We start from the raw sequence: 57,671 nt of genomic DNA, 5'->3' as shown, positions 1-57,671 counted from the left end.
TCAACCTCTCTGTAAACATCAATATCATACCCCGTTAACTGGCTGGCGAGTTTAATATTTAATCCGCCTTTACCAATAGCCAGTGAAACCTCATCCGGTCTCAGATAAACTTCAGCCTTTAGAGTCTCTTCATCAAATTTTATGGATGAAATCTTAGCAGGACTCAAAGATCTTGAAATAAAAAGTGACGTATTATTGGTAAAATTAATGACATCAATATTTTCGTTTCTTAATTCTCTTACAATACCGTGAATTCTGGCACCTTTCATTCCTACACAGGCACCAACCGGATCAATACGTTCATCATAAGACTCCACCGCCACTTTTGCTCTTTCTCCTGGAATACGAACGATTTTCTTGATGGTGATAAGGCCATCAAAAATCTCCGGAACTTCTAATTCAAATAACCTTTCCAGGAACACCGGAGATGTTCTTGACAGTATTATGACCGGTGTATTGTTACGCATTTCAACTTTGGCAACCACAGCTCTTACAGCGTCACCCTTTCTGAAATAATCCGATGGAATCTGCTCAGATTTCGGTAAAATCAATTCGTTTCCTTCATCATCGAGTAAAAGTATCTCTTTTTTCCATACCTGGTATACTTCTGCAGTAACAATATCCCCAACTCTTTCCTTATATTTTCCGTAGAGATTATCTTTCTCCAATTCTAATATCAGTGAAGCCAGACTTTGTCTGAGATTTAAAATAGCGCGACGGCCAAAGTCAATCAGCTTAACCTCATCGGTTGCCTCTTCACCAACTTCATAATCTTCATCAATTTTTTTTGCATCAGATAAAGCAATCTGTAGATTTGGATTTTCTACTTTCCCATCTTCCACAACTTCCCTGTTTCGCCATATCTCAAAGTCTCCCTTATCAGGGTTGATAATGATATCAAAGTTCTCATCCGTGTCAAAAAGCTTTCTGAGTGCACTTCTGAAAGCATCTTCAAGCACACTGGTCATCGTGGCCCTGTCAATATTTTTTAATTCTTTAAACTCAGAAAATGTATCAATAAGATTAATGTTGTCCATCTTACATTCTATTTAAACTTTATAACTACTTCAGTTTTTGCAATTTCATCAAACGACAGCTTATGAACCACGTCAACAATTTCTTTCTTTTTTTTGCCTTCAATGGCTAACTTCTCTGTTGTCTGAAGCTCAATACCATCTTCATTTACACCTTTAAGCAAACCTGTTAATGGTTTACCATTTTTAGGTGTCACAGTTACATCCTTACCAACATTCTTTTTATACTGACGAAAAACCTTGAAAGGCTGGCTCAATCCGGCTGAAGACACTTCAAGATCAAAATCGTCCGTTTCCCTGTCAAAACTCCCTTCGATCAACCTGCTGACTGCAACACAATAATCAATATCAACTCCTGTGTCAGAATCAATGTGCAATGTAATTTTATTGGAAGCAGTAACGTTTAAATCAACAATAAACACATCATCCTGAACAAGTTTTTCAGAAATAATATTTTCTATCTGATCCTTTGTTATCATCTCATTTAAGTAATAAAATAGGGGACAACTTGTCCCCTACTCAGATCACATTGCGGCGCAAAATTAATGATAAAAGTTCACTTTTCAAAATAATAAAACGTAATATTATAAGGGGTTTGAGTTGCAAAAAACCTTTATATTTTTTACATTTCTTTTATCATCATTATCGATGAAATAAACTGAAAATCAGTCATCAAAAAAATAAAGAATAACGTGAATCGTTAATCCTGAAAAAGCCCGCTATTAATATGAATAAAAAACATATAAGTATTTATAATTCAATTAAACAGCTTAACAAAGATTAACGTAGAAGGTTTGGTTTATGTTTTAAAAAAGTCATAATTTTGAAACCTACAAAACAGGTAGATTTTTTCATAGTTAAGGTTTAGGTTAAATGGGTAAAAGGGTGGCGCTCGCCACCCTTTTTCAATTTATTCTCTCTCTGATAAAGTTATATAATCCTGCCTGGGTGAAACATTCTTATAAGCAGGACGAATAATTCTTCTGCTCTGGAATGTTACCTCTTCTATTCTGTGAGCACACCACCCCGTAATACGAGCAACTGCAAAAATTGGAGTAAATAACTCTTTTGGAATTTTTATGCTGTTATACACATAACCTGAATAAAAGTCCACATTGGCCGAAACTGTTTTGGAACTTCCTCCTTTAAATGTAGAAAATACCTCCGGAGCAAGTCTCTCTACCGTGTTATATAAATAGTATTCATCAAGGTTTCCTTTTTCCTCCGCCAGCATCCTTGCCTGTTCTTTCAGAAGGACAGCACGCGGATCCGATTTAGTATAGATGGCATGTCCGATACCATATATTTTTCCTGAACCGTCGAAAGCTTCACCTTTTAGAATTTTCATCAGGTAAGCAGCTACTTCAGCTTCATCATCCCAGTGCTTTACATTCTTTTTGATGTTCTTCATCATTTCAAGAACCTTCAGGTTGGCACCACCGTGCAAACGCCCCTTTAAAGACCCGATTGCAGCGCCTATTGCAGAATATGTATCTGTTTGAGAAGAACTTACAACACGTGTGGTAAACGATGAATTATTACCTCCTCCATGTTCTGCATGTAGTACAAGACAAAGGTCAAGGACAGAAGCTTCCAGTGCAGTATAATCACGTCCTTTCAACATGTAAAGAAAGTTTTCTGCTGTACTTAAATCCGGTTGCGGATGTCTGATTATCAAAGATTTTCTTTGATATGAGTGCCGCATACCATAATATGCATAGGCAGTAATTACAGGAAATTTAGCAATCAGGTTAAGGGACTGATCAATCAGGTTTGGAAGGCTGTAATCTTCTGCTTTCGGATCCTCCGCATAAAGGCTTAAAACAGATCTTGCCAACATATTCATTACATCCTGACCACGAAGTGAAAGGATCATGTTTTTGGAAAAGAACTGCGGCAGGTCCCTTAACGTGGTTAAATAATCCGAAAACTCATGGAGATCTGTTTTAGTCGGCTGTTTTCCGGTTAGCAGCAAATATGCGGTCTCATCAAATCCGTGTCGACCACATTTTTGAAATCCGTGAACCAGATCACTTACTTCCACTCCACGATAAAATAGTTTCCCGTCAACTGGTACTATTTTATCATTTTCTTTCACGTACCCTACCACGTCGCCAATGTTAGTTAATCCAACCAAAACACCAGATCCATCTGCATTTCGCAAACCACGTTTGACATTGTAAGTATTATATAACCCCTTATCTATCTGACAGGCGTTATAAACTAAATCTGATAAATTCTCAACCATAACCAATTATTTTATTTTTTTTTACTCTCCAACCAAAGCATCTAAAGCCTTTTTTACCTTTTCGAAGGTGAACTTTCCAAAGACACTATCGAAATAAGATGCAATATCCGTATTGCAAAGATTCCCGATACTTCCTTCATGCGTATGAACAACCTTCTTTTCTGGATGATAATTACCAGCTTCAATGTCCAGACCAACTTTTTTGTATGCTTCCCTGAAAGGTACGCCAGCCAGAACCAGTTTATTTACTTCCTCCACACTGAACATATATGAATACTTATCGTCCGCCAGAATAGCATCATTAATTTTGATTTCCTTCAAAGTATGAACCGAAATTTCCAGGCACTTATTCAATTCATCAAATGATGGGATAAAGACCTCCTTAATTATCTGCATATCCCTGAAATAACCGGAAGGCAGATTTGTTGCTACTGAATTTATGGTGAAAGGTGTAGCCTGAATTATATTACATTTTGCCCTAACCAACTCAAATACATCAGGATTCTTTTTATGCGGCATAATACTTGACCCCGTTGTAAACGCATCCGGCAAAGTAATAAACCCGAAATTCTGGCTGGAATACAAACAGGCATCCATAGCAAAACGTCCCAGTGTTGCTGCTATCCCTGCTAAAGCAAAACCAACTGTTTTCTCCATTTTTCCTCTTCCCATCTGTGCATATACCACATTATAATTCATGGTATCAAATCCCAGTAAATCTGTTGTCAACTGTCTTTTTAAGGGGAAAGATGCCCCATATCCTGCAGCTGACCCTAGTGGATTTCGGTTCGTTATGTTCCATGCTGCCAGAAGCAATTGTAAATCATCTGCCAGACTTTCGGCATAAGCGCCAAACCATAAACCAAATGACGAAGGCATTGCAACCTGAAGATGCGTATAACCAGGCAGTAATACATCCTTATATTTTTCACTTAAATCCTGTAACAACTCAAAAAGAACTTTAACATTGTCCGCAAGAATTTCAATCTGTTTCCTGGTAAATATTTTGAGATCAACCAACACCTGATCATTTCGTGAACGCCCGCTGTGAATCTTTTTACCGATATCCCCCAATCTCTCGGTCAGTAAAAACTCCACCTGAGAATGTACATCCTCAATTCCCTCCTCTATCTTAAATTTACCCGAATGAATTTCTCTGAATATGTTCCTCAATTCCTGTTGAAGCACCGGCAATTCCTCGTCACTGATCAGATTAATCCGGTTCAGCATAGTAATATGTGCTAATGAACCCAGTACATCTGACTCAGCCAGATAATAGTCAAGTTCCCTATCCTTTCCAACTGTAAAGGATTCTACCATATCATTTACTGATACATTTTTTTGCCATAATTTCATAATCATCAAATAAGAGGTAAATAAATTCAGATAGGCATTCAATATGATATTGGGAATGCAAATCTATCAAAAACACTGTTTTTCAGATCAGAATTACCTGTAAAACAGCATTATAAAACTTCAGGTTATTGAGGCTATGCTTCACCCTGTGGTCCGAAACCCATTGGAATATTATGATTGTTACCACCTTCGGGCAGATCAATGGTTCCGTGAAATGATTCAAACTTTTTAATGTTTTCCTGTAATGCCAGCATTAATCGCTTTGCATGTTCAGGAGTCAATACAATTCTCGATTTCACTTTTGCTTTTGGTATTCCCGGCATAATTCTTACAAAATCCACTACAAATTCACTGCTTGAATGTGTTATGATTGCAAGGTTTGAATATGTTCCCTGTGCTACTTCTTCTGTAAGCTCGATGTTAATCTGTCCCTTTTTATCCTGTTTATTTTCCATGTTGTAACTTTTTCGCTAAGATACAAAAAAAGGGTGTCTTAAAAAGACACCCTTAATCTATAGTTTTACGTGTTTTTACTCACCTAAAGCTTCCACAGAATCTGTAATGTTTTTTCTGGCATTAACCAGTTTTTCATACTCTTCCTTTGAACCTACGACCAGTTTTTCATATTCTCTCAAACCGGTACCAGCAGGTATCAGGTGGCCGCATATAACATTTTCTTTCAGACCTTCCAGATCATCTACCTTACCATTGATGGCGGCTTCGTTCAGAACCTTTGTAGTTTCCTGGAATGATGCAGCAGACATAAATGATTTAGTCTGCAGAGCAGCACGTGTAATACCCTGTAACACCTGACTGGAAGTTGCAGGAATGGCATCCCTTGAGTCAACCGGTTTCAGGTCACGGCGTTTCAGCTGACTGTTTTCATCACGCAAACGACGCGCTGTAACTATCTGACCCTCTCTGAGTGTTGTGGAATCACCTTTTTCAACTACAACTTTTTTACCCCAGATATGGTCATTCTCTTCCATGAACTCATTTTTGTCAACAATTTGTTTTTCAAGGAAGATCGTATCACCTGGATCTTCAATGTATACCTTACGCATCATCTGACGTACGATAACCTCAAAGTGCTTATCGTTAATTTTCACACCCTGCAGACGGTACACATCCTGTACTTCATTCACGATATATTCCTGAACCTTTGTAGGACCTTTGATATTTAAAATATCGTTTGGAGTAGTAGCCCCATCTGAAAGCGGAGTACCTGCCCTGATATAATCGTTCTCCTGAACAAGGATCTGCTTGGAAAGTGGCACAAGGTATTTCTTAACTTCACCAGCCTTGGAAGTAATTACAATCTCGCGGTTACCACGTTTAATTTTACCGAATGATACTTCACCATCAATTTCAGCTACAACAGCAGGGTTAGATGGATTTCTTGCTTCAAACAGCTCGGTAACACGCGGAAGACCACCAGTGATATCACCCGCCTTACCTACTGCACGTGGAATTTTCACCAAAATCTGACCACTTTTAACTTCTGTTCCTTCCTGGATAGAAATGTGAGCGCCAACCGGCAGGTTGTATGATTTAAGGACATCACCTTTATCATTTACAATCTGCATACTTGGTATTTTGTTCTTATCCTTGGTCTCGGTGATAATCTTTTCACTTAAACCGGTTTGTTCATCAGATTCACGCTTATAGGTAACACCGTCAATAACGTTTTCAAACTGAACTTTACCAGCCATTTCTGAAATAATCACCGCATTATAAGGATCCCATTCACAAATCTTGGTATTCTTCTCAATAGCAGCTCCAGGCTTAATATACAATTTTGAACCGTAAGGAATAGTATGTGTCGATAATACAATATTTGTCTTTTTATCGATGATACGCATTTCTGCCAAACGGCCAATTACCACATCTATATTTTTACTAAACTCATCAACATGAGGTACAGTACGTAATTCCTCAAATTCGGCAACACCATCATATTTTGAAATTACGCTGTTATCAGTAGCAATGTTACCGGCAGTACCCCCAACGTGGAATGTACGAAGTGTTAACTGTGTACCTGGTTCTCCAATGGACTGTGCGGCAATAACACCAACAGCCTCTCCCTTTTGAACCATTTTACTGGTGGACAGGTTGCGTCCGTAACATTTGGCACATACCCCTCTTTTAGATTCACATGTAAGTACTGAGCGTACTTCGACAGTTTCCAACGGTGAGTTTTCTATTAATTCAGCTTCGTGTTCCCCAACAATTTCACCGGAACGTACTATCAGGTCACCTGTTTGAGGATGATAAACATCATGAACTGTTACACGACCCAGAATTCTGTCACTTAAAGAGGCTACAATTTCTTCCTTATTTTTGATAGGAGAAATACTCAGACCACGCAGTGTACCACAATCTTCCTCTGTAATAATCACATCCTGTGAAACGTCTACTAAACGACGGGTAAGATAACCCGCATCCGCTGTTTTAAGCGCTGTATCCGCAAGACCTTTACGTGCACCGTGCGTAGAAATAAAGTACTCCAGTACCGAAAGACCTTCTTTAAAGTTAGAAAGAATCGGGTTTTCAATGATCTGCCCTCCTTCAGCACCTGACTTCTGTGGTTTTGCCATCAATCCCCTCATACCGGACAACTGACGAATCTGTTCCTTGGATCCCCTTGCACCAGAGTCAAGCATCATATAAACAGAGTTGAATCCCTGGTTGTCGGTACTCAACTGCCTCATAACTGTTGAAGTCAACCTTGAGTTAATGTGTGTCCAGGTATCAATAATCTGGTTATAACGTTCATTATTTGTAATGAAACCCATGTTATAGTTAGCCATGATCTCCTCAACTTCTGCATATCCTTCAGAAACCAGACTTTCTTTCTCCTCAGGAATAATAACATCTTCAAGATTGAAAGATAATCCTCCCCTGAAAGCATTGATATATCCCATCTCCTTAATAGCATCCAGGAAATCGGCTGTTACAGCAGTACCACATTTTTTGTATATAGTCCCAATGATATCACGCAAAGATTTCTTTGTTAAAATCTTATTGATATAACCAACTTCTTTGGGTACATTTTCATTAAAGAGTACCCTACCTACAGTTGTTTCAATGATTCTGGTAATAATCTTACCTTCTTCATCAATATCTGTAGTTCTTACTTTTATTTTTGCATGAAGCGCGACTCTTTTCTCATTATATGCAATAAGAACTTCTTCAGGTGAATAGAAGGTTATTCCTTCACCCCTGGCGCCCTCACGTTCTTTTGTAATATAATACAGACCCAATACCATATCCTGAGAAGGAACAGTAATTGGAGCTCCGTTTGCCGGGTTCAGAATATTATGCGATGCAAGCATCAGCATCTGAGCTTCGAGAACAGCAGCATTTCCCAATGGCAAATGGACCGCCATCTGGTCACCGTCGAAGTCAGCGTTAAATGCTGTACATGCAAGCGGATGCAACTGAATAGCCTTACCTTCAATCAGTTTAGGCTGGAAAGCCTGGATACCCAAACGGTGCAAAGTAGGCGCACGGTTCAGCATAACAGGATGACCTTTCAATACATTTTCAAGTATATCCCAAATTACAGGCTCTCTTCTGTCAACAATCTTCTTAGCAGATTTTACAGTTTTTACAATACCTCTTTCAATCAGTTTCCTTATCACAAAAGGTTTGTAAAGTTCTGCAGCCATTTCCTTCGGAATACCACACTCATGCATTTTAAGCTCAGGACCAACCACAATTACAGAACGTGCAGAATAGTCAACCCTTTTACCGAGCAAATTCTGACGGAAACGTCCCTGTTTTCCTTTCAAACTGTCTGAAAGCGATTTCAACGGACGGTTAGCCTCAGTTTTAACGGCACTTGCTTTTCTTGAGTTATCAAATAAACTGTCTACAGCTTCCTGAAGCATACGTTTTTCGTTACGTAGGATTACTTCCGGAGCCTTTATATCTATCAGTCGTTTTAACCTGTTGTTACGAATAATAACTCTCCTGTAAAGGTCGTTAAGATCCGATGTTGCAAAACGTCCTCCATCCAGCGGAACCAAAGGCCTCAACTCAGGTGGAATAACCGGAACAATTTTCACAATCATCCATTCTGGTTTGTTTCTACCTTTAGATGCACGGAATGCCTCTACAACCTGAAGTCTCTTCAGTGCTTCATTTTTACGTTGCTGCGACGTTTCATTGTTCGCTTTGTGACGCAGATCGTACGATAATCCATCAAGATCCAGACGGGCTAAAAGATCGAAAATAGCTTCTGCCCCCATTCTGGCGATGAATTTGTTTGGATCGTCATCGTCAAGCATCTGATTTTCTCTCGGAATTGTATCCATAATATCCAGATACTCCTGCTCCGTAAGAAAATCCATTACATTAATCCCATCTTCTTCTTTAACACCGGGCTGGATTACTACATATCTTTCGTAATAAATAATGCTATCCAGTTTTTTGGTCGGTAATCCGAGAAGATATCCAATTTTATTTGGTAAAGATTTAAAGTACCAGATGTGAGCCACCGGAACAACCAGTTGGATATGCCCCATACGTTCCCTTCTCACCTTCTTTTCAGTTACTTCAACACCACAACGGTCACAAACGATTCCCTTATAACGAATACGCTTATATTTACCGCAATGACACTCATAATCCTTAACAGGTCCGAAAATCCTTTCACAGAAAAGTCCGTCCCTTTCAGGCTTATAAGTTCGGTAGTTGATTGTCTCTGGCTTCGTAACCTCACCGCTTGAACGCTCCAAAACTTCTTCAGGAGAAGTTAAGCCGATTGAAATGCGGGTAAAATTACTTTTAACTTTATTATCTTTTCTGAATGCCATAAAGCAATATATTAAAAATCAAAAATTCAATTAAAGAACACCACTTACTACTCCAGGTTAATGCTTAAGCCCAAACCACGAAGTTCGTGCAACAACACGTTTAATGATTCCGGAATACCAGGAGTTGGCATTGCATCACCCTTAACGATTGCCTCGTAAGCTTTAGCCCTTCCAATAACATCATCAGACTTAACAGTAAGGATTTCCTGTAAGATGTGAGATGCACCAAACGCTTCAAGTGCCCATACCTCCATTTCACCAAAACGCTGACCACCAAACTGTGCTTTACCACCCAATGGTTGCTGGGTTATCAATGAGTATGGACCAATTGAACGGGCATGCATCTTATCTTCAACCATATGGCCAAGTTTCAGCATGTAGATCTCACCAACAGTAGCCGGCTGATCGAATGGTTCACCTGTTCCTCCATCGTAAAGTTGAGACTTACCAAAAGCCGGCAAGTTAGCCTTAGCCATCCAGTTATCAATATCCTCAAGCTTAGCACCGTCAAAAATTGGCGTACCGAAAGTACATCCCAACACTCTACCGGCCCAGCCAAGAACTGTTTCATAAATCTGACCAAGGTTCATCCTTGAAGGTACACCAAGTGGGTTCAAAACAATATCAACCGGTGATCCGTCCTCAAGGAACGGCATATCTTCAAAACGAACGATACGTGAAACAATACCTTTGTTACCGTGACGACCTGCCATTTTATCACCAACTGTAAGTTTACGTTTCTTAGCAATGTAAACCTTAGCAAGCTGAACAATACCTGCCGGAAGATCATCACCAACCTGAATACTGTTCTTACGTCTTTTGGTTCTTGCATCAAGTTCTTTAAATTTCAACTGATAGTTCATGATCAACTCACGGATCATATCATTTTTATGTTTATCAGTTGTCCATTTATCGATGTTGATATCTTCATAGTTCAGCTCGGCAAGTTGTTTCTGAGTAAACTTAACACCCTTAGGAATAACTTCTGTGCCCAGATTATCTTTTACGCCCTGAGATGTTTTACCGTTAACCAGCACGAATAATTTTTCAATCAGTCGTTCTTTATAAGTAGCTGCCTTTTCTTCAAACTCTGTATCAATCTTGGTAATAATCTGCTTATCACCTGCCCTACCTTTACGTGATTTAACTGCACGGGAGAACAGCTTCTTATCTATAACTACTCCAGACAATGATGGAGAAGCTTTTAGCGATGCATCTTTTACATCACCGGCCTTATCTCCAAAGATGGCACGCAACAGTTTCTCTTCCGGTGACGGATCAGATTCTCCTTTTGGAGTAATCTTACCTATTAATATATCGCCCGGTTTAATGTGAGCACCAATCCTGATCAATCCATTTTCATCCAGATCTTTTGTAGCTTCCTCACTAACGTTTGGAATATCTGATGTCAATTCCTCCAGACCTCGTTTGGTATCCCTTACTTCCAGTGCATATTCATCAATATGTATAGAAGTGAAAAGATCCTCCCTTACCACACGCTCAGAAATTACAATTGCATCCTCAAAATTGTATCCTTTCCATGGCATAAAGGCAACACGAAGGTTACGTCCCAATGCCAATTCTCCGTTATCCGTAGAATAACCTTCAGTCAGAATCTGACCTTTCACAACAGATTCACCTTTTTCAACAATAGGACGAAGGTTAATACATGTGTTCTGGTTAGTCTTATTAAATTTGGGAACTTTGTATACTTTCAGGTTATCATCAAAAGAAACAAATGCTTCATCATCGGTACGTTCGTAACGTATAACTATTTCCTCAGCATCAACTCTTTCAACAACCCCATTGTGTTCAGCTACGAGCTGAGTTCTGGTATCTTTTACTATTTTTCCTTCAAGACCTGTACCAACAAGTGGAGCTTCAGGAGAAATCAGTGGAACAGCCTGGCGCATCATGTTAGATCCCATCAACGCACGGTTCGCATCATCATGTTCCAGGAATGGAATCAAAGAAGCTGCAATCGATGCAATCTGGTTAGGTGCAACGTCCATCATATCTACTTCAGAACCTTCAGCAAGCGGGAAGTCACCGTCTAATCTGGCTTTAACTTTCTGATTAACAAAACTGCCATCTTCGTTTAACGGAGCGTTTGCCTGTGCTATGGTTCTTCCTTCTTCCTCTTCTGCACTCAAATATATTGATCCTTCAAGCGACAAGTCTACAACGCCATCTTTTACCTTACGATACGGCGTTTCAATAAAACCAAGATTATTTATTTTGGCGAAAACACAAAGTGAAGATATCAAACCAATGTTCGGACCTTCAGGTGTTTCAATCGGACATAAACGTCCGTAGTGTGTATAATGTACGTCACGTACCTCGAAACCGGCACGCTCACGCGACAGACCACCAGGACCTAATGCAGACATACGACGCTTATGGGTCATTTCAGCCAGGGGGTTGGTCTGATCCATAAACTGTGACAGTGCGTTAGTTCCAAAGAATGAATTGATCACAGATGAAATAGTTTTTGAGTTGATCAGATCAATCGGAGCAAAAACCTCGTTATCACGAACATTCATTCTTTCCCGAATGGTTCTGGCCATACGTGATAAACCTACTCCAAACTGGTTGTAAAGCTGTTCACCTACAGTACGAACACGACGGTTACTTAAGTGGTCAATATCATCCACATCTGTTTTAGAGTTAATTAACTCTATCAGGTGTTTGATAATGGCAATAATATCTTGTTTGGTAAGTACGCGTTCATCCATATCAATCTCCATACCGAGTTTTTTATTGATACGGTAACGACCAACATCACCAAGGTCATATCTTTTATCTGAAAAAAACAATTTATCCAATACATCACGTGCAGCCATATCATCCGCCGGTTCAGCATTACGCAACTGACGGTAAATATGATAGACAGCCTCCTTTTCTGAGTTACACGGGTCCTTTTGTAATGTATTGTAAATGATGGCAAAATCTGAATGGCTCAAATCTTCCTTATGTAAAAGAATCGTTTGAGTTCCTGAATTCAGTATCTCGTCAATATGTTCATTTTCAATAATTGTTTCCCTGTCAATTATTACTTCATTTCGTTCAATGGATACCACTTCACCGGTATCTTCATCCACAAAATCTTCGATCCAGGTTTTCAAAACACGAGCTGCGAGTTTTCTTCCCACGATACGTTTTAAACCTGCTTTTGAAACTTTCACCTCTTCTGCAAGGTCGAAAATTTCAAGAATATCTTTATCGGTTTCATAACCAATTGCCCTCAACAACGAAGTAACCGGAAGTTTCTTCTTACGATCGATGTATGCATACATCACATTGTTGATATCTGTGGCAAATTCAATCCAGGAACCTTTAAAAGGAATAATTCTGGCTGAATAAAGTTTTGTTCCGTTTGCATGTATACTTTGTCCAAAGAACACACCAGGAGAACGGTGCAACTGAGAAACGATAACACGTTCAGCGCCGTTTATCACGAATGTTCCTTTTTCAGTCATGTAAGGGATAGGCCCCAGGTATACATCCTGAATTACTGTATCAAAATCCTCATGTTCAGGATCAGTACAGTATAATTTTAGCTTTGCTTTCAGAGGTACACTAAACGTCAATCCTCTTTCAATACATTCCTGAATGGAATATCTCGGGGGATCGATGTAATAGTCTATAAACTCTAATACAAAATTATTTCGGGTGTCGGTTATCGGAAAGTTCTCAGCAAAAACGCTATATAAACCTTCGTTTTTTCTGTTCTCTGGTGTAGATTCTAACTGAAAAAACTCTTTAAACGACTTAATCTGGACCTCCAGAAAATCAGGATAATCCAATTGATTTTTGATTGAGGCAAAAGAAATCCTCTCTTTTTTTTGTACTGAAGACATTTACCAATCAATTAGTTTTATGAATGACTGAATTATGCTCTCATAATTCACTATGCAAATCTGCAAAATACGATCTTCAAAACAGCCCGAAGATCAAGGACTTTTATATACAGAAAAAGGTTTAGAACCTCAGAGAGGCTCTAAACCGTAATCCGGATTAACCGGCGCAGTTTTATTTAACTTCAACTTCAGCACCAGCTTCTTCAAGCTGTTTTTTGAGTGCTTCAGCTTCGTCTTTGCTAACACCTTCTTTAATAGCACCTGGAGCTTCATCTACAACTGCTTTTGCTTCTTTAAGACCAAGACCTGTTAATTCTTTAACAAGTTTAACGATCGCAAGTTTAGAAGCACCTGCAGATTTTAAGATAACATCGAATTCTGTTTTTTCTTCAGCAGCAGCACCAGCTTCTCCACCAGCAGCAGGACCAGCAACGGCAACAGCAGCGGCAGCAGGTTCAATACCATATTCTTCTTTGAGGATGCTTGCTAATTCATTTACTTCTTTAACTGTAAGGTTTACTAACTCTTCAGCAAATTTTTTCAAATCAGCCATTTTTCTATTTATTTAATTATATTTCAAAAATTTGATATAAAAAACTACTCTCTTTCTTCCATTGCTTTTAACAAGCCGTGGATTTTGCCACCTGCAGCACCCTGAAGGCCTGAGATAACATTTTTAGCTGGTGATTGCAACAAGGCAATAAGATCACCAATGAGCTCATCTTTACTCTTAATAGTTGCGAGAAAATCCAACTGATTTTCACCGACATAGCAAGACTCTTCAACATAAGCAGCTTTAAGCACAGGCTTATCTGCTTTTTTTCTGAATTCCTTGATAAGTTTTGCAGGAATATTACCGGTATTGCTAAACATTACCGATGTATTTCCTTTTAAAACAGGATAGAGTTCACTATAATCTGTCTCGCTGTTTTCAAGAGCTTTTTTAAGAAGTGTATTCTTAACTACAATCAGCTTTATGTCTTTATTGAAGCACTCTCTTCTAAGGTTGCTTGATTTTACAGAATCGAGATCTGCAATATCAGCTAAATAGAAGTGACTATACTCTTCAAGTTTTGATGACAAATCGCTTATTAATGCACTTTTATCTTCCTTTTTCATTTTCTTGTCCTATTAAAGATTAAAACTCTTTAGGGTCCACTTTGATACCAGGACTCATGGTACTTGAAAGATAAATGCTTTTAATGTAAGTTCCTTTGGCAGCAGATGGTTTCAGCTTATTCAAGGTGTCAATAAATTCCTTAGCGTTGTCCACCAGTTTATCGGGTGTAAAGTTTACTTTACCGATAGATGTGTGTACAATTCCGTATTTATCAACTTTAAAATCAATTTTACCTTGTTTAACTTCACTCACAGCTTTACCAACTTCCATTGTAACAGTACCGCTCTTAGGGTTTGGCATTAAACCACGAGGCCCTAAGATTCGTCCTAACTGACCAACTTTCCCCATTACAGGAGGCATGGTAATAATTACGTCTACATCTGTCCAACCACCTTTGATCTTATCAATATAGTCATCCAAACCTACGTAATCTGCTCCAGCTGCTTTTGCTTCTTCTTCCTTTTCGGGAGTACAAAGAACCAGTACTCTGGTTTCTTTACCTGTTCCGTGAGGAAGTGAAACAATACCTCTAACCATTTGGTTAGCTTTTCTAGGATCTACACCTAAACGAACATCTATATCAACTGATGCATCGAATTTGGTATAGGTTACTTCCTTTACCAATGCTGATGCCTCAGCTAGAGTATAGGCTTTTCCGGCTTCAATCTTTTCTAAAGCAGCTTTTTGATTTTTTGTTAATTTACTCATTTTCAAAATTCTGTTTTATTGATTAACCGGAAACTCTCCGGAAACAGTGATTCCCATACTTCGTGCAGTACCTGCAATCATTCTCATGGCAGACTCTACTGTAAAGCAGTTAAGGTCGCTCATTTTGTCTTCTGCTATGGCCTTTACCTGATCCCAGGTTACCTGAGCCACTTTTTTCCTGTTTGGTTCAGCAGAACCGCTCTTTAACTTAGCGGCTTCCAACAACTGAACTGCTGCAGGAGGTGTTTTGATGACAAAATCGAACGACTTATCGCTATATACAGTGATAACAACCGGTAATACTTTACCAGCCTTATCCTGAGTTCTGGCATTGAATTGCTTGCAAAACTCCATGATATTAACACCTTTAGCACCTAATGCAGGTCCTACTGGTGGTGAGGGATTCGCTGCTCCTCCTCTGATCTGTAACTTTATAAGTCCAGCAATTTCTTTAGCCATGATAAATCGTTACTTTGAAATTGTTAATTTTACAGGAATTCTGACAAATGCGTAACATCCATTGCCTATTCCTTCTCAACATCCATGAAGCCAAGCTCCAGCGGTGTTTTACGACCGAAGATCTTAACCATCACTTTCAACTTTTTCTTCTCTTCATTAACTTCCTCAATGATACCATTGAACCCGTTAAAAGGTCCTGAAGTAACTTTGATGGTTTCGCCAACGAAGAAAGGAACGGCCATTTCTTCATCAGAATCAGCCAATTGATCCACTTTTCCTAAAATCCTGTTAACCTCAGATAATCGCAGAGGTGTCGGCAGTTCTCCACCATCCCCCAGGAAGCCGATTACATTGGTTAAATTTCTTAATGTGTGAGGCACTTCACCAACGAGTGCTGCTTCGATTAAGATGTAACCAGGAAAAAAGTTTCTCTCCTTACTGATTTTCTTACCGTTCCTGATTTGATAGACCTTCTCTGTTGGGATTAATACCTGAGAAACGTATTTCCCTAAATCGGTATTAGCCATTTCGTGTTCAAGAAGTTCTTTTACCTTCTTCTCTTTACCACCAATAGCCCTTAATACATACCACTTTTTTTCTAATTTCTCAGTCATGCCCAATTGATTAGTAAACTAAATTGTAGATAAAGTCCATCAAATTCTTGAAGCCTAAGTCCATAATAAATATTAACAGCGCAATTAAAACGGAAGCAGTTAAAACAACAATTGAACTGTTAACGAGTTCTGACCAGGTTGGCCAGGTCACTTTGTTTACAAGCTCGTCATACGAAGCTTTTATATTATCTACTAATTTCATAATAAATGTTGATTGCACGGGTTGAGAGACTCGAACTCCCGACACCTGGTTTTGGAGACCAGTGCTCTACCAACTGAGCTAAACCCGTGTAAAAGTCCCAGTCATGAAATGGCCGGGACTTATCTTATATTTTGAGAATTAAATAATTACTCAAGAATTTCAGTGATCTGACCCGCACCAACTGTTCTACCACCTTCACGGATAGCGAAACGTAAACCTACGTTACAAGCTACCGGATAGATAAGATCAACAGTAATGGTAAGGTTGTCACCAGGCATTACCATTTCAGTTCCTTCAGGAAGTGTAATCTCACCTGTTACATCCAGTGTACGAATGTAGAACTGAGGACGGTACTTATTATGGAATGGAGTGTGACGTCCACCTTCTTCTTTTTTCAGGATATAAACCTCGGCTTTAACTTTAATATGAGGTTTAATTGTACCTGGTTTTACGATAACCATACCCCTTTTAACTTCGTTTTTATCAATACCACGAAGCAGAAGACCTACGTTATCACCAGCCTGTCCTTCATCAAGAATTTTACGGAACATCTCAACACCAGTACATACAGTTTTCTTACCTTCAGCACCAAGACCGATGATCTGCATTTCTTCACCAGTTTTAATGATTCCGGATTCAATACGACCTGTTGCTACAGTTCCACGTCCAGTAATTGAGAAGATATCCTCTACTGGCATCAGGAATGGCTTGTCAATATCACGTGGAGGTAGTGGAATCCACTCATCTACTGCATCCATTAATTCCATAACTTTTTCTTCCCACTCTGGTTCGCCATTTAATGCACCAAGAGCAGACCCCTGAATAATAGGTGTGTTGTCACCATCAAATTCATAAAAGTCAAGTAATTCACGAACTTCCATTTCAACAAGTTCCAAAAGCTCTGCATCGTCAACCATATCTACTTTGTTGAGGAATACAACGATACGAGGTACGTTTACCTGACGAGCAAGCAGGATGTGCTCACGAGTCTGAGGCATAGGACCATCAGTACCGGCAACAACAAGAATTGCACCATCCATCTGAGCAGCACCAGTTACCATGTTCTTAACATAGTCGGCGTGTCCCGGACAGTCAACGTGCGCATAGTGACGTTTTTCAGTTTGATACTCTACGTGTGCAGTGTTAATTGTAATACCCCTTTCTTTTTCTTCAGGTGCATTATCAATAGAATCAAAAGCTTTTACTTCAGAAAGACCTTTTTTGGCAAGTACAGTTGTAATAGCTGCAGTTAAAGTAGTCTTACCATGGTCAACGTGACCGATAGTACCAATATTAACATGAGGTTTCGACCGATCAAAATGTTCTTTAGCCATAACTCAAACGATTATATGTTTTATAAATAATTAAATGTTAAATTCTCATGTTTAGAGCCAACGACGGGAATTGAACCCGTGACCTCTTCCTTACCAAGGAAGCGCTCTACCCCTGAGCTACGTCGGCAAACTCGGTAGATTAGGGTTCCCCCTACACCTCAAGGTAATAATTTGAGGTCTTCTTTACCTGATCATTAAATAAGATAAAGAGCCGGATCTCAGATTCGAACTGAGGACCCCGAGATTACAAATCACGTGCTCTGGCCAACTGAGCTAATCCGGCAAAAAGCAGAGCGGGAGACGGGGCTCAAACCCGCGACCCTCAGCTTGGAAGGCTGATGCTCTATCAACTGAGCTACTCCCGCAAATTTTTTTAGCATTAAAACTGCTCGATCAGATCATTGTCTCAAAGAACCTTGTCTTTAAATGCAAAAGCCGGTCATTAATCTTTTTAATTAATCTGACTCAGATTGTTTTCCTTTTGCGCAGAACTTACTTCGTTAAGTAAATTCTTTAAAGTGGGAAGAGCAGGATTCGAACCTACGAAGGCTGAGCCAACAGATTTACAGTCTGCCCCGTTTGACCGCTTCGGTATCTTCCCAAATATTAAAAAATTGTTCAAATTAACATCACTGATTAATCTGCTTCAATCTTGTTCCACCAAAAAAAAGAACTTTAAAAAACCGTTCCGACAGTACCCTGACGAAACGGTGTGCAAATGTAGAGAATAATTTTTTCTTACAAAAATTTTTCATCTTTTTTTTCTGTCTGCAATTCACTTTCTGAGGCACTGCCAAAAGCCTCTGGTATTAACGCTTTAAAAACTAACGTTTTAATTTTTCTTTGTGCTTTGTCAATTGTTTTTTTACCGCATCAATTGTTAAATCCAAAGCCTCTTCAAAAGAATCAGCTGTCTTGTCTGCAAATAACTCACTATTAGGCACATTAACCTTTAATTCTACTTTTTTATTGATAGAACTTTCAGGCTTAACTACACGCAGGATCACATCTACGTTTATTATACCTTCAAAATACTTATCTAATTTACCTACTTTCTTCTGAATAAACTGTTCAAGTTGTTCAGAGTGGTCGAAACGAACTGAATTAATACGGATATCCATAATTTTACCTCCATAATTTAAGCTCTGGGATGAGCTTTGTTGTAAACTTTTTTTAATTCTTCGAAAGTATTATGCGTATATACTTCCGTTGCAGACAGGTTGGCGTGACCCAAAAGTGCTTTTACAGCGTTAATATCAGCACCTTTATTTAATAATATCGTTGCAAATGTATGTCGTAATACATGTGGACTTTTCTTCGATTGCGTGGTGATCATAGCCAGGTGTTTTTTCACTATTCTGTAGATTAGTTTTTCATATACGTCCTCTCCTTTATTTGTAACAAAAAACGATCCGTCAAAGTTGAACCCATTTTTACTTTTTTCATCAATATATGTTAAAAGTGTTTCTTCCAACTTTCTATTGAGCGGAATCAGGCGCTGCTTATTTCTTTTCCCTGTAACCTTAATTACTCCTGATGGCAAATCGACACCCTTATGTGTGAGTGAAACCAATTCGCTTAAGCGAATCCCTGTTCCGTAAAACATCTCTATAACGGCTTTGTCCCTTACTGCAGAAAAATCGTCTCCAAAATCTACATCCCCGAGCAAAAGTTCCATTTCTTTCTCTTTTATAAAAGTTGGAAGTCGTTTGGGAATCCTGGGTCCTTCTACCAATTGGGCCGGATCAGACTTAACAATATCCTGCTTGTGCAGATATTTAAAAAAAGATTTTAACGAGGAAAGTTTTCGGTTAACCGATTTTGGCGAAATACCGTCATCATAAAGTTGGGAAATCCACAGACGGATATCAGAACTATCAACATTTTCGGGTTTTGGTTCATCTCCCCCAAGAAACTCAAAAAATTGTTCTATATCCTTTTTATAAGCAAAAACAGTATGAGTAGAATAATTCTTCTCATACTGTATATATTTTAGAAATTGATCAATCAACATATATGGGCAAATCTCCTAAACGAATATACGAAAATTATAGGGACTGCCCAAAATACTTTAATCTTCTTCCTGCTGAAGTTGCTGCTTGTAAATAGCTTTGAGTTTTTGCTGTCTCATCTCTACAGATGGCTTGGTAAAAGCCTGACGTGATCTCAACTCACGAACAACACCTGTCTTTTCGAATTTACGTTTAAATTTTTTTAACGCTCTCTCGATGTTCTCACCCTCTTTTACAGGAACAATAATCATATTATATTCTTTTTAATTTCGTTTATTTAAATTGGCATGCAAAATTATACAATGAAAATTAAAATGCAAAGTTTTTAATCACTTTTCATAAAACTATTTACAAAAGCGTCTTAATTTCACCGATAAATTTCATAGCCAGCTCATTAGCGGCTTTTTCCGTTTCGGCCTCGCTGTAAATCCGGATAATTGGTTCCGTATTTGATTTCCTTAAATGAACCCATTTCTTTTCAAAGTCTATTTTAACACCGTCAATGTCCGTAACTTTTTCTGTTGCAAATTTATCCTTCAGTTTTAACAGCACCTCATCAACATCTACGTTCTGAGGAAGCTCAATTTTATTCTTTGAAATATGATAATATGGAAATGTAGCCTTAAGTTCCGTAAGTGTCTTGTTTTGTTTTGCCAGATAAGTCAGAAACAATGCAACGCCTACTAATGCATCGCGACCATAGTGCAATTCAGGATATATAACACCACCATTACCTTCTCCACCGATAACAGCTCCGGTTTCTTTCATTTTTTCCACAACATTTACTTCGCCAACGGCTGAAGCAGCATACTTCCCTCCATGACGAGCAGTAACATCTCTTAAAGCTCTGGTAGAGCTCAGGTTAGAAACGGTATTGCCTGGTATTGATCCTAAAATATAATCCGCGACAGCAACCAGGGTATATTCTTCACCAAACATAGAGCCATCCTCACACACTAAAGCCAAACGGTCCACATCCGGATCAACAACAAAACCAATATCAGCTTTCTGATCCTTAATTAAGGCAGAAAGGTCAGTAAGATTTTCCGGCAACGGTTCGGGATTATGAGGGAAATGCCCATCCGGTTCTACATTAAGCTCCAGAACTTCTTCAACACCAAGAGCAATTAATAATTTAGGTAAAATAATCCCTCCAACAGAATTGACACAATCAATTGCAACTTTAAACCTGGCCTTGCTAATTGCATCTACATCTACCAGATCCAGTTTCAGTATCTTATCTATATGATGATCATCGTAATTTTCCTTAACCTTTACAGTTCCCAAATTATGTACATCAGCAAATTGAAAACTATTGCTATCAGCTATCTTCAGTATTTTTTCACCATCACCTGCAGAGAGGAATTCACCTTTGTCATTTAACAGTTTCAGTGCATTCCATTGAAACGGATTATGACTTGCTGTTACAATGATACCTCCCTGAGCTGCTTCATTAATAACTGCCATTTCAGTAGTCGGCGTTGAAGCCAGACCAATATTAACAACATTTACTCCCATCCCAATAAGGGTACCTTCAATAAGTTGTACCACCATCGGACCTGAAACCCGGGCATCTCTGCCAATCACAACTTTTTTATTCTTAACTGATGTATTTTGCTCCAGCCATTTTGCATATGCAGCCGAAAACTTCACAACATCCAATGGAGTTAATCCTTCTCCCGGCGCACCTCCAATAGTACCCCGAATGCCTGATATTGATTTTATAAGGGTCATAGTCAAATTTTAAAGGCACAAATTTACTACTTAATACTCCACCGGCAAAACGTTGTTACATCAGAAAATCAGATCTACCAGGTATCCTGTATATTTTCGGATATTTATTGCTTTCCCATCTTTAAAAACAACATACTGACCTTTAATGCCGGCAAGCGTTCCTTTTACAGTATTTTCCTTTTCAAGATTTATATTCCTCAAACCATTAGGAACAATCTGGTAAGGATACGTAATGGCTTGTATTTGTGGATCCTTAATAATATACTGGTTAAATTCTTCCGGTAATTGTTCTAAAAACATTGTGTAACTTTCAGAAAAATAAATATCGGAATATATAATACTCAACATTTCATTCCATTTCGTCCTGTCGGAAAAAAACTGTTTCATGTAATCCTCCACAACACCTGCAATATGCCTGTTGGGCACCTCAAGGACAGCCATTGCAGCCAATGCCCCCTGATCAATCCATCGTGTCGGCACCTGAGTTTTTCGGGTCACCCCCACTTTAAAATTACTGGTAAATGACAAATAAACATAATGTGGTTGCAAATGATGGTCTGCAGCCCATTGCAGATCTCTAGCCTCACCCCATTGAATTTTACAAAGCTCCGGTCTTAAAATACATTCCTCTGTTTCGGGACACGAAACAAAGCAGTTATAACAGTAACCCTGCCCAAACGATTTATTGGTTTGCTTACCACACCAACTGCAAACTATTTTATTCTTATACACTATTTCAACTTCTGATCCAATAAGATCATTCAAACGCACAAGTGTTGCAGCAGCCCCAATGGAATAGCTTACAGGATTGCCCATCTGAGCATCCAGTTTCTTTAAAATGTATTCGGCCATGAGATTTTGATTTGCATAAAAATAAAAAAAGCCGTCCAAACGGACGGCTCTTCCTCTAAAAAAATTTATTAAAATCGTTTCTCCTTGATTCTTGCTTTTTTACCAGTAAGACCGCGCAAATAAAATAATTTAGCCCGACGTACCTTACCAACTTTATTCACAGTTATATTTTCAATAAATGGTGAATCGAATGGAAAAATCCTCTCCACTCCAATGTTATCAGACATTTTTCTTACAGTAAAGGATTTTTTTGATCCTTCACCTTTAATTTTAATAACCACACCACGAAACTGCTGTACACGTTCTTTGTTACCCTCAATAATTTTGTAATCTACAGAAACGGTATCCCCTGCTTTAAATTTAGGAAACTCTTTTACTTCTGCGCTAAATTCCTGTTCTACTGCTTTAATCAAATCCATGATTATTTATTTAACTGTTAATCAACGCGTAACATAACAGACCACTCTTATTCTGCCAGCGATTACACGAAATTCGGGTTGCAAAGATAGCAATAATTTTATTGTAACAAATCCTAACGGGAAATATTTAGCGACGCAACAGACGTTTACGTCCCGGGTTATATTTAAACCGCTTATACTTATACTTGTATGATTTCCGGTTGTATTTTGGTAAGGACCTGAAACCATTAGACTTAAACGTATACTGAACACCGACCTGAACCGTATAATAAAAATCAGAATAATTTGTAGGCGTTCCATCTGCATAAGTCTGGTAACCATCCAGTAAATCAGCACCTTCCATACTTGAGGATAATGGCAGATTTCCAGTTAATTCAAGGTTGACACTCCAGTTATTATCCACTCTGAATCTGGCTCCTCCGCCCAACTTAGTCATAAAGATGGTTTGTGTCTCCGGAACACCATTCAAATACGGATAATGTATTCTATCGGTATTATCTCCACCTACAACATAAGCAGGATGGGCAGATCCCAGCATGGCCTGATGATCGTAAGAAAGAATCATCAGGCTGGTGATGGTATAAAAGTTGACAATTCTGTAATTATAATAGCCGCCAATGATATTATTTATATTCACATGAGCACCCAGGCTCATTTCATACTTCAGGTTGGTATTAAATTCAAGCAATGGATTACCATCTTCGTTTAAACGCGTACCCTGCAGAGTACCACGATTAAACTGCAGACGAACGCTGGCAGCCTCTACTATATCCTTTACAAAAAGAACACCATATGATATTCCCATATAGTTATTTTGCTTATTAACTTTACTGGCTTCACTCTGAAAAAGTTCCATCCCAAGATCACCTGCAAAAATTGTTGGACCAAACATCACAGACACAGATAAACCTTTAGAGATATCGTATCCTCTGTTGTATCCATAATATTGTGAATAAGCTGTAGTGGAAATAAAACAACTGATTAGCAAAATTAACAGATATATATGGTAGCTTTTTCTAAGGCCCATCTACATTAACATTCAATTAACGACAAAGATATATAAATAAATCTTGCATAACTCATTATTGAGAAACAAAAAAAAACAAATTATATTGTATATCAAAATATTTAAGTGCTTTATATGTCCTGAACAAAAGTTATTTTTTTTCATCATGAGCCTTAACAAAGCAACCATATAAAGTCCTTTCATAAAGCCTAACACAGAAGAAAACTAACGGTTTTCCGTGATATAAAGAATTATGGTTTTATGTGATTTTTATTTGCAAAACTCACCATACATTTGTAGTGCAAGAAACGTTCATCCTTAAAACTTGTTAGGTTTCCAAAAATCCTTAACTTGAAGCCCATTAGCCTAAAATAAAAAAACTCGCTGTTAGCGAGTTTTTTTTATGCATTAAATAAATCTTAATGTGCTAATTTATTTTTCACGATAGAAGAAATAGTTTTGCCATCGGCTTTACCGGCAAAGCGCTTGGTTGCTTCCCCCATCACTCTTCCCATGCCAGCCATAGAATCAACTCCCAGCTCAGTTAGCAGTTTTGATATTTCAGCTTCAAGTTCATCCGCAGATAATTGTTTCGGCAAGAATTCCGAAATTACAGCTGCCTGATTCCGCTCGTCTTCAGCCAGATCAGGTCTGTTCTGTTCATCATAAATTGCCGCAGAATCCTGCCGTTGTTTCAACATCTTCTGCAAAATTTTCATTTCCAAATCTTCAGTCAGTTCTGCAGATGCACCTTTCGCTGTTTTAGCCTCAATTATTTCTTTCTTAATTCCTCGCAGAGTATCAAGTTTAACTTTATCCTTGGCCTTCATAGCCTGTTTAAGTTCCTCATTTACATTTTGCTCTAAACTCATAGCCTGTATTTTAATCTACGTTAGTAAAAAACGAATTATCCTCATTCAACGAAATGCCTTCACCATTTTCATTGATACTAAAACGGGAAACCTCTTCCGGTTCATTACCCGAAATATTTACATTACTTCTTTGATATGCAGGAATATTTTCCATCATATCAATCAGTTTATCATTTTCAAGATCATCAGCCGAAAGGGAAGTTCTTAGTCCTATAGGATGTTTTTTTGCTGCAGGAGCTGAAACTTCAAATCCAGCATTGCTTTTTTTGTTTCCGTAAAACAGCTCATACCGGGCTTTGTCATCCATCTCCTTCTTGGTGAAATCGACCTCCTTTATCGGAAGTTCTTCCGGTTCCTCTTTACCAAACTCTAATCGGGGAACATCATCTTCAGGTTCCTGATCAGGAGCGGTTTCATCATCTTCAAGATTAAACTTTCTTACCCGGCTCTTCTGTTTTTCTACAAGTTCCGGAATACTTTTTTCTGTAAAACCAGTTGCAATAATCGACACACTGATAGCATCTCCAAGAGACGCATCACTGCCAGTACCCCAGATTATTGAAGCCTCAAGTCCAACTTTTTCCTGGATATAATCTGTTATCTGGCCAACCTCGTCCATGGTGATTTCAACATTACCGGAAGTAATATTAAGCAGGATGTCTTTTGATCCTGTAATATCGTTATTATTCAGCAAAGGAGATATTAACGCGTGTTCAATAGCTTTATAAGCCCGGTTATCACCTGAAGCCGATCCCATACCCATGATAGCAATACCACTGTTCTTCATCACGGTCTGCACGTCGGCAAAGTCCACATTTACATATCCTGGCAGAGTAATTATTTCAGCAATACCTTTGGTAGCCGTTAACAACACGTCATCGGCTTTTGAAAAGGCATTGGATAGTTTCAGGTCACCATAAATCTCCCTGAGTTTCTGATTGCTTATCACCAAAAGTGCATCCACATGACGCTGTATTTCTTCTACTCCATCCAGAGCCTGGGTAACACGTTTGGCTCCTTCAAAAAGAAACGGTATGGTAACGATAGCTACGGTTAAAAGCCCGAGGTCCTTTGCAATTTCTGCAATAACAGGAGCAGCTCCTGTTCCGGTTCCGCCTCCCATACCTGCCGTAATAAATACCATTTTTGTTGCCCCGCCCAAAGCTTCCTCAATTTCCCTAACACTTTCACGGGCAGCTTCGCGACCAATATCTGGTTTACTTCCCGCACCAAGACCAGAAGTTAAAGTTTCCCCTAACTGTATTTTCTGAGGTACGGGAGAATTATCCAGTGCCTGCGCATCAGTGTTACAAACCATAAATTCAACATCGCGAATGCCCTGATGGAACATGTAATTTACCGCATTACTTCCACCTCCTCCAACACCAACAACCTTAATAATTGATGGTCTTTGTTTTGGCAATCCTATTTCCAGTATTTCATCCATATTATTATTGTTTTGGTGTTTTACATTGATTTATCTTCATCATCAAAAAAGTTGTCTACGGTCTTCAGTAAGTTTCCAAAGAGATTACCGGTTCGTTCCACTTTTTGTTTCTTCTGTTTAACTTTTTTATGCTCCAGTGTTTTAAATTCTTCTTTATTAACGCAGTCTTCATCGGCTTCAGCTAAAATCCCCATTATTCCGGCACATGTGTTTTCATTCAGATTTGCATGAACATTCGATGGGACTCCGATTCTTACATCCAGTCCGGTTTTCAATTTAACCAGCTGCTGTATATCTTTCAACTGTGCACTACCGCCAGACAATACAATTCCGGCTCCAAGCTTTTCATAAACACTACTTTTTTCTATCTGGTTGAGTACATTAGCCAAAATCTCCTCTACCCTTGATTGTATTATGTATGCCATGGTTTTAAATGAAAGCTCTTTCGCTTCCCATCCCGGAGTGGCAGGAATCGTAATTCTGTCATCTTCCGATTGCAGTTCAGCAACAGCAGACCCGTGTTTTATCTTGGCCTTTTCAGCTTTGTCCAATATGACATTGCATCCTGTTGCCAGATCCTTACTTACTACATTACCACCAAACGGCAGCACCGCGATACGGCTCAGCTTATTTCCTTTGTAAACAACAACACTTGTTTTTCCTGCACCAAAATCGACAGATACAGCGCCAAGTTCTTTTTCATCCTTGCTTAAAAGCGTTTCAGCAGTTGCAAGCGGCGTTAAAACTATTCCGGCCAGTTCATAGCCTGCCTTTTCAATGCATTTGCGAATTGTTTCTTTGTCATTACGCTTGATGCCCATCACCACATAGTCACCTTCAATCTTTGATCCGTGTACGCCTACAGGATCTACAATTTCAAATTCATCATCAACAATATAGCCCTGATTCTTTATATCAATAATTTCAGCATCGAAATCCAGAACAATGGATTCATTTTCTCTTCGGAGATCGGCAATCATGTCAGCGGAAAACTCTCCTTTCTGATTCATTCTTTTATACGAGCTGTTCTGACGGGCATAAATCATGCTTCCGCCTGAGCCAACAAAGAACTTTTCAATCTTTTTACCTGTGCTTTTCTCCAGATCAAGACCAATTTCCCGAACCGCCCGGGCCACTGTATCAAGATTAATAATTAATCCTCGAGTTATGCCATCTGATTTGACCGTTTTAACAGCCAAAACAGAAACGTTTCCGTTGGCATCCTTTTTCCCTAACACACCTCTTATTTCACTTGTTCCCAAGTCTAATGCTGCAATGAATTTTTCCATGGGCCTTATTTTTTCGTACATACAACCTGATTCTCAAATTTAACGCTTATTTTCTTATACCGGTTCCAGCCTTCGGTATTAAACTTTGTTTTATACAATGCTTTGAGCCGGGCAAACTTTTCTTCAATATTATCGAGTGATCCGAACTCAATTTCATGGTTCCCAACACGCGGAATGATAGTCACATCCCTGTCATCCACTACATTAATCTGTGATATTTGGGCCCGCCAGAATTCACTTTCGTCCAGAAATTTTCCTAAAGCAAACAACCCATGTTTTATATTGTCGTTGTTTACATTTCCTGTTGCGACCGGAACAAATGCCGTATAGTGCTTTGAAAACGGCATAATATCACCATTACTGTCGATGTAATAATTACTTTTATTTGTTAATACCCTGATCAGTGGTCTGCGTTGATGCACATCAATTCTGAATGTTCCACCAATCGTCTTGTAACATTCACTCTTTAAGATTGACGGATGTTTATCGATATAATCCTCCACCTCCTGTGCATTTATATCATTCATCCGGCGTCCTTCCAGTTTTATGCCTTCATTATTAAGCATCATCAATACATCTTCCGGATCAATAAATGTATTGGTAAGACTGTCGAGGACTGTCACCTCTATTTTTGTGCAAATTAATTTATGACTGTTCTCTGAAACAAATCCCATTGACACCACTATATATAATAATGGTATAACAACCAGTAATATGTTTCTTACCTTACGCATCCAATCTCTTCATTACATTTTTAATTTCACTAACCATTTCTCCAATGTCTCCGGCTCCCATTGACACCAATAATTCCGGTTTGCTCTCTTCAATTTCCTTCACAAGGTTTTCTTTTGATACCAAAATCTTCCGGTCCGCCTTTACCTGGCTAAAAATCAGCTCAGATGTTACACCCGGAACAGGTTCTTCCCGGGCCGGATAAATATCCAGCAGAATTAATTCATCCAGCAAACTCAGACTTTGGGCAAACTCTGCTGCAAAATCCTTTGTGCGGGAATATAAATGCGGCTGAAAAATGCCCGTCAGCCTTGTTGACGGATAAAGCTCCCTGATGGATTCCAGCGTTGCTTTAATCTCGTTCGGATGATGTGCATAATCGTCTATGTAACATCTCCGATCTGATTTATAATGATATTCGAACCGTCTCTTATTACCCCTAAACGTATGTATACCGTTTTTCAGTTCCGCATCCGAGCAACCCAAAAGACAAGCCACAGAAAGTGAAACCACGGCATTTTCAAGATTCACCCTACCCGGAACACCTAATGTTAGTTCAGTAATGTTTCTGTCCGGCGTTACCAGATCAAAAACATACTGTCCTTTCTCAATTCTTATTTTTTCTGCATAAAAATCTGCAGGACCGGAAATATTATACGAAAACTGTCTGACTCCCGGCCGCAGGTCAGGATTCAATGGCAATCCTTTCTTCATCAAAAGGATTCCGCCCTTTTTAACCAACGATGCAAACTTACAGAACCCTTCCTTCACATTTTCGTAAGTGCCATAAATCTCCAGATGATCCGGATCAACCGATGTGATAACGGCAACCTCCGGACGTAACTGATGAAAGGAGCGGTCGTATTCATCAGCTTCGATAACCACATAATCACTTTTTTCCGAAACCAGAAGATTGGTGCTGTAATTGAGCGATATTCCACCTAAAAATGCATTACAGTCCACAGATGAATTTTTAAGCAGATGGCTGATCATGGTTGAAACCGTTGTTTTTCCATGTGTTCCCGCCACACAAATTCCTTTTTGTTCTCTGGTGAGCAAACCCAAAACCTCTGCTCGTTTCAGTATCTTATAATTACGTTCCTTAAACCATTCCATAACAGGAGTTGAGAGCGGAACAGCCGGTGTGTAAACCACCAGCGTATGTTCAGGCTTCCTGAATTCCCGGGTTATACATTCCGAGTCGGGACAATGACTAACGGGGATTCCTTCTGCAACCAAAGCATCGGTCAGTTCTGTCCGGGTCCGGTCGTAACCTGCCACATTTTTACCTAAAAACTTAAAATAACGTGCCAGGGCGCTCATTCCAATGCCACCAACGCCAACAAAAAACACATTATTTATATTTTTCAGGTCCATTATTTTATCAGTTTCAAAACCTCATCTGCAATGCGATTGGCAGAGTCCGGTAATGCAAGTTTTAATATCTGTGTTTGTAATTCTTTTAATTTATTTTCATCAGCACTTAACTCAAGTGCTTTACCAATAAGTTGGTCTTCCGCTTTAATGTCCTTTACCATTATCGCAGCATCCTTTGCAACCAATGCCATGGCATTTTTAGTTTGGTGATCCTCAGCCACGTTTGGAGAAGGTACTAGAATAACCGCCTTTCCCAACAAGCACAGTTCCGAAATTGTACCAGCACCGGCACGCGAAATTACAACATCAGCTGCTGCGTAAGCCATCCCCATATCCTTAATAAAATCTGTCACAAAAATATTTTTGTGCTCCCCCTGCAATGAAGCTTTTGCCTCGTCAATATAAATCTTCCCGGTTTGCCAGATAAACTGCACATCGTTTTTGCCTATCAAATCAAGGTTTTTCATTACACTTCGATTGATAGTCCGTGCGCCAAGGCTTCCACCCAAAATCAATACCGTTTTTTTCTCCGGGTCAAAGCCAAACGATTTAACAGCCTCTTTCCTGTCGAATTTTTTCAACAGGTTCTGACGTACCGGATTTCCTGTTAGAATAATTTTTTCTTTCGGGAAATATGTTCCCATCCCTTCATAAGCCACACAAATAGTTTTTACCTGTTTGGCCAACAACTTATTTGTTACTCCGGCATAAGAATTCTGCTCCTGTAACAATGCTGGAATACCTTTTTTAACGGCTTGCTTCACCAATGGGCCACTGGCATATCCACCAACTCCAACTACGGCATCCGGGTTAAAATCAGAGACAATTTTTCTGGCTTTACGCAGGCTTTTATATAACCGGATCAAAACCGTAATATGTTTAAAGGTTAACTTACGGATGAATCCGCTTACCGGCAAACCAATAATAGGGTATCCTTCTGCTGGAACACGTTCCATTTCCATTCGGCCTTCGGCTCCTACAAACAGAATATCAATGTCCTTAACTTTCTGTTTTAGTGCATTTGCAATGGAAACTGCAGGGAAGATATGTCCCCCTGTTCCTCCACCTGATATGATAATTTTCTTACTCATTATCTTCGATTTCACTAATTTCCTTTTTCCCCTGCTCTACCTCCTCTGCCTCTTCAATGACCGCATAACGACTTACACTCAACACCATCCCCAATGCAATGGAAGTAAAAAGAATGGATGTTCCGCCCATACTTACCATTGGTAGTGTTTGACCAGTAACCGGGATAAGGTTCACACTTACGGCCATATGTGCCAGAGCCTGCAAGGTAAATGCAAGCATAAGACCTATTACCAGAAATGCAGGAAAAGTAGTTCGACACTTTCGTACAATGACACCGGCACGGTATAACATGATGAGGTAAAATAATAACACGATAATGCCGAAAAACAAACCACCTTCTTCCACTATCATGGCGTAAATAAAATCGGAATACGGATGCGGCAAGAAATCACGCTGTATGCTATTGCCCGGCCCTTTACCAAATAATCCTCCGGTTGAGATCGCAATTTTAGCCTGGTTTGCCTGAAAGGCCTTGTCCATGTCAGCATTGTCATTTTCTCCAAATGTCTCCACCCTTGAAATCCATGTCTCCACCCTGTGAAACGCTTTAACATCAGGGAACTGCATGGCTAGCAGAACAATTAATGCGATGATAACAGCACCCGCACCAACAGTGTAAAGCAGGTAACTTACAGGAACCCGTCCGATTAACATCATAGACATGCCGATACCGGCAATCAGGATAGCAGTTGAGAAGTCCTCTGTAAATATAAGTCCACAAACAATCCCGATGGCAATCATAATGGGTTTGAATGCATCGCGTGTTGGCTCATCATCCTTTTGTTTCATGGAGAGTATTCGTGCAATATACATGATGAGTGCTATCTTGGCCATTTCGGAAGGTTGAAAACTAAGTCCAATAATAGGAACCGTAATCCAACGCGATGCCTCGTTAAGGCTGTTTCCGGAAAAAATAGTTAGAACAAGCAAAACGATTGAGAGAGGCAATAATAACAACGATAACCTGGAAAAATACTTATAATGAATATTGTGAACCATAATAATAACGCCAAACCCAATCAGCAAAAAGACCACGTGCCTGAGTATATAATAGGTCGTATTTCCATCTTTATACCTGTATGCCAATGTTCCGGACGAACTGTATACTGCAATAGCTGAAATAATTGCCAAAAGCAATATAAGCATCCAGATAATGGAATCACCTTTAAAATATTTACTCAGAAACTGTCGCATCCTAAAGCTTTCTTACCTGTTGTTTAAACTGATTTCCCCTGTCCTCATAATTTTTAAATCTGTCGAAGCTTGCGCATGCCGGAGATAACAAAACAGTATCACCTTTTTTGGCCAGGAAATACGACATTTTCACAGCGTCCTCCATTGACTCTGCTTCCACAAACGTATCCACAACTTCGCCAAACTGCTCCTTCAGTTTTGAATTGTCAACACCGATACAGACCAGCGCCCTCACTTTTCCTTTCACAAGGTTAAGCAATTCTGCATAATTGTTGCCTTTATCTGTTCCTCCGGCAATCCAAACCACCGGAGTATTCAGACATTCTAATGCATACCATGTAGAGTTTACATTTGTAGCCTTAGAGTCGTTTATAAATTCTATTCCGCGAACAGCAGAAACGCGTTCGAGGCGATGCTCCACGCCTTTAAAATCAGAAAGGGCCTCGCGAATCGCTTCGTTCCTGATGTTCATAACCATTGCAGACAAGCCTGCTGCCAACGAGTTGCTGACATTATGCCTGCCTTTAATTCCTAAACTGGTTCTTTTCATATTAAGTATTTTATCCTGGTATTTTAATGTTATGTTTTCTCCTGATTCCCATCCTCCATCTTTTTTAAGCGTCTTATTCAGAGAAAATGGCACTGCTTTCCCTTTTAATCCTATCCTGTCAAGCCATTCTGTAGTAACCGGATCATCCAGATTATAAATAAATATATCATTGTCTGTCTGATTCATTGTGATACGGAACTTGCTTTTTATATAGTTTTCAAACTTATAGTCATACCTGTCCAGGTGATCCGGGGTAATATTGGTCAAAATGGCAACATCGGGTTTAAATTTTTCGATATCATCCAACTGAAAACTTGAAAGCTCCAACACATACACATCATAATTCTTTAATGCCACCTGAAGCGCAAAACTATCACCTATATTTCCGGCCAGACCTACATTCAATCCAGCCTTTCTAAAGATGTCATAAATCAATGACGTCGTTGTAGTTTTACCATTACTGCCAGTTACACAGACAAGTTTTGCACTGCAGTACCATGATGCAAATTCAATTTCGGAAACGATTTTAATTCCTTTTTCTCTCAGCTTTTTTATCATCGGTGCTTTCTCAGGAATACCAGGACTTTTCATCACTAAATCGGCATTCAAAATAAGCTCCTCTGTATGCTGTCCTTCTTCAACCGGAATCTGGTATTGCCCTAAAAGGTTTTTATATTTTTCAGCAACAGCTGCCATATCAGACACAAATACATCGTATCCTTTCAGCTTCCCAAGTACAGCTGTACCTGCTCCGCTCTCACCTGCTCCCAATATGACCAGCCTTTCCTTTTGCATTACCGCATTTTAAGCGTTACTATTGATATAACCGCCAGGAATATTCCGATGATCCAAAAACGAATTACAATTTTTGGTTCAGGGAAACCCTTTTTCTGAAAATGATGGTGCAACGGTGACATCAGGAAAATTCGTCGCCCTTCACCATATTTTCGTTTGGTATGTTTGAACCAGGATACCTGCAATACCACTGATAAATTTTCCACAATAAAAACTCCGCAAAGGATAGGAATTAGCAACTCTTTATGAATAATCACTGCTATCACTGCTATAATTCCTCCCAGGGTCAGGCTTCCTGTATCTCCCATAAAGACCTGTGCCGGAAACGAGTTGTACCACAAAAAGCCAACAGTTGCACCGATAAACGCTGCCATAAATACCACCAGTTCCTGAATTTGCGGGATATACATAATGTTGAGGTAACTGGCAAAACCAACGTGACCGGATACATACGCAAGTATTCCAAGGGTTGCCCCGATAATGGACGAGGAACCCGTTGCAAGTCCATCGAGCCCATCGGTGAGATTTGCTCCGTTTGAAATGGCTGTCACAATAAATATTGTGATCAGCACAAATAATATCCATGCCCACTTTTGTGCATTTTCGCCCAAAAAGAAAAGCAGATCGGCATAATCGAGGTTATTGTTTTTTACAAATGGTATGGTTGTTTTTGTCGATTTAATATCCTGCTGAACATATTCCACAACTTCGCCACTGCTGTCTCTCACCGGAATCTTTTCGCGAATAGTCACATCATCGCTAAGGTAAAGGGTCAGGCCGACAATAAGGCCTAACCCAACCTGTCCAATCACCTTAAATTTTCCAGCCAGCCCTTCTTTATTCTTCTTTACCACTTTTATATAGTCATCCAAAAACCCAATGCTGCCCAGCCAAACGGTTGTAATAAGCATTAGGATGATGTATATATTATCCAGCTTGGCGAACAATAATGCCGGAACCAGAATTCCCATTAAAATTATCAGCCCTCCCATGGTAGGTGTACCCTGTTTCTGCATCTGGCCTTCCAGACCCAAATCGCGGACCGTCTCTCCGATCTGTTGACGCTGCAACATATAAATAATCTTTTTACCAAAGATTGTCGTTAACAGCAACGAGGTGATGATTGCCGCTGCCGACCGGAATGAAATGTATTGAAACACCCCGGCACCGGGAACATCAAGACTGTTGAGATAATCGAATAAATAATAGAGCATTATGGTCTTTGTTTAAAATATTTTTCCACTATTTCCTTGTCATCAAAATGACTTTTTACGCCTTTTACATCCTGGTAAGTTTCATGGCCTTTCCCTGCAACCAAAATCACATCACCGGGACCTGCCAGCATAATTGCGGTATGAATGGCTTGTTCACGATTTGTGATTTTCAGCACTTTACCCTTGGCATCTTCAGGAATACCTGCGTACATATCCTCAATAATCGTTTCCGGCTCCTCGAACCTTGGATTATCTGATGTCAGAATAACTTTTTCACTTCTGGCGACTGAAGCCTCAGCCATCAATGGACGTTTGCCCTTATCCCGGTTTCCTCCCGCACCGACTACAGTTATAAGGCTACCTTCACCCCGACGGATTACATTGATCGTATCAAGCACATTGATCAATGCATCAGGTGTATGGGCATAATCCACAATGGCTGCCACATCGTCTTTGGATTTCATCGTTTCAAACCGGCCTGCAACAGGTTTAAGCTTGCTCATTTCAACCAATACATCAGCCGGTTCCTCGTCCAGTAATACTGCGGATGAATAAACTGCCAGAAGGTTCATGGCATTAAAATCGCCGGTAAATGACACCCAAACATCCTGTCCGTCAATATTCAGTTGCATGCCGTCGAAATGGCGTTCTATAATTTTCACTTTAAAATCTGCCAGGCCTTTTGAACTGTAAGATTTAATATCCGCCTTACAATTCTGAACCATCACGCTTCCGTTTTTATCGTCTGCATTGTAAAGGGCAAACGCATTGGCATTCAATCCGTCAAAAAGTTTCTTTTTCGCATCCCTGTAAGCTGCAAATGTTGAGTGATAGTCCAGGTGATCGCGGGTAAGATTGGTAAAAATTGCTCCGTTAAAGTCCAGGCCTGCAACGCGATCCTGATCAATAGCATGCGAACTCACCTCCATAAAACAATACTCACAGTTCGCCTCCACCATTTCATGCATCAATTTATTTATGGTAATCGCATCCGGAGTAGTATGCGTGGCTTCAATTTTGGTATCATCCACATAATTTACAACAGTAGAAAGTAACCCTGCTTTATATCCCAACGACTTAAACAGATTATAAAGCAGAGTAGCTATGCTTGTCTTACCATTGGTTCCTGTAACACCAACCAGGGTCATCTGTTGCGAAGGATACCCGTAAAATGCCGAAATAAGTTGACCAAGTGCTTTCGATGCCGATTCAACCTGTATAAACGTGATATGGGCCGGCATTTCTTCTGGCAAAATTTCACACACAATTGCCGCAGCCTGCTTCTCAATCACCTGAGGTATATACATGTGCCCATCCGTTTGTGTCCCTAACATAGCCACAAATATGTCTCCTTCACCAACCTTCCGGGAGTCAAACTGTATTGAACCGAATATTACATCGCTGTTTCCAACTATTTTGGTTGGCCTAATATCCTGCAGTATATCCAATAGTTTTTTCATCACCTTAACCTTATATATATAGTACTGTGCCCGGTAATTCTTGATCCGGGTGAAATGGACTGTTCCACAACTCTTCCTACGCCACTCATCCGAACGCTTAAGCCAGCATTTTCAAGTAAAAAAAGTGCATCTTTGGCACCCATGCCCAATACATTCGGGACCAGTCCGTCTATAATACTTAAGGGTTTCACTTCAATATGATCACCTTTATTATAGGTATGCGCCCAGTCTCCTTCTCTGGTTTCATCCTTAATATTCACCTGCAGTTTTGAAAACAGCGTCATCAGCTCTTTCTTATTACCGTCGAGCGTTACTGGCACCTTGTATTCCGGATTGAGTTCCTTTTCCTCTTCATGCTTTTGTATATCCACGTTTTGCACATAAACTTTATCTGCAATTTCACGGAATACATTTCCGGCCAAAACATTCCCATAAAAAACACTTCTGGTCGGACTGTTTACTGTAACAATACAGGTGTATTTCGGATTATCAGCCGGAAAATAACCGCAAAAAGAGGCGTAATATTGTTTTCCACTTTCCCCAATATACCCTTTGGTTCCCTGCGCAATCTGAGCTGTTCCTGTTTTCCCTGCAATTTTATAGTGTAGATTCTTAAGATTACTTGCCGTTCCATTATCCACGACTCCTTCCAGCATTTGTTTGACCTTTTTCAGGGTTTGCCTGGAACAAATGGACGAGTTTAACACTTCCGTATCATATTTCTTAATCATCTCTCCATGATAACTTATGCCTTTAACAAAACGCGGCTTTACCATTTCGCCATCATTGGCTATGGCATTATAAAAAGCTAATGTTTGAATAGGTGCAAGCTTAATTTCATAACCGATGGACATCCACGGTAACGATGTTCCTGACCATGTACTGTTTCCAGGATAAGCGATATACGGCTGGGCTTCACCTGCGATTCCAATATCAAGTTTCTGATCCAACCGCATTTCCAGTAATCTGTCCACAAACCGTTTCGGATCATTTTTATAATTATAATATATAATTTTAGACACCCCGATGTTTGATGATTTCTCAAATACATCAAGCACAGAAATACGCCCATAGCCTTCCTCATGACTGTCGCGCATCGGAACACCATAATAATAGTATACACCATGTTCTGTGTCAACTGTATCAGTCAGATCAATCACACCGTCCTCAAGGGCAACAATCAACGAAGCCAGTTTAAAAGTTGAACCGGGTTCCGTTGCTTCACCAATGGCAAAATTGTAAGTTTCGCTATAGCTTCCATCTGATGTCCGTTCGAGATTCGCAATCGCTTTAATATCCCCTGTTTTCACTTCCATCAAAATGGCACTCCCGTGATGTGCCGCATTTTTCTGCAATTGTGCATACAATGCTGTTTCAGCAACATCCTGAAGATCAATATCAATTGTAGTCACCACATCCTTTCCATCGGTGGGCTCAACCACATTCACCTTCATTCTTTTGCCAGATATTGTTTTTGTAAGGCTTACACCTTCTTCACCTTCAAGCACATCGTTATAAGCATTTTCAAGCCCCACAATTCCCCTTGTTTTTTCGTAATTCAACTTACCAATTGTTCGCGCGGCCAGTTCACCAAAGGGCAGTTTACGGGTATCATACTGTGTGGCAATAAACCCACCCTTGTTTTGACCCAAGCGAAAAATGGAGAACTTTTCAATTTTTTGCAGTTCAGTAAAACTGACTCTTCTTCGGTTGATCCTGAAATAACGATTTCCACTTTCAAAACCGCTGATCAGCCTCTTCTTATAATCGGGCTTAGAAGCATCCCTAAAAAAGCCGGATAACTGATAAGCCAGGCTATCCACATGTTGAATAAAATATTTATAGGTCAACCCATCAGCTCTAAAATCCATATGAATACTGTAATTGGGAATTGAACTGGCAAGCATACGTCCGTCGCAAGCCAGAATGTCTCCCCGGTTGGCAGGAACCGCAATCTGTTTTGAGTTTTCTCCCACCTGTAGTTTCTTCCACTTATCTCCCTCTACAAACTGCAACTGCAAAATACGTCCAACAATAGCAAAAGCCAGCAGCAATACCATTATGTATACTACTACTATTTTGCGTACTATTTCCTTTTTTATGGACATATCAGATTAATACTTATTTATCCACAACCAGTTTTTTTGCCGGTTCTCTCGACTCTTCAAGATCCAGACCTTTTTCTTTCACCATTTTTGATACTTCCGACATCCGGCTCAGGCTCATCAACTCCGATGCTGTTGTGATGGATTCAAACCGTAACTCTTTAAGCTCTTTTTCAATTTCAACAATTCCCCGGATTGTTTTCTCACAGCTATACCGGTTCCCGATGTAAAAAAAGATTAGTATGGTAACGTATATAATAAACCCCAGGTTCCTCACCACCCACTCACGCGTTTTCTTTCCGTCGAGAATATCTTTAATGGAACTTGTTGAAAATTCCGGTTCCTCGTTTTGTCTTTTCTTTTTCGACCCTAAATTCAGTATTCCCATATCCAATTTCTTCTTAACTTTTTTCCGCAATTCTGAGTTTTGCACTTCGTGATCTCGGATTCATTTCCAGTTCAGTATCATCCGGAACAATAACCTTTTTATTAACCAGCGAAAATGGTGAAATGAAATTTCCATAGAAATCTTTTTCAATATCACCTGTAAAATTTCCACTTTTAAAAAAATTTTTCACCAGCCGGTCTTCCAGAGAATGATAGGTTATCACGCTTAGTCTGCCACCAGACTTCAGCAATTCACCAGCCTGTTCCAGCATTTCTTTCAGTGCTTTCATTTCTCCATTAACTTCAATCCGTAAAGCCTGAAAAGTTTGTGACAAATACTTCATCTCCTGCTTTTTCCCCGTACACGACTGAGCAATTTCTTTTAGTTGTGTTGTTGTTTCAATTTTTCCTGCATTTCTTGCCGCAACAATCCGTGAAGCCAGTAATCTGGCATTCCGGATCTCTCCAAAGTAATAAAACAAGTCAGCCAGAGCACCTTCCTCATACGAGTTGATTACATCGTATGCTGACAAAGCTGAAGCCTGATTCATACGCATGTCCAACTTACTGTTGAACCGGAACGAAAACCCGCGGTCCTCCGCATCAAAATGATGTGATGACACCCCCAGATCAGCTAAAACGCCATCCAACTTATCAACTTTATAATAGCGCATAAATTGCTTTAAAAAGCGAAAGTTTCCTTTAACAAACGTGAATTGTGAATTTTCAGGAATATTGTTGAGTGTATCTTCATCCTGATCAAAACCAAAGAGGCTGCCTTTTTTAAGATGACTGAGTATTTCGCCCGAATGCCCTCCACCGCCAAATGTTACATCGACATAAATCCCCTCAGGTTTGATATTCAATCCCGCAACGCTTTGTTTCAGCATAACCGGCAAGTGATACTCGGGCATTAATTTTATATTTTTACTGATCTACATTTTCTAAATTCTCGTTCCCTAAAATCTCTTCTGCAAGTGCTGCAAATTCACCATCATCCATCTGATTACCATCATACGTCGCTTTATCCCAAACCTCAATAACCTTATCCATCCCCGCCAGCACAATTTCCTTATCCAAAGCCAGCATATCATACAACTTCTTAGGAATTAAAACCCTGCCGGTTTTATCCATTTCAACCTCGGCAGTATCTCTGAAAAATTGTGCTTTAAACTTTTTATGGTTCCTGTTATAATCATTCAGTTTTTTTCGAAGAACAGCAACCTGTACCTCCCACTCTTTTATGGGAATTAGAACCAGACAATTCTGAAACACATCTTTGCGAAACACAAACCGCTCCCCTTCATCTCTTTCAAGAAGTTTTCTGAATGCCGAAGGAACAGCTATACGCCCCTTGGAATCAGCTTTTACGGTATAATCTCCCACAAAAGACATATTTAGATTTTAATTCCTGCTAAAATACGAATATTTTCCCCACTTTACCCCACCATACCCCACTTTTTTTAACAAATTGTAAACATATGTTAATAACTTTTCCCACTATTTATCATGGATTTAATACATTTCTGATTATCCCTATAATTAACACCAGCCAGCAACGTCAAAAAACCTTTAACGGCTATACAGAAATAAAAAAAATATTAACTTTGCACGTTTAAATTCAGGATAAACACAAGGGTAAGATGAATATTGAACCTTTAGAAATTGACATTAAGAAGGTTTTTGAAGACAAAAGTCCGGGACTGGCAAAAAAGATACCTGGGTTCATTATCAACTATCTCAAGCGCATTATCCATCAGGATGAAATCAATGTATTTCTTGCGCAACACGGACACAAAACCGGTAAGGATTTTACGGAAGCCATTCTTGGCTTACTAAGCTTGAAAGTCAATGTAAAGGGCATAAATGAAATTCCATTACATGCACGATATACATTTGCTTCCAACCATCCACTGGGAGGCCTGGACGGGATTGCGCTCCTGGATCAGATAAAAGGAAAATTCGGTGATGTAAAAATTCTGGCCAATGATATCCTGATGAACATCAAAAATCTGGATCCTTTTTTCATCCCCGTGAATAAGCATGGCGGACAGAACAAAGATTTTCTGGCTGCTATGAATGATACATACGCAAGTGATTCTCAGATTGCTGTTTTCCCTGCCGGACTTGTATCCAGGCGCTCAAGAGGCATAATCAGGGATCTTGAATGGAAAAAATCCTTTATCACAAAGACCGTAAAATATGAACGCGATGTAGTTCCGGTCCATGTAAGTGGCAGAATTTCAAATTTCTTTTACAACCTTGCAAACTTTAGAAAGTTATTAAGCGTTAAAACTAATATTGAAATGCTTTACTTGCCAAACGAAATGTTTAAATTTAAGAATAAAGAAATTACAATTACTTTCGGCAAACCTATCTCCTATAAAACTTTTACCAAAAATAAAAAACCAGCAGAATGGGCTGCTGATGTTAAAGAAAAAGTTTACGAACTTGCAAAACAAGAATGATGGAAGAAATAATTGCAAAGGTTGACAGGGAATTAATAAAGCAGGAATTAAATAATAAAACCTTCTTAAGAGATACCAACAAGGGAGGCAATCAGATTTATGTGTTTACGCACCATACATCTCCCAATATGATGAGAGAAGTTGGCCGGTTACGCGAAATTTCCTTCCGGAATGCTGGTGGCGGCACAGGTAAGTCCTCCGACATAGATAAATACGATCTTCAGGAAAATCCATACCGGCAATTGATCGTCTGGGATCCTGAAGCAGAGGAAATACTTGGAGGATATCGATATATGCTCGGTGCAGATATTCCAAGAGATGAAAACGGGAACGTACTAATAGCTACAGCCAGACTTTTTAATTATACTGAGAAATTCATTGATAATTATCTGCCTTATACTATTGAATTAGGCCGCTCGTTTGTACAACCGGATTACCAAACATCTAAAGCGGGAGCAAAAGCACTTTTTGCACTGGATAATCTTTGGGACGGCCTTGGAGCTTTATGCGTGGATCATCCTGAAATAAAGTACTTCTTTGGCAAGGTAACTATGTATCCACATTTTAATACCGAAGCAAGGGACATGATTCTTTCTTTCATGCAAAAACATTTTCCTGATCCCGAAGATATGATTAAACCTTTTAAACCTCTAAAGATTGAATTAACAGAGGAAGAGACCAATCGTTTATTTTCCACAGGAAATTACAAAGAAGACTATAAAATTCTGAATGCAGAAGTCAGAAAAAGAGGTGTAAATATTCCACCTTTAGTTAATGCTTACATGAACCTTTCACCAACAATGAAAACATTTGGCACGGCTATAAATGATGTTTTCGGAGACGTAGAGGAAACTGGCATCATGATAACCATTGCTGATATATTTGACGATAAGAAAAAACGATATATCGAAAGCTATGTCCTGGAATCGGATTCAAAGGCAAACATTGAGTTCAAATGAAGGTCGGCATCCTGATGCACTGCATTGAGATGCTAAACATTCCTTTCTGCTTTAATTTTTTTAAGGGTGCGCTGAATTCCTTTATATCCGGCACGCATTAATGGTGTGCCTGCAAATGATCGGTTAAAATCCTGTTCGTTATATTCAGACCATCTGTCTACTGTGAGTTTCATTAAATCATTTCGTGGATTAAAATCCGGTTCTGTTGTTGGCTTACTCTTTTTATTCCATGGACACACATCCTGACAGATGTCACACCCAAAGACTCTGTTATACATACTATCGACTTCCCAAATTTCTTCATCCTTTTTTTCTATGGTAAGGTAGGACAAACATTTCTCAGAGTTAATAACACCAGGAGCAACAATAGCTTTTGTCGGACAAGCATTAATACACTTCATACAGCTTCCACAGGCCATCACTGCAGGCTTGCCATATTCAAGTTCAGCATCAATAATCAGCTCACCCATCACAAAATAAGAACCTGATCGGGGATGAATCAAACACCCATTTTTACCGATCCAGCCCATTCCTGAAATTTCACCCCACGGCTTTTCCATCACAGGTGCCGAATCGACAAATGCCCTTCCACTTATTCCATACTCCGCAACTAGCTGATTCAGAACTTTAAGCAGTTTTTTCTTTAAAACCTTATGATAATCTCTGCCATAGGCGTATTTAGCAATCTGTGGAATTTCCCCCGGCTGTTTGTTTTCGGGGTAATAATTCATAATAGCCACAACAACCGACTTAGCCCCAGGAACAAGTACTGCCGGATCAACACGCTTGTCCTTATAATTTTCCATAAAAGACATCTCCGCATGGTAATCCTTTTCAAGCCATTGAGTAAAAGACGGAATATATTCATCCAGTTTTCTAACCCGCGCAAATGTAACGTCAGTAAATCCCTGTTCAAGGATCAATGATTTTATATGTTCAGTCAGAATTTCCAGAGACTTATCTGTCATTTAAGAATTTCGTTTAACTTTTTCTCCAACTCAATCGGATCATTGTATTTGCCAACAATTTCACCCTTCTTATTAATAAGGTAATTCGTTGGAACTTCCTGCACATTATACATCCAGACAGCTTTTGAACTTGCGCCTTTGAAATCACATAATGAAATCCAGTTTATGTTATCATCATCAAGAGCTACTTCCCATAAAACTTTGCTTTTATCCAACGAACACTGATAAATTTCAAGCCCTCTTTTTTTGTATTTATTATAAATAGATTTCAGGATTCTGTTGTTTACGCGTGAATCCTGATTCGTTGAAGCCCAATAGTTAAGGATTACTGTTTTCCCTTTCAAACTACTTAGTTTTATGGAGTCTCCATTAATATCAGGCATTTCTATATCGGGTAAACCCTGCGAAGCTTCCTCAAGCATTTTTGTAAATCTTTCCTGTCGCTGAACCCGGATTGCATCTTCAACTTTTGCATATAATGCTTTGGTTCTTGGCGCATTAGGGTAATAAATGTTTAAGGAAGTTGCCAGAGCTCCGAAATATTTGAAATCATTTTTATCATACGGATTAAATAAGGCGTATGTGTCATCAAGCCTCTGATAAAGCACATAATACCCAAAGAAAGAACGCGGATCTTCCATCACCATCTGACCTGCCTCTTTTTTATAGGTATTGATTTCATCAATAATATTATTTACAATCTGCTCCTTTTCAGTTTGATCCAAAGTTGCATCCCATGCTTTACGATAGTTTTGGTACCCTATCCTCAACGCGCGTAATTTTCTATCCAACTCCAGTATTTTTTTACTCTCGTTGCTACCTGATATTTCTGTGTTTTGAAGTATATCGGGATATTCAGAGTTAACCGTAATATGTTCAGCAGAATCTGCCAGTATGGTAACTGTTTCCTTCGGCCCGAATTGCAAAAAATAAAATTCAGGATATTCAGGAGAAGGCAATGTGAACTTAAATTTTCCATTAGACTTTAACTGTATTGAATCCAACAACTCCATTTTTTGCGATCCAAGCATTTTCAGGTAGACAAATTCATGTTGCGCATTATCTAACTTACCATCAATCAGTAAACCTTTAGGTTTATTATTACAGGAAATGGCTACAATAGTTAAGAAAAGAATATAAAACGTCTTTTTCATTTTAATATAATTGGGTTAAGATCAGAGTACAAATATAATATGATTTACACTACATATTCTAAAATCTACAATTGTATTAAAAAACACGTAATTTAGTTTTAATCTAACATCTGATTCCCGATATTCATTTCATTTTTTAACTATATTTGCCCCTCAGTTTACGAAAAAGAACAAATATTAATAATTTAAAATCTATTTATTATGACAACATTTTTCTGGTTGATTCCCCTGTCAGCTGTAGTTGCTCTGGTTTTTGCATGGATCTTTTTCAAGTCTATGATGAAAAACTCAGAGGGCACACCTAGAATGAAGGAGATCGCTCAGCATGTTAGAGATGGGGCTATGGCTTACCTAAAAAGACAATACAAAGTCGTAGGAATTGTCTTTATTATTCTTGTTATTTTACTCGCCGTAATGGCATATTTCAAAGTCCAAAATCCATTCGTACCAATTGCCTTCCTTACAGGCGGTATATTCTCCGGGTTATGTGGATTTCTCGGAATGAAAACAGCAACCTTTGCTTCCGCAAGAACGGCACACGGAGCTTCTCAATCCCTGAATAAAGGACTAAAGGTAGCTTTCCGAAGCGGTGCCGTTATGGGACTAGTTGTTGTTGGTTTTGCACTGCTTGATATTGCTGCCTGGTTTTGGTTTTTAAACACTGTTGTTTTTACACCTGAACATATGCAGGCAGGTTTACATTTTGCCGGTTTAACACTAGTACACCCCGGAACTTCTGAGACACAGAAACTGGTGGAAATTACAGCGACGATGTTAACATTTGGTATGGGTGCCTCAACGCAGGCATTGTTTGCACGTGTTGGCGGAGGTATTTATACAAAAGCAGCTGACGTAGGTGCCGACCTCGTCGGTAAAGTAGAAGCCGGTATTCCTGAAGACGACCCGCGCAACCCTGCAACTATTGCAGATAACGTAGGTGATAATGTTGGTGACGTGGCCGGTATGGGTGCAGACCTTTACGAGAGTTACGCAGGATCAATCCTTGCTACGGCTGCACTTGGCGCTGCACTTCCTGCAGTAGTTCTGAAAAACTCCGGACTTGATCCTGTAAAAGCTGTTACTGCTCCAATGTTTGTTGCGGCAATAGGTATCATACTATCTATTATAGGTATATTTCTGGTCAGAACCAAAGAATCAGCTACACAAAAAAACCTGCTGAATGCACTCCTTTTAGGTACCGGAGGCAGTTCATTACTTATCCTGCTGGCTCTGGCAGGCATGGCAGCAACTGGTTGGATAACCTGGGGAGTTTTCGGGTCAGTAGTAATCGGACTGGCAGCCGGTGTTATCATTGGTCAGGCCACAGAACATTACACTTCTGATGAATATAAACCTACAAAAGGAATTGCAAAACAGGCACAGCAGGGACCTGCTACAACCATTATCGATGGACTTGCCGTTGGTATGTATTCTACATGGATTCCGGTTGTAACAATTGTGCTTGGTATTCTGGGTGCTTTTTACAGTGCCGGTGGAAGTACATATTTTTCAATGGGTGTATACGGAATTGGATTTGCAGCTGTCGGTATGCTTTCTACCCTGGGAATTACCCTGGCAACAGATGCATTCGGCCCAATCGCAGATAATGCAGGTGGTAATGCCGAAATGAGTGAATTGCCTAAAGAAGTAAGGGAAAGAACTGATGCACTTGACATGCTTGGGAATACAACCGCTGCTACTGGTAAAGGTTTTGCTATTGGATCTGCTGCATTGACAGCCATGGCTCTTATTTCAGCCTATATGGAAGAAGTAAGATTGTGGTTTGATAAAATTGCAAAAGCGGGTGAAGGATTCGTAAGTAAAGGTTCGTATGTCTTCTATCATGATGTGGCACCTGCAGTGGCGGATGGCATTAAAGCAGTAAGCATATCAGGAGCTTCGGTAAAAGACTTTTCAGCTGCTTATGACATCACTCTTTTCAACCCACTTTTTCTCGGTGGACTTTTTATCGGTTCCATGATGGCATTTTTATTCAGTGCCATGACAATGAAAGCTGTAGGACGTGCTGCAGGAGCAATGGTTGATGAAGTTCGCCGTCAGTTCCGTGAGATTAAAGGAATTCTGGAAGGCAAAGCTACACCAGAATACGCTAAATGTGTGGAAATTTCTACTAAAGGTGCTCAAAGAGAAATGCTGCTGCCTTCCTTGGTGGCAATCATAGTTCCAGTTATAGTAGGCGCCTCTATGGGCGTCGCAGGTGTAATTGGATTGCTGGCTGGAGGTCTTACCGCAGGATTTACACTTGCAGTATTTATGAACAATGCAGGTGGTGCATGGGACAACGCCAAAAAATTTATTGAAAAAGGAAATTACGGAGGGAAAGGAAGTGAAGCTCATAAAGCAGGTGTCGTTGGTGATACTGTAGGTGATCCTTTCAAAGATACTGCGGGCCCGAGCCTTAATATCCTTATTAAATTAATGACCATGGTTTCGGTTGTTATGGCAGGTGTAACCGTAACACTAAGTTTATTGTAAAGCATTTAACATAAATATAGTTGCAAAGAGGCTGTCAACAGACAGCCTCTTTTTGCTTTCTGGTTAACAGATTATATCCAATTAATATTTAAAACTTTACCTACCCTATTTTAAGTTAAAGGGTAAAATTACCCAAGCGACCTCCAAGGGTTTCTTTCTGTTTATGGCATAATTTTTTATACTTTTGTTTAACCAAAACGCCATTGTTTTAATGAAACAGAAATTACAATTACTGTTTTTGGGTTTGGTTTTAATTCAGTTGTCCAGCGCAGAAAATAATCCTCTGGTAAGCATTGTACCCTTTACAATTAGTCAGAACGGACAAATAATTATTAAAGCTTGCTTAAACAATAAAGAATTTCCTGCCAGATTCTGTGTTGAAACCAACGGGAAAAATCTTCTGAGATCTGATAAGGAAGATAGGTTAAACTATTATAATCTCCATTCAGATTTAGAAGTCACGAATATTGACACATTGGTAATTGGCTCATGCCATTTTTTTAACTGTAGCTTCAGAATTGCCAACAGACTTGAAAAAAGAGGTGAATTTGCCTTCCCTGATTCCATACTGGGAACAATAGGTCCGGAATTATTTAAGGACAAAATCCTGCAAATTGATTATGCCCAGAAAGTGATTAAAATTTCAACCTCCTTAGATGCACTAAACATACCGGATAGTGCTTTTAAAATTGAGTTTCGTGACGACAGAAAATCAGCGGGGATTAATCTGGAGCTTCAAACCAAAGATTTCGGGTCCTACGATATAGCGGTAGACACTAGATCTCCTTTGGGCATACATTTGTTTTATTCTGATCTTCCATCTTCACAGCGAAAAAAACACAAGGACAATTTCAAGCATTGTGCAGTCAAACTGGATGGAGTCCACAATAAGACATTTGTATATTATGAACCTGAGATAATGAGCCTTAACAAGCTAATTCAGATTAATAATCAGCCAGTTTGGTTCTCTGATTTTATTCCAAACAGTATCGGAAATGCGTTTTTAAATCAGTTCAGAATAACTCTGGATTTCAAAGAACATCTGCTTTACCTTGAACCGATTACCTACAAAGGGAAACAGATGCTTTCTCCTTTATAAAAAACCGCCTAAAAACACGTCATGATTTTCGGTCTTTTCTTTGATAATAAGAAAATATAGTTTACTTTTGCAGTCCGATTATCATCCGCTAAAAAGCAACTGTCTGTAGTACAGACAAATAAACAATCGAACCAGCATTTTTAGATGCTTTTTGTGGTTCATAAACTTTAAAATTGAAAAAAGTGGATACATTAAGTTTTAAAACTGTTTCGGCAAATAAAGCGACTGCTAACAAGGAATGGGTTGTTATTGATGCAACAGACGCTGTATTGGGCCGTTTATCATCAATGGTTGCCAAAATATTGCGTGGCAAACTAAAACCTGAATTCACACCTCATGTTGATTGTGGGGATAATGTGATAATTATTAACGCTGAAAAAATTGTACTTACGGGTAATAAATGGGATCAGCGTCAGCACGTAAGCCATTCAGGTTATCCAGGAGGACAGAAAATTAAGTCTCCTAAGGATGTTTTTGAAAAACAACCTGAAAAGCTGATTCAGCAGGCCGTTAAAGGTATGTTACCTAAAAACCGTCTGTCTCGTGCAATCATGAAGAATTTATATGTGTATGTTGGTTCCGAGCACCCACATGAAGCTCAGAAACCAAAAGTTGTAGATTTAAAAACCCTTAAATAATTAATATGGAAGTAATTAACGCGATTGGCAGACGTAAAGCAGCAATTGCCCGTATTTACGTAAAAGAGGGTTCTGGTAAAGTTACCATCAACAAAAGGGATTTAACGGAATATTTCCCATCAAGCATTTTACAGTACATTGTTAAGCAACCGCTTCAGACGATTGAAGTAGCTGACAAATATGACGTTACTGCAAATCTTGACGGTGGAGGTTCAAAAGGACAGGCAGAGGCTCTTCGTCTTGCTATTGCACGTGCATTAGTAAAGATTGACGAAGAAAGCAAACCTGCTCTGAAAGCTGAAGGATTCCTTACTCGTGATTCACGCGTTGTTGAACGTAAAAAACCGGGACGTCCAAAAGCAAGGAAGAGATTCCAGTTCTCTAAACGTTAATATTGCGTTTGTCATAGCAAGTCGTTTAGTATCTAAATTCACGGGACTTTCACCTGAAACTACCCGCGAATTGAGTTTTTTAAAAGAAGGTAAACGTTAAAATTTTAAACATGCCAAGAACAAGTTTCGAACAATTATTAGATGCCGGATGTCATTTTGGCCACTTAAAAAGAAAGTGGAATCCGGCAATGGCTCCCTATATCTTTATGGAGCGTAATGGTATTCACATTATCGACCTGCACAAGACTGTTGCAAAAGTTGATGAATCAGCCAATGCCTTAAAACAGATTGCAAAATCAGGTCGTAAAATTTTATTTGTTGCAACCAAGAAGCAGGCTAAAGATATTATTTCAAGTAAGGTTTCTACAGTCAACATGCCTTATGTTACTGAACGTTGGGCCGGTGGTATGCTTACCAACTTCCCTACTATCCGTAAAGCTGTCAAAAAAATGACTTCCATTGATAAAATGGCAACCGACGGAACGTTCGCCACTCTTTCGAAAAGAGAAAAATTGCAGATTACTCGTCAGAGAGCTAAACTGGATAAAATCCTTGGAAGTATTGCTGATATGACACGTCTTCCTGCAGCACTTTTTGTAGTGGATGTAATGAAAGAACATATCGCGGTGAAAGAAGCTATCCGTTTGGGTATTCCTGTATTCGGAATTGTTGACACAAATTCAAATCCGTCAAATATTGACTTTGTTATTCCTGCAAACGATGATGCATCAAAATCAATAGAACTGATTGTAGACATCATGACGCAGGCTATCGCCGAAGGTTTACAGGAACGTAAAGCAGAGCGTGAAGCTGAAGCATCAACCAGAAAAGAAAGCAAAACTCCTGCTAAAGGTAAAAAAGCAGCTGCAAAAAAAGCTCAACCTTTAAATGAAGATGATGACGATCAGGATGATGTAGAAGATGATGACAATTCAGAAGAAGATAACGATTAAATAAAACTTAAATAAAATGGCTATCAAAGCATCAGATGTTAGCAAGCTTCGTCAAATGACAGGCGCCGGTATGATGGATTGTAAAAATGCATTAACCGAAGCCAACGGTGATTTCGACAAAGCTGTTGAAATAATACGTAAAAAAGGTCAGTTAGTAGCAAGTAAACGTGCAGATAAAGAAGCCAGCGAAGGTTGTGTTCTTTCTGGAACCAATGGTAATTTTGCTGCTGTTGTTGCATTAAAATGTGAAACAGACTTCGTTGCCAAGAATGACAACTTTGTAGCTTTTACTCAAAGTATTCTTGATGCTGCTCTGGAAAACAAACCAGCTGACGTTGAAGCACTAAAAGCGATCAGTTTAAACGGTTCAACTATTGGCGATCAAATCGTTGAACAGATTGGGATCATTGGTGAAAAACTGGAACTGGACTACTATGATACTATAGAAGCAGAAACAGTAGTTGCATATATTCACCCTGGTAACAAGCTGGCGACAGTTGTTGGTTTGAATAAAGCCGGTATTGATGAGCTGGTTGCTAAAGATGTTGCTATGCAGGTAGCTGCTATGGCTCCAATCGCTGTTAATCGTGATGGTGTTGATCAGGCAACTATCGAGAAAGAACTTGAAATTGGTCGTGAAAAAGCCCGTGAAGAAGGTAAACCGGAACAGATTCTTGACAAAATAGCTGAGGGTCGTCTGAATAAATTCTTCCAGGAAAGTACATTACTGGAACAGTCTTTTATAAAAGAAGCGAAAATAAGCGTTAAAAGCTATTTACAGAGTGTAAATAAAGACCTGACAGTTACTGATTTCAAACGTTATACATTGAACGTATAATATAACTCAAATTGTTTTATAGATAAGAGGTTCAATTAAGTTTGGACCTCTTTTTTTGTCTAATAAAATACAATCTCTTTTACCATTTCCTGATCGAACTGTTCGTTTATAGAATTTATCAGATGCGACTTAGCCATTGACAACTCCTGCCGGGCAGCTGATGATGTCATGGTAACGTATAATGTTTTGTTTTTAAAGTAAACCTTACTGGTATATTTAGCAAACATTGCTCCGACTATCCCGGGCCATGCATCTATCACTTCCTGTTCATCAAATCGTTTATCGAGATTGTTTTCACGCAACATATCTCTGATAATGGATTTAATATCCTGTGTATTATTTTTTCTCACGCGCTTTTGGTTTTACTGATTTCCCAACCGGACTGCACAAGATAAATAACATTCTCTTCGTTTATTTTTTCCAGTATTGTCACCAAATGATCCCGGTTGGTATCGGTTATAAATATCTGCCCGAATGTGTCTCCTGAAACCAGTTTAACAATTGCTTCCACACGGTAACTATCCAGCTTATCAAAAATATCATCCAGTAAAAGTATAGGTGAAATATTATTAACCTTACGAATGAACTCAAACTGGGCAAATTTAAGCGAAATTAAAAATGTTTTCTGCTGGCCCTGGGATCCGATTTTCTTTATCGGATATCCATCGATATAAGGCACCAGATCATCTTTGTGAATTCCCAAAGAAGTGAACCCGAGGATCAGGTCCTTTTCAAAACTGCCTTCAAGCTGCTTCAGATATTCCGGCTCATGCATATTCGACTCATATGCAATATTCACGGTCTCCCGACCGATAGAGATGATATCGTGGTAATTCTGAAATACCGGAATCAACTTATCAATAAAATTCTTCCGTACTTCATAAATCAACGTTCCCCAATGTACTAATTGCTGATCCAGAATTTCGATCAGACTACGGTCGTAAGAACGGCTCTCCCTTAACTGTTTAAGCAGTGCATTACGCTGTTGTATAACTTTGTTATACTGTATTAACGCATTCAAATAATGCCGGTCGTATTGTGATATCACACCGTCAATATAACGCCTGCGTTCATCACTACCTTCAGATATCAACCGGCTATCCGCGGGTGAAACCATCACAACCGGCAGTAATCCGATGTGTTCTGATAATTTTTGGTATTCCTTTTTATTACGTTTTACCTGCTTTTTCTGTTTGCGTTTTAATCCGCAGGAAATATTTTCTTCCTTCCCCTGGCGCTGGTAAATCCCCTGAAGCATAAAGAACCCTTCTTCATGTTTTATGCTCAGGCTGTCGGACGCATTAAAATAACTTCTGCAAAACGACAAATAATAAATGGCATCAATAAGGTTTGTTTTACCGACTCCATTGTCGCCAATAAAACAGTTGATCTTGGAACAAAAGTCGAGATCGGCCTGCTCTATATTTTTAAAATTTACAACTGAAAGACGTTCTAGAAACATAAATAACCATTTGCAGGTAACAAAGATAATATTTGAAAAATCCAATCAGAAGAATAAACCAATTTATTAAAAAGAAACTCCGGCCCCAAATAACAGGTGCCCTGCAATTATGGGTGTGGTGGCATAACCGTCCACAACTCCGATATGAGCATATCCGAAACTCAACTTTGCCTCTGCCAATATAAATAAATGATCCCAGACATAATATCTTTTTTGAAAAGAGCCCTGTAAACTACCGCCATGAATATTATATCCTGCATTAAAAAAACCTCCCTTTTCTTCAAGTCTTTTGCCATTAACAGTGGTTTCGTCATGAGAAATAACGGGGCCAAGTCCCACTCTAAATACTCCAATTCTATTGATCCATATATGATTCAACCAAAGCTGATTATAACCATGTGATACAGAAAAATGAGAAACCACATCATTTGTATTAGTCAGATATATTTTTAGATGGTTCATTTCAAGTTCCCAACCGTGAGAATCTGTTTGATAACCGATTCTGTACGAATAATAAAAAGGCATTTCAAGGGATCTTGTCTCATATCGTGCTGTAAAAGAAGCAACTTTAGCACCTTCCTGGTAAACATTTAACGGCATAGGCAATGCTCCGGATACTCCGGGTAAAAATTCCAATGTAAAACGATGCTGCGAAAGCATATCTTCCATTAAAAAATTGCTCAATAACAGGAATATAACTGACATTACTTTTTTCATGGTTTTAAGTTAAGAAAATTTCATTTAGCAGGGGAATAATTAATTTTTAAAATTTTTTATTTCACCTAAATAATATACATTTGCGTACCGAAAAAAACAGCAATACAATGGCGAATAAACAGAATAATAAAAATCATCAGGGAGAAAATTTTGAAAACGTTGAACAGGCGTTAACCAAATCAGAAGAATTTATTGAAAGAAATCAAAAACAACTTGTAATTGGTTTATTAATCATTGTTGCTATTGTTGCAGCGGTTATGGGTTACCATCGTTTCTATCTTCAGCCACTGGAAAAAGAAGCACAAACTCAAATGTTTCTTGGGGAACAGTATTTTGCTGCCGATTCATTTAAACTGGCTCTTCAGGGTGACGGTAACTTCCTTGGATTTGAATATATTTCTGACGAATACAGCGCAACGAAATCAGGAAGTCTGGCTGCATACTATGCAGGAATTTCTTACATGCATCTGGGAGACTATCAGTCTGCTATTGATTACCTCAATAAATTTGACGGTGATGATGATCTGGTTGCTCCGGTAGCATTGGGAGCCAAAGGCGACTGCTATATGGAATTGGGAGAATATGCTGATGCTATCAGTAGTTATAAGTCTGCTGCAGATTATAACAATGAATTTACAACTCCTATTCATCTTAAAAAGTTAGGTATTGCATACGTAACTAACGGAGACAATGACAAGGCAATACAAACATTCAATACAATAAAGGAAAAGTACAGTAAAAGTGCTGAAGCCAGAGATGTTGAGAAGTATATTGCATTGATAAAATAATTGGGAAAACAAAACTAACATGGTTAAGGCTGGCTTATTAAGCCGGCCTTAATTGTCTTAAACAGATACATTATGGCAACCAGTTTAAAAAATCTTTCGGATTACGACATAACCTCAGTTCCTGATGCTTCGGCTTATAAGTTTGGCATTGTGGTTTCGGAATGGAATGAACAGATTACGGGGGCACTTAAAAACGGTGCTTATGACTCTTTAATCAGGCACGGCGTAAAAGAAGAAAACATTCTGGTTAAATATGTTCCCGGAAGTTTTGAATTAACGCACGGGGCAAAAGTTATGCTGGACAAAACCGATGTGGATGCAGTAATATGTCTTGGTTGTGTTATCAAAGGCGATACGCCTCATTTTGATTATGTTTGCCAGGGTGTTACCCAGGGTATTGCTCATTTGAATGTAAAGTATGATGCTCCGGTAATTTTTGGCATTCTTACAACTGACAACCTTCAGCAGGCTCTGGATCGTGCCGGCGGAATTCATGGCAACAAAGGGGATGAAGGAGCTATTACAGCCATTAAGATGGTATCCTTTTCTAAGAGTCTGGATCAGGAATAATCAGTTCTTTTGCAACGATTGCTTTAAAATCAGCAGAGCTTCCGGTCCACAATTGAATAACAGATCGGCAATGCTCAGATTCGGCATAAAACCAAACTTTTCCTTAAAAACCTGGTAGTATTCCACAATCCGGTACTCCGGATCCATAACTGCCTTTTTAGGATGAATAACTTCTCTGAAATCATAGCCGGAAGCTTCCTGATACGTTTCGGAATAAATATAGTCGGCATCCAAATCAAGCGCATCAAGAACAACGCGTTGCAATCCGTCATTAAAATCCAAAAGAAAGCGATACTCTTCTTCGTAGAAAGGCGCAAAGTCATCGGCATAAAACTCAAAAAACGGCGTGTTATTATATGCCGCAATTAGTGCTCTCCAGTGTTGTTGCTGCCATTTTCTACTGTTATCCAACTGAACATCTTTAACCAGAGAATTATTCCCATTTGGCCTGACAACAGGAATAGTGAGGCTCTCAGGGCCATTGCCGGTCATTATATTACAACGGTTGCGATACGTTTGCTTAATGTAACTATCGTATTTTTCAATTATGACTTTCCGGTTCAAAAATTTGGTATAATACTGAACCGGTCCGAGATAAGCCGTTGTAAGTATTGCGGATTGACCCATATCCCGAAGTTAACTATTTCATTAAAAATAATAATAAACGACCATTAAAAAGCGATTATTTATAGCTCCATCAGTAACAGAATAAAGCCCATCAGAAGAATTAAAGCCCTCAATCCCATATTTTGCCCTTGTATGTTCAAATTCCAGAATTATGCGCAAATTTCTGTAATTACGTGCCAAATGCCCGGACAACCTGTACATACTTTGTATTTCCGGCTTTAATCCCCAGCTGTAAACCGGATTTTCCTCCGATCCTGTATTAACTAACGGCTTCCTCGTTCCCATGTTCAGAAAATATCCGGCAAAACCACCAACCTGCCATACCTTTCCATAAACTGCATTAATAAAGTGGGCCGATGATTTATAATTCGTATAGGTATAATCACCTGTAATATCATCTATCGCACTTACTCCATAACCACCTGGAATTAACAGATAGCTCGTATTTTCTCCAATAGTAGATTTAGCCTTAAGCGTAAGGTTACCGGTTTTAATTTGCCCGTAGGCCATAAAAATCATCGAGTGCTCAGTATTCTTTGCCACATAATTATTGATTGTAGTAACCTGAGGATGGATGATTTTATAACTCATTCCTGCCCCTAGTGTACCAATCCCTTTGCTTATTTCTGCTCCTGTAAAAACCTCCGGCATCACGGCATTCCTGTGATACTGATCCGTTTTACCATCCGGCCCGTAACTCAAATATTGAAACTCACTAATTCCTGCAGCCGATACTGTTAAAGCCTTGTATGTATAGTCATAACGGATCTGTGGACTTCTGTTAAAAGGCTGAAACGGAGCACCTGTATTTAGTGAACCTACCGTAGGATAAATCTGGCCTGCCCACATAGGATGCCAGGTTTGGCCGACTGTAAGCACTGATTTTTCCCAGTTAAATTTTACATTCGCCTGCCTTAATCTTATAATTCCTGTAAGAGAAGATGGGTGTCCTGCAAAATCTCCTTCGATGTTGGCAACAGTTTTGGCGCCCAGTAGATCGGGACCGTAAGCCTTCATCCCAACCCTGGTTCCCATCAAAACCAAATCTGCCGATTGTTGAGAATTTATCTGCTGCCCCTGCGCATCTTTTCCTGCATATAATGGGAACAGGTAAAACTGATCCGAAGCACTGTTCAACCCTTTGTAAGAATCTGTGAAAAGATCTGCCCTGATAAAACCGTAAAATTCAAATTTTTTGTTGTTCTTCTCCTGCGAAAAGCTAATAAAACCAACTGTCAGAAATAAAATAATACTAAAAAAAACGCCCTTAACTTTCACCATTTCCATGTTAAATTTTGAGGGCACAAAGGTGACAAAATAACCTTGATTTTTAAAACAAAAAAGACTCCAAATACCTGATAAAATATAATTTGGAGTCCTTCTGTATAATTATATTCTTAAACCGTATTCCCTTACTTTTCCAGCCACTTTTTTAAGGTTCGGACAGCCTTCTTCTTCTTAAAATAAGGCAGATTGTTAATCCTTGCCCGATGACTTCCATGCGGTTTATATATTACCAACTGGTCCTTTCTGTCTCCCTTGACATATGCAGGAGCTGACCACGGATCCCATTCCCCGTAAATAAAAAGCATATTATTACCGTTCTTCTGAACCTCTTCGCTTGCCCATTTCATGGTTTCGAGCCACTTAGGCTTACAAACTCCTTTAAGAAAGTAATTTAAAAGATAATTACCCGCGTCTTTCATCACAAGATATTGTTTAAACGGTTTGGTATCATAACCATAATATCCTAACTCATGAGCAGCCTGAACAAAGAATGACAAATACTTTTTGGATCCTTCTATTGAAAAATAATCCGGTGAACTTACATCCATAAAATTTTTAAAGATCACCGAGTCCGGTGCATTAGTTACCGGTATATCTTTAACTGATTTTCCCCACTGCCAGAACGCAAAGGAATACTCAAGTACACAAAGATCATAGACTGTATCCAGGTTCGCTTTAAAGGTATAATGGTTCCTGTCAATAAATGCTTTAAAACTACTCATTAGCCTGTCTCTTCTTTTCAGAACCTCAAGTTGAAAATCCAGTATCTTTTTACGATCTTTTGCAGTACCAATTGCATTTGCAATAAAGGGCTCATGCCTGCCATCTTCCACGCCAAAATTTACAGGTGCCACATAAGGAACCGTTACGTCAACATCATCGGGATAATATGCTTTGTACAGAATTGCTGTTTGTCCGCCTTTGCTAATGCCCGTTGCGATCCATTTACCTGTGTAAATAGTTTTAAACATCTGATTGATTACATGTTGATCTGCAGCTGCATTTTTGGTAGTAAGATATTTCCAGTTGAGCGGATCGGGGGTTGAACTTTCGAAATACCGATGTTCAATACATAACTGATTCGCATCCAAAATATCACATAGCTCGTTTTTATACGATTTTCGTAATGCATAGTTGGCGTTATAACCTTCAGTAATCATTACCATAGGGTTTGAATATCCCTTATGGCAAAGAATTACGCGCTGGTTAAAAAATCCCTTTGTGGTATCACTATGATCCACAGGTTGTTTAACCTGTACCAAATATTTTTCGCTAAAAAACGAAATTACATCCAATTCCTCAATGCTGGTTACATTGGGAAGCTTCTGTATTTTGTCAAATAATTCAGAAGCCCGTATCCCGTGAAATGTAACCAATAATATTACCAGTAAAATAGTTTGCTTTTTCATTTGTGTGTCATTTCATTTGTCTGATAGAAATACAAATATAACTATTAAGAAAAGAAAATCATCCGAACAGATTTATGGTTTTAAAGCGATTAATCCACTAAGCATCAACAAAAAAAGATCAACTAATTTCTCAATTGCTCTTTTCTATAAAATGGCGGCTTCCGATAGCTATCGGAACTATTTTCCCAGCCCGGCACCAACAGGGGCGGGACGGTAACACCGGCGCTATTGGGCTTATCCGTCAGCTGACGGATCGGAATGGGAAGAGGTGCATTTATTAGTTTTCTATTTACTTGACAGGGTTCTGTTCCCTGTTAGATCTGACTTAAACATATAAAAAAAGCCTTCCAGATTACTCTGAAAGGCTTTTCTATAAAATGGCGGCGACCTACTTTCCCACAATACGCAGTATCATCGGCGCTATTGGGCTTAACTTCTCTGTTCGGAATGGGAAGAGGTGGAACCCCAACGCTATAACCACCTTAAGATCTTTAATTTAGTTGTAAGTAATAAGTTATAAGTTGTAAGTAGTAAGTTTAAGTTAAACATATCAT

General features: G+C 39.2%; 53 protein-coding genes, 5 tRNA genes and 1 rRNA gene (1 of these 59 running past the window's edge). 10 read left to right on the top strand and 49 right to left on the bottom strand.

The features are described from left to right. The 40 genes from nusA to mraZ form a co-directional block, all read right to left on the bottom strand. On the bottom strand, positions 1–1,037 hold the 5' portion of the coding sequence (gene nusA, locus ACE1ET_RS03665; RefSeq protein ID WP_375727006.1) for a transcription termination factor NusA. It extends 202 nt beyond the left edge of the window; only the first 1,037 of its 1,239 coding nucleotides appear in the window; its start codon is at positions 1,035–1,037; the stop codon falls past the left edge of the window. An 8-nt stretch (positions 1,038–1,045) separates the two neighbouring features. Next, a complete protein-coding gene (rimP, locus tag ACE1ET_RS03660; RefSeq protein WP_375727005.1) occupies positions 1,046–1,513 on the bottom strand; it encodes a ribosome assembly cofactor RimP in 468 nt (155 codons plus the stop codon). Between the two features lie 431 nt (positions 1,514–1,944). Beyond that, a complete protein-coding gene (locus tag ACE1ET_RS03655; RefSeq protein ID WP_375727004.1) occupies positions 1,945–3,282 on the bottom strand; it encodes a citrate synthase in 1,338 nt (445 codons plus the stop codon). A gap of 21 nt (positions 3,283–3,303) precedes the next feature. Then, positions 3,304–4,638 (bottom strand): argininosuccinate lyase, encoded by a 1,335-nt coding sequence (argH, locus tag ACE1ET_RS03650; RefSeq protein ID WP_375727003.1) that lies wholly within the window; start codon positions 4,636–4,638, stop codon positions 3,304–3,306. Between the two features lie 134 nt (positions 4,639–4,772). After that, positions 4,773–5,093 carry a DUF3467 domain-containing protein gene (locus ACE1ET_RS03645; protein ID WP_375727002.1) on the bottom strand — a complete coding sequence of 107 codons (321 nt, stop codon included), beginning with the start codon at positions 5,091–5,093 and terminating at the stop codon, positions 4,773–4,775. A gap of 75 nt (positions 5,094–5,168) precedes the next feature. Continuing rightward, positions 5,169–9,458 (bottom strand): DNA-directed RNA polymerase subunit beta', encoded by a 4,290-nt coding sequence (gene rpoC, locus ACE1ET_RS03640; protein ID WP_375727001.1) that lies wholly within the window; start codon positions 9,456–9,458, stop codon positions 5,169–5,171. A 47-nt stretch (positions 9,459–9,505) separates the two neighbouring features. Next, positions 9,506–13,318, bottom strand: coding sequence for a DNA-directed RNA polymerase subunit beta (gene rpoB / locus ACE1ET_RS03635; protein ID WP_375727000.1), 3,813 nt, complete (start codon positions 13,316–13,318; stop codon positions 9,506–9,508). Positions 13,319–13,490: 172 nt separating this feature from the next. After that, entirely contained in the window at positions 13,491–13,871 is a 381-nt protein-coding gene (gene rplL / locus ACE1ET_RS03630; RefSeq protein WP_375726999.1) for a 50S ribosomal protein L7/L12, read from the bottom strand. A gap of 44 nt (positions 13,872–13,915) precedes the next feature. After that, complete coding sequence (rplJ, locus tag ACE1ET_RS03625; RefSeq protein WP_375726998.1) at positions 13,916–14,437, bottom strand: 50S ribosomal protein L10; 522 nt, start codon at positions 14,435–14,437, stop codon at positions 13,916–13,918. A gap of 19 nt (positions 14,438–14,456) precedes the next feature. Continuing rightward, a complete protein-coding gene (rplA, locus tag ACE1ET_RS03620) occupies positions 14,457–15,146 on the bottom strand; it encodes a 50S ribosomal protein L1 (RefSeq protein WP_375726997.1) in 690 nt (229 codons plus the stop codon). A gap of 15 nt (positions 15,147–15,161) precedes the next feature. Then, positions 15,162–15,605 carry a 50S ribosomal protein L11 gene (rplK, locus tag ACE1ET_RS03615; RefSeq protein WP_375726996.1) on the bottom strand — a complete coding sequence of 148 codons (444 nt, stop codon included), beginning with the start codon at positions 15,603–15,605 and terminating at the stop codon, positions 15,162–15,164. A 65-nt stretch (positions 15,606–15,670) separates the two neighbouring features. Next, positions 15,671–16,219, bottom strand: coding sequence for a transcription termination/antitermination protein NusG (nusG, locus tag ACE1ET_RS03610; RefSeq protein ID WP_375726995.1), 549 nt, complete (start codon positions 16,217–16,219; stop codon positions 15,671–15,673). Between the two features lie 10 nt (positions 16,220–16,229). Then, entirely contained in the window at positions 16,230–16,421 is a 192-nt protein-coding gene (gene secE, locus ACE1ET_RS03605; RefSeq protein WP_375726994.1) for a preprotein translocase subunit SecE, read from the bottom strand. Positions 16,422–16,436: 15 nt separating this feature from the next. Continuing rightward, positions 16,437–16,509 (bottom strand) — tRNA-Trp (locus tag ACE1ET_RS03600). A gap of 58 nt (positions 16,510–16,567) precedes the next feature. Beyond that, positions 16,568–17,755, bottom strand: coding sequence for an elongation factor Tu (tuf, locus tag ACE1ET_RS03595; RefSeq protein ID WP_375726993.1), 1,188 nt, complete (start codon positions 17,753–17,755; stop codon positions 16,568–16,570). A gap of 55 nt (positions 17,756–17,810) precedes the next feature. Continuing rightward, positions 17,811–17,882: transfer RNA gene (locus ACE1ET_RS03590), tRNA-Thr, on the bottom strand. An 82-nt stretch (positions 17,883–17,964) separates the two neighbouring features. Then, positions 17,965–18,038 (bottom strand) — tRNA-Thr (locus ACE1ET_RS03585). A gap of 9 nt (positions 18,039–18,047) precedes the next feature. Beyond that, positions 18,048–18,120, bottom strand: a tRNA-Gly gene (locus ACE1ET_RS03580). A gap of 154 nt (positions 18,121–18,274) precedes the next feature. Continuing rightward, positions 18,275–18,356: transfer RNA gene (locus ACE1ET_RS03575), tRNA-Tyr, on the bottom strand. Between the two features lie 223 nt (positions 18,357–18,579). Further along, a complete protein-coding gene (gene hpf / locus ACE1ET_RS03570) occupies positions 18,580–18,876 on the bottom strand; it encodes a ribosome hibernation-promoting factor, HPF/YfiA family (RefSeq protein WP_375726992.1) in 297 nt (98 codons plus the stop codon). Between the two features lie 17 nt (positions 18,877–18,893). Beyond that, the gene (locus ACE1ET_RS03565) at positions 18,894–19,769 is read right to left on the bottom strand and encodes a tyrosine-type recombinase/integrase (RefSeq protein WP_375726991.1); all 876 of its coding nucleotides are present in this window, start codon (positions 19,767–19,769) and stop codon (positions 18,894–18,896) included. Between the two features lie 57 nt (positions 19,770–19,826). Continuing rightward, positions 19,827–20,018: a 30S ribosomal protein S21 gene (gene rpsU / locus ACE1ET_RS03560; RefSeq protein WP_375726990.1), complete on the bottom strand. Its 192-nt coding sequence runs from the start codon at positions 20,016–20,018 to the stop codon at positions 19,827–19,829. 97 nt (positions 20,019–20,115) lie between these two features. Then, entirely contained in the window at positions 20,116–21,501 is a 1,386-nt protein-coding gene (gene glmM / locus ACE1ET_RS03555) for a phosphoglucosamine mutase (protein ID WP_375726989.1), read from the bottom strand. A gap of 60 nt (positions 21,502–21,561) precedes the next feature. Then, positions 21,562–22,353: a DUF2797 domain-containing protein gene (locus tag ACE1ET_RS03550; protein WP_375726988.1), complete on the bottom strand. Its 792-nt coding sequence runs from the start codon at positions 22,351–22,353 to the stop codon at positions 21,562–21,564. Positions 22,354–22,421: 68 nt separating this feature from the next. Then, positions 22,422–22,772: a 50S ribosomal protein L19 gene (gene rplS / locus ACE1ET_RS03545; protein WP_375726987.1), complete on the bottom strand. Its 351-nt coding sequence runs from the start codon at positions 22,770–22,772 to the stop codon at positions 22,422–22,424. 127 nt (positions 22,773–22,899) lie between these two features. Then, the gene (locus ACE1ET_RS03540; RefSeq protein WP_375726986.1) at positions 22,900–23,799 is read right to left on the bottom strand and encodes a hypothetical protein; all 900 of its coding nucleotides are present in this window, start codon (positions 23,797–23,799) and stop codon (positions 22,900–22,902) included. Positions 23,800–24,197: 398 nt separating this feature from the next. Continuing rightward, positions 24,198–24,650 (bottom strand): GatB/YqeY domain-containing protein, encoded by a 453-nt coding sequence (locus tag ACE1ET_RS03535; RefSeq protein WP_375726985.1) that lies wholly within the window; start codon positions 24,648–24,650, stop codon positions 24,198–24,200. 10 nt (positions 24,651–24,660) lie between these two features. Further along, on the bottom strand, positions 24,661–26,097 hold the full coding sequence (ftsZ, locus tag ACE1ET_RS03530; RefSeq protein ID WP_375726984.1) for a cell division protein FtsZ: 1,437 nt from the start codon (positions 26,095–26,097) through the stop codon (positions 24,661–24,663). A 20-nt stretch (positions 26,098–26,117) separates the two neighbouring features. After that, entirely contained in the window at positions 26,118–27,386 is a 1,269-nt protein-coding gene (ftsA, locus tag ACE1ET_RS03525; RefSeq protein WP_375726983.1) for a cell division protein FtsA, read from the bottom strand. Between the two features lie 5 nt (positions 27,387–27,391). After that, complete coding sequence (locus ACE1ET_RS03520) at positions 27,392–28,120, bottom strand: cell division protein FtsQ/DivIB (RefSeq protein ID WP_375726982.1); 729 nt, start codon at positions 28,118–28,120, stop codon at positions 27,392–27,394. Further along, positions 28,113–29,495, bottom strand: coding sequence for a UDP-N-acetylmuramate--L-alanine ligase (gene murC, locus ACE1ET_RS03515; RefSeq protein ID WP_375726981.1), 1,383 nt, complete (start codon positions 29,493–29,495; stop codon positions 28,113–28,115). Before murC ends, ACE1ET_RS03520 begins: the two co-directional genes overlap by 8 nt. Next, entirely contained in the window at positions 29,495–30,586 is a 1,092-nt protein-coding gene (gene murG / locus ACE1ET_RS03510) for an undecaprenyldiphospho-muramoylpentapeptide beta-N-acetylglucosaminyltransferase (protein ID WP_375726980.1), read from the bottom strand. Before murG ends, murC begins: the two co-directional genes overlap by 1 nt. Further along, positions 30,579–31,781 carry an FtsW/RodA/SpoVE family cell cycle protein gene (locus ACE1ET_RS03505; RefSeq protein ID WP_375726979.1) on the bottom strand — a complete coding sequence of 401 codons (1,203 nt, stop codon included), beginning with the start codon at positions 31,779–31,781 and terminating at the stop codon, positions 30,579–30,581. Before ACE1ET_RS03505 ends, murG begins: the two co-directional genes overlap by 8 nt. 1 nt (position 31,782) lies before the next feature. After that, positions 31,783–33,126 (bottom strand): UDP-N-acetylmuramoyl-L-alanine--D-glutamate ligase, encoded by a 1,344-nt coding sequence (gene murD, locus ACE1ET_RS03500; RefSeq protein WP_375726978.1) that lies wholly within the window; start codon positions 33,124–33,126, stop codon positions 31,783–31,785. Further along, positions 33,126–34,340 (bottom strand): phospho-N-acetylmuramoyl-pentapeptide-transferase, encoded by a 1,215-nt coding sequence (gene mraY / locus ACE1ET_RS03495; protein WP_375726977.1) that lies wholly within the window; start codon positions 34,338–34,340, stop codon positions 33,126–33,128. The genes murD and mraY overlap by 1 nt, the downstream gene beginning before the upstream one ends. Continuing rightward, the gene (locus ACE1ET_RS03490; RefSeq protein ID WP_375726976.1) at positions 34,340–35,800 is read right to left on the bottom strand and encodes a UDP-N-acetylmuramoyl-L-alanyl-D-glutamate--2,6-diaminopimelate ligase; all 1,461 of its coding nucleotides are present in this window, start codon (positions 35,798–35,800) and stop codon (positions 34,340–34,342) included. Before ACE1ET_RS03490 ends, mraY begins: the two co-directional genes overlap by 1 nt. After that, on the bottom strand, positions 35,800–37,908 hold the full coding sequence (locus ACE1ET_RS03485; protein ID WP_375726975.1) for a penicillin-binding protein: 2,109 nt from the start codon (positions 37,906–37,908) through the stop codon (positions 35,800–35,802). The genes ACE1ET_RS03490 and ACE1ET_RS03485 overlap by 1 nt, the downstream gene beginning before the upstream one ends. Positions 37,909–37,921: 13 nt before the next feature. Next, positions 37,922–38,293, bottom strand: a complete 372-nt coding sequence (locus ACE1ET_RS03480; protein ID WP_375726974.1) for an FtsL-like putative cell division protein — start codon at positions 38,291–38,293, stop codon at positions 37,922–37,924. A gap of 13 nt (positions 38,294–38,306) precedes the next feature. Further along, positions 38,307–39,206: a 16S rRNA (cytosine(1402)-N(4))-methyltransferase RsmH gene (gene rsmH / locus ACE1ET_RS03475; RefSeq protein ID WP_375726973.1), complete on the bottom strand. Its 900-nt coding sequence runs from the start codon at positions 39,204–39,206 to the stop codon at positions 38,307–38,309. Positions 39,207–39,219: 13 nt separating this feature from the next. After that, complete coding sequence (gene mraZ / locus ACE1ET_RS03470) at positions 39,220–39,687, bottom strand: division/cell wall cluster transcriptional repressor MraZ (protein ID WP_375726972.1); 468 nt, start codon at positions 39,685–39,687, stop codon at positions 39,220–39,222. 248 nt (positions 39,688–39,935) lie between these two features. On the opposite strand from mraZ, the gene ACE1ET_RS03465 reads away from it, so the two are divergent. After that, complete coding sequence (locus ACE1ET_RS03465; RefSeq protein WP_375726971.1) at positions 39,936–40,760, top strand: lyso-glycine lipid O-acyltransferase GlsA; 825 nt, start codon at positions 39,936–39,938, stop codon at positions 40,758–40,760. After that, the gene (locus ACE1ET_RS03460) at positions 40,757–41,719 is read left to right on the top strand and encodes a glycine N(alpha)-acyltransferase GlsB (RefSeq protein ID WP_375726970.1); all 963 of its coding nucleotides are present in this window, start codon (positions 40,757–40,759) and stop codon (positions 41,717–41,719) included. Before ACE1ET_RS03465 ends, ACE1ET_RS03460 begins: the two co-directional genes overlap by 4 nt. A gap of 32 nt (positions 41,720–41,751) precedes the next feature. Here the strand turns inward: ACE1ET_RS03460 and queG are convergent, their stop codons facing one another. After that, positions 41,752–42,687, bottom strand: a complete 936-nt coding sequence (gene queG, locus ACE1ET_RS03455) for a tRNA epoxyqueuosine(34) reductase QueG (protein ID WP_375726969.1) — start codon at positions 42,685–42,687, stop codon at positions 41,752–41,754. Continuing rightward, entirely contained in the window at positions 42,684–43,841 is a 1,158-nt protein-coding gene (locus ACE1ET_RS03450; RefSeq protein WP_375726968.1) for a redoxin domain-containing protein, read from the bottom strand. The genes queG and ACE1ET_RS03450 overlap by 4 nt, the downstream gene beginning before the upstream one ends. A gap of 201 nt (positions 43,842–44,042) precedes the next feature. On the opposite strand from ACE1ET_RS03450, the gene ACE1ET_RS03445 reads away from it, so the two are divergent. The 6 genes from ACE1ET_RS03445 (at position 44,043) to tsf (ending at position 50,257) form a co-directional block, all read left to right on the top strand. Beyond that, complete coding sequence (locus ACE1ET_RS03445; RefSeq protein ID WP_375726967.1) at positions 44,043–46,337, top strand: sodium-translocating pyrophosphatase; 2,295 nt, start codon at positions 44,043–44,045, stop codon at positions 46,335–46,337. A 211-nt stretch (positions 46,338–46,548) separates the two neighbouring features. Then, positions 46,549–47,436, top strand: a complete 888-nt coding sequence (locus ACE1ET_RS03440; protein ID WP_375726966.1) for a hypothetical protein — start codon at positions 46,549–46,551, stop codon at positions 47,434–47,436. 182 nt (positions 47,437–47,618) lie between these two features. Next, positions 47,619–48,074, top strand: a complete 456-nt coding sequence (rplM, locus tag ACE1ET_RS03435) for a 50S ribosomal protein L13 (RefSeq protein WP_375727498.1) — start codon at positions 47,619–47,621, stop codon at positions 48,072–48,074. Between the two features lie 5 nt (positions 48,075–48,079). After that, positions 48,080–48,466, top strand: a complete 387-nt coding sequence (rpsI, locus tag ACE1ET_RS03430; RefSeq protein WP_375726965.1) for a 30S ribosomal protein S9 — start codon at positions 48,080–48,082, stop codon at positions 48,464–48,466. 110 nt (positions 48,467–48,576) lie between these two features. After that, on the top strand, positions 48,577–49,419 hold the full coding sequence (rpsB, locus tag ACE1ET_RS03425) for a 30S ribosomal protein S2 (RefSeq protein ID WP_375726964.1): 843 nt from the start codon (positions 48,577–48,579) through the stop codon (positions 49,417–49,419). Between the two features lie 16 nt (positions 49,420–49,435). Beyond that, a complete protein-coding gene (gene tsf / locus ACE1ET_RS03420; RefSeq protein ID WP_375726963.1) occupies positions 49,436–50,257 on the top strand; it encodes a translation elongation factor Ts in 822 nt (273 codons plus the stop codon). Positions 50,258–50,316: 59 nt separating this feature from the next. Here the strand turns inward: tsf and ACE1ET_RS03415 are convergent, their stop codons facing one another. From ACE1ET_RS03415 to ACE1ET_RS03405, 3 genes are all read right to left on the bottom strand, one after another. Beyond that, positions 50,317–50,607, bottom strand: a complete 291-nt coding sequence (locus tag ACE1ET_RS03415; RefSeq protein WP_375726962.1) for a DciA family protein — start codon at positions 50,605–50,607, stop codon at positions 50,317–50,319. Then, positions 50,604–51,719, bottom strand: a complete 1,116-nt coding sequence (gene recF, locus ACE1ET_RS03410) for a DNA replication/repair protein RecF (RefSeq protein ID WP_375726961.1) — start codon at positions 51,717–51,719, stop codon at positions 50,604–50,606. Before recF ends, ACE1ET_RS03415 begins: the two co-directional genes overlap by 4 nt. 66 nt (positions 51,720–51,785) lie before the next feature. Next, positions 51,786–52,436 (bottom strand): hypothetical protein, encoded by a 651-nt coding sequence (locus ACE1ET_RS03405; protein WP_375726960.1) that lies wholly within the window; start codon positions 52,434–52,436, stop codon positions 51,786–51,788. 107 nt (positions 52,437–52,543) lie between these two features. On the opposite strand from ACE1ET_RS03405, the gene ACE1ET_RS03400 reads away from it, so the two are divergent. Then, positions 52,544–53,224 carry a tetratricopeptide repeat protein gene (locus tag ACE1ET_RS03400; RefSeq protein WP_375726959.1) on the top strand — a complete coding sequence of 227 codons (681 nt, stop codon included), beginning with the start codon at positions 52,544–52,546 and terminating at the stop codon, positions 53,222–53,224. A 72-nt stretch (positions 53,225–53,296) separates the two neighbouring features. Next, the gene (gene ribH, locus ACE1ET_RS03395) at positions 53,297–53,794 is read left to right on the top strand and encodes a 6,7-dimethyl-8-ribityllumazine synthase (RefSeq protein ID WP_375726958.1); all 498 of its coding nucleotides are present in this window, start codon (positions 53,297–53,299) and stop codon (positions 53,792–53,794) included. On the opposite strand, the gene ACE1ET_RS03390 is transcribed toward ribH, so the two are convergent. The 4 genes from ACE1ET_RS03390 to rrf all read right to left on the bottom strand — a co-directional run bounded on the left by ACE1ET_RS03390 (position 53,795) and on the right by rrf (position 57,602). Then, complete coding sequence (locus tag ACE1ET_RS03390) at positions 53,795–54,421, bottom strand: WbqC family protein (RefSeq protein WP_375726957.1); 627 nt, start codon at positions 54,419–54,421, stop codon at positions 53,795–53,797. 21 nt (positions 54,422–54,442) lie between these two features. Continuing rightward, positions 54,443–55,702: a hypothetical protein gene (locus ACE1ET_RS03385; protein WP_375726956.1), complete on the bottom strand. Its 1,260-nt coding sequence runs from the start codon at positions 55,700–55,702 to the stop codon at positions 54,443–54,445. 131 nt (positions 55,703–55,833) lie between these two features. After that, positions 55,834–57,117, bottom strand: coding sequence for a S28 family serine protease (locus ACE1ET_RS03380; RefSeq protein WP_375726955.1), 1,284 nt, complete (start codon positions 57,115–57,117; stop codon positions 55,834–55,836). A 375-nt stretch (positions 57,118–57,492) separates the two neighbouring features. After that, positions 57,493–57,602 (bottom strand): 5S ribosomal RNA (gene rrf, locus ACE1ET_RS03375). Between the last annotated feature and the right edge of the window lie 69 nt (positions 57,603–57,671).

Origin of the sequence: Quyinboa mangrovi (genome assembly GCF_042219825.1) — a bacterium.
Taxonomy (GTDB): Bacteria; Bacteroidota; Bacteroidia; order Bacteroidales; family UBA5342; genus JBHJHP01.
Note: the sequence above shows the minus strand (reverse complement) of the source record. Positions and strands in the feature narration are given on the sequence as shown.

Bases quoted from the DNA above. Each gene is read 5' to 3' on its own strand.
- murC (WP_375726981.1), bottom strand. From the start codon at position 29,495: ATGGACCTGAAAAATATAAATAATGTGTTTTTTGTTGGCGTTGGTGGC.
- queG (WP_375726969.1), bottom strand. From the start codon at position 42,687: ATGACAGATAAGTCTCTGGAAATTCTGACTGAACATATAAAATCATTG.
- rplL (WP_375726999.1), bottom strand. From the start codon at position 13,871: ATGGCTGATTTGAAAAAATTTGCTGAAGAGTTAGTAAACCTTACAGTT.
- ACE1ET_RS03535 (WP_375726985.1), bottom strand. From the start codon at position 24,650: ATGAGTTTAGAGCAAAATGTAAATGAGGAACTTAAACAGGCTATGAAG.
- ftsA (WP_375726983.1), bottom strand. From the start codon at position 27,386: ATGGAAAAATTCATTGCAGCATTAGACTTGGGAACAAGTGAAATAAGA.
- ACE1ET_RS03655 (WP_375727004.1), bottom strand. From the start codon at position 3,282: ATGGTTGAGAATTTATCAGATTTAGTTTATAACGCCTGTCAGATAGAT.
- rpsB (WP_375726964.1), top strand. From the start codon at position 48,577: ATGCCAAGAACAAGTTTCGAACAATTATTAGATGCCGGATGTCATTTT.
- rplJ (WP_375726998.1), bottom strand. From the start codon at position 14,437: ATGAAAAAGGAAGATAAAAGTGCATTAATAAGCGATTTGTCATCAAAA.
- rpsU (WP_375726990.1), bottom strand. From the start codon at position 20,018: ATGATTATTGTTCCTGTAAAAGAGGGTGAGAACATCGAGAGAGCGTTA.
- ACE1ET_RS03520 (WP_375726982.1), bottom strand. From the start codon at position 28,120: ATGCGTAAGGTAAGAAACATATTACTGGTTGTTATACCATTATTATAT.
- murD (WP_375726978.1), bottom strand. From the start codon at position 33,126: ATGCAAAAGGAAAGGCTGGTCATATTGGGAGCAGGTGAGAGCGGAGCA.
- ACE1ET_RS03440 (WP_375726966.1), top strand. From the start codon at position 46,549: ATGAAACAGAAATTACAATTACTGTTTTTGGGTTTGGTTTTAATTCAG.
- ACE1ET_RS03490 (WP_375726976.1), bottom strand. From the start codon at position 35,800: ATGAAAAAACTATTGGATATACTGCAGGATATTAGGCCAACCAAAATA.
- murG (WP_375726980.1), bottom strand. From the start codon at position 30,586: ATGAGTAAGAAAATTATCATATCAGGTGGAGGAACAGGGGGACATATC.
- hpf (WP_375726992.1), bottom strand. From the start codon at position 18,876: ATGGATATCCGTATTAATTCAGTTCGTTTCGACCACTCTGAACAACTT.
- ACE1ET_RS03645 (WP_375727002.1), bottom strand. From the start codon at position 5,093: ATGGAAAATAAACAGGATAAAAAGGGACAGATTAACATCGAGCTTACA.
- tsf (WP_375726963.1), top strand. From the start codon at position 49,436: ATGGCTATCAAAGCATCAGATGTTAGCAAGCTTCGTCAAATGACAGGC.
- ACE1ET_RS03445 (WP_375726967.1), top strand. From the start codon at position 44,043: ATGACAACATTTTTCTGGTTGATTCCCCTGTCAGCTGTAGTTGCTCTG.
- recF (WP_375726961.1), bottom strand. From the start codon at position 51,719: ATGTTTCTAGAACGTCTTTCAGTTGTAAATTTTAAAAATATAGAGCAG.
- mraY (WP_375726977.1), bottom strand. From the start codon at position 34,340: ATGCTCTATTATTTATTCGATTATCTCAACAGTCTTGATGTTCCCGGT.
- ribH (WP_375726958.1), top strand. From the start codon at position 53,297: ATGGCAACCAGTTTAAAAAATCTTTCGGATTACGACATAACCTCAGTT.
- ACE1ET_RS03450 (WP_375726968.1), bottom strand. From the start codon at position 43,841: ATGAAAAAGACGTTTTATATTCTTTTCTTAACTATTGTAGCCATTTCC.
- rplS (WP_375726987.1), bottom strand. From the start codon at position 22,772: ATGGATTTGATTAAAGCAGTAGAACAGGAATTTAGCGCAGAAGTAAAA.
- ACE1ET_RS03550 (WP_375726988.1), bottom strand. From the start codon at position 22,353: ATGGCCGAATACATTTTAAAGAAACTGGATGCTCAGATGGGCAATCCT.
- ACE1ET_RS03405 (WP_375726960.1), bottom strand. From the start codon at position 52,436: ATGAAAAAAGTAATGTCAGTTATATTCCTGTTATTGAGCAATTTTTTA.
- rplA (WP_375726997.1), bottom strand. From the start codon at position 15,146: ATGAGTAAATTAACAAAAAATCAAAAAGCTGCTTTAGAAAAGATTGAA.
- rpoC (WP_375727001.1), bottom strand. From the start codon at position 9,458: ATGGCATTCAGAAAAGATAATAAAGTTAAAAGTAATTTTACCCGCATT.
- rpoB (WP_375727000.1), bottom strand. From the start codon at position 13,318: ATGTCTTCAGTACAAAAAAAAGAGAGGATTTCTTTTGCCTCAATCAAA.
- rpsI (WP_375726965.1), top strand. From the start codon at position 48,080: ATGGAAGTAATTAACGCGATTGGCAGACGTAAAGCAGCAATTGCCCGT.
- ACE1ET_RS03540 (WP_375726986.1), bottom strand. From the start codon at position 23,799: ATGGGCCTTAGAAAAAGCTACCATATATATCTGTTAATTTTGCTAATC.
- ACE1ET_RS03460 (WP_375726970.1), top strand. From the start codon at position 40,757: ATGATGGAAGAAATAATTGCAAAGGTTGACAGGGAATTAATAAAGCAG.
- ACE1ET_RS03400 (WP_375726959.1), top strand. From the start codon at position 52,544: ATGGCGAATAAACAGAATAATAAAAATCATCAGGGAGAAAATTTTGAA.
- glmM (WP_375726989.1), bottom strand. From the start codon at position 21,501: ATGACCCTTATAAAATCAATATCAGGCATTCGGGGTACTATTGGAGGT.
- ACE1ET_RS03385 (WP_375726956.1), bottom strand. From the start codon at position 55,702: ATGGTGAAAGTTAAGGGCGTTTTTTTTAGTATTATTTTATTTCTGACA.
- ACE1ET_RS03565 (WP_375726991.1), bottom strand. From the start codon at position 19,769: ATGTTGATTGATCAATTTCTAAAATATATACAGTATGAGAAGAATTAT.
- ACE1ET_RS03380 (WP_375726955.1), bottom strand. From the start codon at position 57,117: ATGAAAAAGCAAACTATTTTACTGGTAATATTATTGGTTACATTTCAC.
- ACE1ET_RS03480 (WP_375726974.1), bottom strand. From the start codon at position 38,293: ATGGGAATACTGAATTTAGGGTCGAAAAAGAAAAGACAAAACGAGGAA.
- nusG (WP_375726995.1), bottom strand. From the start codon at position 16,219: ATGACTGAGAAATTAGAAAAAAAGTGGTATGTATTAAGGGCTATTGGT.
- ftsZ (WP_375726984.1), bottom strand. From the start codon at position 26,097: ATGGATGAAATACTGGAAATAGGATTGCCAAAACAAAGACCATCAATT.
- ACE1ET_RS03390 (WP_375726957.1), bottom strand. From the start codon at position 54,421: ATGGGTCAATCCGCAATACTTACAACGGCTTATCTCGGACCGGTTCAG.
- mraZ (WP_375726972.1), bottom strand. From the start codon at position 39,687: ATGTCTTTTGTGGGAGATTATACCGTAAAAGCTGATTCCAAGGGGCGT.
- ACE1ET_RS03485 (WP_375726975.1), bottom strand. From the start codon at position 37,908: ATGTCCATAAAAAAGGAAATAGTACGCAAAATAGTAGTAGTATACATA.
- rplK (WP_375726996.1), bottom strand. From the start codon at position 15,605: ATGGCTAAAGAAATTGCTGGACTTATAAAGTTACAGATCAGAGGAGGA.
- argH (WP_375727003.1), bottom strand. From the start codon at position 4,638: ATGAAATTATGGCAAAAAAATGTATCAGTAAATGATATGGTAGAATCC.
- ACE1ET_RS03505 (WP_375726979.1), bottom strand. From the start codon at position 31,781: ATGCGACAGTTTCTGAGTAAATATTTTAAAGGTGATTCCATTATCTGG.
- rimP (WP_375727005.1), bottom strand. From the start codon at position 1,513: ATGATAACAAAGGATCAGATAGAAAATATTATTTCTGAAAAACTTGTT.
- secE (WP_375726994.1), bottom strand. From the start codon at position 16,421: ATGAAATTAGTAGATAATATAAAAGCTTCGTATGACGAGCTTGTAAAC.
- tuf (WP_375726993.1), bottom strand. From the start codon at position 17,755: ATGGCTAAAGAACATTTTGATCGGTCGAAACCTCATGTTAATATTGGT.
- ACE1ET_RS03465 (WP_375726971.1), top strand. From the start codon at position 39,936: ATGAATATTGAACCTTTAGAAATTGACATTAAGAAGGTTTTTGAAGAC.
- rsmH (WP_375726973.1), bottom strand. From the start codon at position 39,206: ATGCCCGAGTATCACTTGCCGGTTATGCTGAAACAAAGCGTTGCGGGA.